51 protein-coding genes and 2 pseudogenes (1 of these 53 only partly in view) are annotated in these 43448 nt (G+C 35.4%); 10 read left to right on the forward strand and 43 right to left on the reverse strand.

All coding sequences use genetic code 11. The annotated features are described in order from the left end of the window. From ACTQ5K_RS10460 to ACTQ5K_RS10510, 11 genes are all read right to left on the reverse strand, one after another. A protein-coding gene (locus tag ACTQ5K_RS10460) for a tyrosine-protein phosphatase (protein WP_031536994.1) crosses the window boundary here: on the reverse strand, positions 1 to 367 show its 5' end (the start). 431 nt of this gene lie to the left of the window's left edge; only the first 367 of its 798 coding nucleotides appear in the window; it begins with the start codon at positions 365 to 367; the stop codon falls past the left edge of the window. Positions 368 to 563: 196 nt separating this feature from the next. Continuing rightward, entirely contained in the window at positions 564 to 1154 is a 591-nt protein-coding gene (locus ACTQ5K_RS10465) for a GNAT family N-acetyltransferase (protein WP_047944577.1), read from the reverse strand. Between the two features lie 68 nt (positions 1155 to 1222). Next, positions 1223 to 2242, reverse strand: coding sequence for an alpha/beta fold hydrolase (locus tag ACTQ5K_RS10470; RefSeq protein WP_031536996.1), 1020 nt, complete (start codon positions 2240 to 2242; stop codon positions 1223 to 1225). A gap of 308 nt (positions 2243 to 2550) precedes the next feature. Continuing rightward, positions 2551 to 2718 carry a CPBP family glutamic-type intramembrane protease gene (locus ACTQ5K_RS10475; RefSeq protein WP_160314233.1) on the reverse strand — a complete coding sequence of 56 codons (168 nt, stop codon included), beginning with the start codon at positions 2716 to 2718 and terminating at the stop codon, positions 2551 to 2553. A gap of 132 nt (positions 2719 to 2850) precedes the next feature. Further along, entirely contained in the window at positions 2851 to 3075 is a 225-nt protein-coding gene (locus tag ACTQ5K_RS10480; RefSeq protein WP_031536997.1) for a hypothetical protein, read from the reverse strand. Further along, the gene (locus ACTQ5K_RS10485) at positions 3072 to 3644 is read right to left on the reverse strand and encodes a hypothetical protein (RefSeq protein ID WP_031536998.1); all 573 of its coding nucleotides are present in this window, start codon (positions 3642 to 3644) and stop codon (positions 3072 to 3074) included. Before ACTQ5K_RS10485 ends, ACTQ5K_RS10480 begins: the two co-directional genes overlap by 4 nt. A 36-nt stretch (positions 3645 to 3680) precedes the next feature. Next, on the reverse strand, positions 3681 to 4001 hold the full coding sequence (locus ACTQ5K_RS10490) for a YrdB family protein (protein WP_031536999.1): 321 nt from the start codon (positions 3999 to 4001) through the stop codon (positions 3681 to 3683). Between the two features lie 390 nt (positions 4002 to 4391). Beyond that, entirely contained in the window at positions 4392 to 4595 is a 204-nt protein-coding gene (locus tag ACTQ5K_RS10495) for a hypothetical protein (protein ID WP_031537000.1), read from the reverse strand. A 38-nt stretch (positions 4596 to 4633) separates the two neighbouring features. Beyond that, complete coding sequence (locus ACTQ5K_RS10500; protein ID WP_031537001.1) at positions 4634 to 5509, reverse strand: GNAT family N-acetyltransferase; 876 nt, start codon at positions 5507 to 5509, stop codon at positions 4634 to 4636. Positions 5510 to 5534: 25 nt separating this feature from the next. Continuing rightward, complete coding sequence (locus ACTQ5K_RS10505) at positions 5535 to 6062, reverse strand: DUF2306 domain-containing protein (protein WP_047944578.1); 528 nt, start codon at positions 6060 to 6062, stop codon at positions 5535 to 5537. Positions 6063 to 6848: 786 nt separating this feature from the next. Next, positions 6849 to 8261, reverse strand: a complete 1413-nt coding sequence (locus ACTQ5K_RS10510; RefSeq protein ID WP_109768769.1) for an MFS transporter — start codon at positions 8259 to 8261, stop codon at positions 6849 to 6851. Here ACTQ5K_RS10510 and ACTQ5K_RS10515 point away from each other — a divergent pair. After that, the gene (locus ACTQ5K_RS10515) at positions 8227 to 9999 is read left to right on the forward strand and encodes an ABC transporter substrate-binding protein (protein ID WP_226793725.1); all 1773 of its coding nucleotides are present in this window, start codon (positions 8227 to 8229) and stop codon (positions 9997 to 9999) included. The two genes, ACTQ5K_RS10510 and ACTQ5K_RS10515, sit on opposite strands and share 35 nt — an antisense overlap. Before the next feature lie 631 nt (positions 10000 to 10630). Here ACTQ5K_RS10515 and ACTQ5K_RS10520 read toward each other — a convergent pair. Further along, entirely contained in the window at positions 10631 to 11323 is a 693-nt protein-coding gene (locus tag ACTQ5K_RS10520) for a hypothetical protein (RefSeq protein WP_031537005.1), read from the reverse strand. A gap of 276 nt (positions 11324 to 11599) precedes the next feature. Here ACTQ5K_RS10520 and ACTQ5K_RS10525 point away from each other — a divergent pair, with 276 nt between their 5' ends. Together ACTQ5K_RS10525 and ACTQ5K_RS10530 are read left to right on the forward strand one after the other, a co-directional pair. Further along, positions 11600 to 11863 (forward strand): hypothetical protein, encoded by a 264-nt coding sequence (locus ACTQ5K_RS10525; protein ID WP_031537006.1) that lies wholly within the window; start codon positions 11600 to 11602, stop codon positions 11861 to 11863. A 64-nt stretch (positions 11864 to 11927) separates the two neighbouring features. Then, complete coding sequence (locus tag ACTQ5K_RS10530; RefSeq protein ID WP_031537007.1) at positions 11928 to 12332, forward strand: ComEC/Rec2 family competence protein; 405 nt, start codon at positions 11928 to 11930, stop codon at positions 12330 to 12332. A gap of 482 nt (positions 12333 to 12814) precedes the next feature. Here ACTQ5K_RS10530 and ACTQ5K_RS10535 read toward each other — a convergent pair whose 3' ends face one another. The 4 genes and pseudogenes from ACTQ5K_RS10535 to ACTQ5K_RS10550 form a co-directional block, all read right to left on the reverse strand. Continuing rightward, positions 12815 to 13963 (reverse strand): zinc-dependent alcohol dehydrogenase, encoded by a 1149-nt coding sequence (locus ACTQ5K_RS10535; protein ID WP_031537008.1) that lies wholly within the window; start codon positions 13961 to 13963, stop codon positions 12815 to 12817. Between the two features lie 114 nt (positions 13964 to 14077). Then, positions 14078 to 14287 carry a DUF559 domain-containing protein gene (locus tag ACTQ5K_RS10540; protein ID WP_047944579.1) on the reverse strand — a complete coding sequence of 70 codons (210 nt, stop codon included), beginning with the start codon at positions 14285 to 14287 and terminating at the stop codon, positions 14078 to 14080. A 141-nt stretch (positions 14288 to 14428) separates the two neighbouring features. Then, on the reverse strand, positions 14429 to 14581 hold the full coding sequence (locus ACTQ5K_RS10545) for a hypothetical protein (RefSeq protein WP_155986740.1): 153 nt from the start codon (positions 14579 to 14581) through the stop codon (positions 14429 to 14431). A gap of 310 nt (positions 14582 to 14891) precedes the next feature. After that, positions 14892 to 15227 (reverse strand): annotated as a pseudogene (locus ACTQ5K_RS10550) (DUF4317 family protein); the annotation flags it as partial. Positions 15228 to 15571: 344 nt separating this feature from the next. Here ACTQ5K_RS10550 and ACTQ5K_RS10555 point away from each other — a divergent pair. Genes ACTQ5K_RS10555 through ACTQ5K_RS10565 form a run of 3 tightly spaced genes read left to right on the forward strand, consistent with a single transcriptional unit; the run spans position 15572 to position 19275 of the window. Then, positions 15572 to 17047, forward strand: a complete 1476-nt coding sequence (locus tag ACTQ5K_RS10555) for a spore germination protein (protein ID WP_031537010.1) — start codon at positions 15572 to 15574, stop codon at positions 17045 to 17047. Between the two features lie 4 nt (positions 17048 to 17051). Beyond that, positions 17052 to 18185, forward strand: a complete 1134-nt coding sequence (locus ACTQ5K_RS10560) for a GerAB/ArcD/ProY family transporter (protein ID WP_081836610.1) — start codon at positions 17052 to 17054, stop codon at positions 18183 to 18185. Continuing rightward, positions 18172 to 19275: a Ger(x)C family spore germination protein gene (locus ACTQ5K_RS10565; protein WP_031537012.1), complete on the forward strand. Its 1104-nt coding sequence runs from the start codon at positions 18172 to 18174 to the stop codon at positions 19273 to 19275. The genes ACTQ5K_RS10560 and ACTQ5K_RS10565 overlap by 14 nt, the downstream gene beginning before the upstream one ends. 81 nt (positions 19276 to 19356) lie before the next feature. Here the strand turns inward: ACTQ5K_RS10565 and ACTQ5K_RS10570 are convergent, their stop codons facing one another. The 5 genes from ACTQ5K_RS10570 to spxA all read right to left on the reverse strand — a co-directional run bounded on the left by ACTQ5K_RS10570 (position 19357) and on the right by spxA (position 22277). Further along, on the reverse strand, positions 19357 to 19626 hold the full coding sequence (locus ACTQ5K_RS10570; protein ID WP_031537013.1) for a transposase: 270 nt from the start codon (positions 19624 to 19626) through the stop codon (positions 19357 to 19359). Between the two features lie 919 nt (positions 19627 to 20545). Then, positions 20546 to 20881: an IDEAL domain-containing protein gene (locus ACTQ5K_RS10575; RefSeq protein ID WP_031537014.1), complete on the reverse strand. Its 336-nt coding sequence runs from the start codon at positions 20879 to 20881 to the stop codon at positions 20546 to 20548. Positions 20882 to 21028: 147 nt separating this feature from the next. Continuing rightward, entirely contained in the window at positions 21029 to 21457 is a 429-nt protein-coding gene (locus ACTQ5K_RS10580; protein WP_031537015.1) for an RrF2 family transcriptional regulator, read from the reverse strand. 262 nt (positions 21458 to 21719) lie between these two features. Then, entirely contained in the window at positions 21720 to 21854 is a 135-nt protein-coding gene (locus ACTQ5K_RS10585; RefSeq protein WP_031537016.1) for a BA3454 family stress response protein, read from the reverse strand. 27 nt (positions 21855 to 21881) lie between these two features. Beyond that, on the reverse strand, positions 21882 to 22277 hold the full coding sequence (gene spxA, locus ACTQ5K_RS10590; RefSeq protein ID WP_031537017.1) for a transcriptional regulator SpxA: 396 nt from the start codon (positions 22275 to 22277) through the stop codon (positions 21882 to 21884). Positions 22278 to 22463: 186 nt separating this feature from the next. Between spxA and ACTQ5K_RS10595 the strand changes: the two genes are divergently transcribed. Next, entirely contained in the window at positions 22464 to 22685 is a 222-nt protein-coding gene (locus ACTQ5K_RS10595; protein ID WP_031537018.1) for a hypothetical protein, read from the forward strand. Between the two features lie 94 nt (positions 22686 to 22779). Here the strand turns inward: ACTQ5K_RS10595 and ACTQ5K_RS10600 are convergent, their stop codons facing one another. The 8 genes from ACTQ5K_RS10600 to ACTQ5K_RS10635 all read right to left on the reverse strand — a co-directional run bounded on the left by ACTQ5K_RS10600 (position 22780) and on the right by ACTQ5K_RS10635 (position 29007). Continuing rightward, the gene (locus ACTQ5K_RS10600; RefSeq protein WP_031537019.1) at positions 22780 to 23679 is read right to left on the reverse strand and encodes an aldo/keto reductase; all 900 of its coding nucleotides are present in this window, start codon (positions 23677 to 23679) and stop codon (positions 22780 to 22782) included. Positions 23680 to 23829: 150 nt separating this feature from the next. Then, positions 23830 to 24546 carry an SDR family oxidoreductase gene (locus ACTQ5K_RS10605; protein WP_031537021.1) on the reverse strand — a complete coding sequence of 239 codons (717 nt, stop codon included), beginning with the start codon at positions 24544 to 24546 and terminating at the stop codon, positions 23830 to 23832. Positions 24547 to 24637: 91 nt separating this feature from the next. Then, positions 24638 to 25150 carry a type 1 glutamine amidotransferase domain-containing protein gene (locus ACTQ5K_RS10610; protein WP_031537022.1) on the reverse strand — a complete coding sequence of 171 codons (513 nt, stop codon included), beginning with the start codon at positions 25148 to 25150 and terminating at the stop codon, positions 24638 to 24640. 290 nt (positions 25151 to 25440) lie between these two features. Further along, entirely contained in the window at positions 25441 to 26463 is a 1023-nt protein-coding gene (locus ACTQ5K_RS10615; RefSeq protein ID WP_031537023.1) for an LLM class flavin-dependent oxidoreductase, read from the reverse strand. 34 nt (positions 26464 to 26497) lie between these two features. Next, positions 26498 to 27463, reverse strand: coding sequence for a TIGR03571 family LLM class oxidoreductase (locus tag ACTQ5K_RS10620; RefSeq protein WP_031537024.1), 966 nt, complete (start codon positions 27461 to 27463; stop codon positions 26498 to 26500). Between the two features lie 11 nt (positions 27464 to 27474). Further along, positions 27475 to 27726 (reverse strand): ArsR/SmtB family transcription factor, encoded by a 252-nt coding sequence (locus ACTQ5K_RS10625; protein ID WP_371472758.1) that lies wholly within the window; start codon positions 27724 to 27726, stop codon positions 27475 to 27477. A 258-nt stretch (positions 27727 to 27984) separates the two neighbouring features. Next, a complete protein-coding gene (locus ACTQ5K_RS10630) occupies positions 27985 to 28110 on the reverse strand; it encodes a hypothetical protein (RefSeq protein WP_264298268.1) in 126 nt (41 codons plus the stop codon). Positions 28111 to 28488: 378 nt separating this feature from the next. Then, entirely contained in the window at positions 28489 to 29007 is a 519-nt protein-coding gene (locus ACTQ5K_RS10635) for a DJ-1/PfpI family protein (RefSeq protein ID WP_031537026.1), read from the reverse strand. A 148-nt stretch (positions 29008 to 29155) separates the two neighbouring features. Between ACTQ5K_RS10635 and ACTQ5K_RS10640 the strand changes: the two genes are divergently transcribed. Next, positions 29156 to 29545, forward strand: coding sequence for a winged helix-turn-helix transcriptional regulator (locus tag ACTQ5K_RS10640; protein ID WP_031537027.1), 390 nt, complete (start codon positions 29156 to 29158; stop codon positions 29543 to 29545). Positions 29546 to 30069: 524 nt separating this feature from the next. Here ACTQ5K_RS10640 and ACTQ5K_RS10645 read toward each other — a convergent pair. The 13 genes and pseudogenes from ACTQ5K_RS10645 to ltrA all read right to left on the reverse strand — a co-directional run bounded on the left by ACTQ5K_RS10645 (position 30070) and on the right by ltrA (position 40002). Continuing rightward, entirely contained in the window at positions 30070 to 30243 is a 174-nt protein-coding gene (locus ACTQ5K_RS10645) for a hypothetical protein (RefSeq protein WP_155986741.1), read from the reverse strand. A 601-nt stretch (positions 30244 to 30844) separates the two neighbouring features. Further along, positions 30845 to 31508: pseudogene (locus ACTQ5K_RS10650) on the reverse strand (DUF421 domain-containing protein). 174 nt (positions 31509 to 31682) lie between these two features. Further along, positions 31683 to 32996: an IS1380 family transposase gene (locus ACTQ5K_RS10655; protein WP_235252835.1), complete on the reverse strand. Its 1314-nt coding sequence runs from the start codon at positions 32994 to 32996 to the stop codon at positions 31683 to 31685. Positions 32997 to 33442: 446 nt separating this feature from the next. Next, complete coding sequence (locus tag ACTQ5K_RS10660) at positions 33443 to 34303, reverse strand: DUF421 domain-containing protein (protein ID WP_031537030.1); 861 nt, start codon at positions 34301 to 34303, stop codon at positions 33443 to 33445. Between the two features lie 31 nt (positions 34304 to 34334). Further along, positions 34335 to 34541: a DUF1657 domain-containing protein gene (locus ACTQ5K_RS10665; protein ID WP_031537031.1), complete on the reverse strand. Its 207-nt coding sequence runs from the start codon at positions 34539 to 34541 to the stop codon at positions 34335 to 34337. A 12-nt stretch (positions 34542 to 34553) separates the two neighbouring features. Beyond that, a complete protein-coding gene (gene spoVAE / locus ACTQ5K_RS10670) occupies positions 34554 to 34904 on the reverse strand; it encodes a stage V sporulation protein AE (protein WP_031537032.1) in 351 nt (116 codons plus the stop codon). Further along, positions 34901 to 35920 carry a stage V sporulation protein AD gene (spoVAD, locus tag ACTQ5K_RS10675; RefSeq protein ID WP_031537033.1) on the reverse strand — a complete coding sequence of 340 codons (1020 nt, stop codon included), beginning with the start codon at positions 35918 to 35920 and terminating at the stop codon, positions 34901 to 34903. The genes spoVAE and spoVAD overlap by 4 nt, the downstream gene beginning before the upstream one ends. After that, entirely contained in the window at positions 35920 to 36399 is a 480-nt protein-coding gene (gene spoVAC / locus ACTQ5K_RS10680) for a stage V sporulation protein AC (protein ID WP_031537034.1), read from the reverse strand. The genes spoVAD and spoVAC overlap by 1 nt, the downstream gene beginning before the upstream one ends. Positions 36400 to 36416: 17 nt before the next feature. Continuing rightward, positions 36417 to 36890 carry a YhcN/YlaJ family sporulation lipoprotein gene (locus ACTQ5K_RS10685; RefSeq protein WP_031537035.1) on the reverse strand — a complete coding sequence of 158 codons (474 nt, stop codon included), beginning with the start codon at positions 36888 to 36890 and terminating at the stop codon, positions 36417 to 36419. A 79-nt stretch (positions 36891 to 36969) separates the two neighbouring features. Next, positions 36970 to 37176 carry a DUF1657 domain-containing protein gene (locus ACTQ5K_RS10690; RefSeq protein ID WP_031537037.1) on the reverse strand — a complete coding sequence of 69 codons (207 nt, stop codon included), beginning with the start codon at positions 37174 to 37176 and terminating at the stop codon, positions 36970 to 36972. 91 nt (positions 37177 to 37267) lie between these two features. Next, entirely contained in the window at positions 37268 to 37390 is a 123-nt protein-coding gene (locus ACTQ5K_RS10695; RefSeq protein WP_264298269.1) for a hypothetical protein, read from the reverse strand. Next, positions 37387 to 37605 (reverse strand): hypothetical protein, encoded by a 219-nt coding sequence (locus ACTQ5K_RS10700; protein ID WP_035416354.1) that lies wholly within the window; start codon positions 37603 to 37605, stop codon positions 37387 to 37389. The genes ACTQ5K_RS10695 and ACTQ5K_RS10700 overlap by 4 nt, the downstream gene beginning before the upstream one ends. Before the next feature lie 1134 nt (positions 37606 to 38739). Next, a complete protein-coding gene (gene ltrA, locus ACTQ5K_RS10705) occupies positions 38740 to 40002 on the reverse strand; it encodes a group II intron reverse transcriptase/maturase (protein ID WP_031537038.1) in 1263 nt (420 codons plus the stop codon). A 1083-nt stretch (positions 40003 to 41085) separates the two neighbouring features. Between ltrA and ACTQ5K_RS10710 the strand changes: the two genes are divergently transcribed. Then, positions 41086 to 41655 (forward strand): YitT family protein, encoded by a 570-nt coding sequence (locus ACTQ5K_RS10710; RefSeq protein ID WP_031537039.1) that lies wholly within the window; start codon positions 41086 to 41088, stop codon positions 41653 to 41655. Between the two features lie 163 nt (positions 41656 to 41818). Continuing rightward, positions 41819 to 42568 (forward strand): polysaccharide deacetylase family protein, encoded by a 750-nt coding sequence (locus ACTQ5K_RS10715; protein ID WP_081836613.1) that lies wholly within the window; start codon positions 41819 to 41821, stop codon positions 42566 to 42568. 129 nt (positions 42569 to 42697) lie between these two features. Here the strand turns inward: ACTQ5K_RS10715 and ACTQ5K_RS10720 are convergent, their stop codons facing one another. Further along, positions 42698 to 43141, reverse strand: coding sequence for a cell wall hydrolase (locus ACTQ5K_RS10720; protein WP_031537041.1), 444 nt, complete (start codon positions 43139 to 43141; stop codon positions 42698 to 42700). Between the last annotated feature and the right edge of the window lie 307 nt (positions 43142 to 43448).

Here is a 43448-nt window from a genome sequence, read left to right on the forward strand (position 1 = left end):
GATAATACTCCCTAGTAAAGTTTTTAAAATCGTCTGCTCCTGTCTTTCGAAACAAAAAGCTAAGAAACTTTCGGAAATTAGCATCTTGAGTCTCTATGGGAAGTAGAGGAATGTTCACAGAATTAATCTCTTCTGCAGTCAGTAATAAGGGCATATTCTTGTTGTATTCTTTTTCTGATCGAAGGTCTAAGATTGTTTTAATCTTATATTTCTTCATTCTTTCCAGATCACATGGAGTCATGTTAGATAATTTACCAGAGCGATAGAGTACACCTTGTCTTAAGGTAGATCCTTGCTCTGTTTTTACCCCTCCGATGTCACGAAAATTATATATTTTTTCAAAGTGTATTAATTGGTTGTTACTCATAATTCTCTCCCGCTTATCATTACTTATTTATGGTGTTCTTCAATATAGTTTTTCAGAGTTAACTAATCCATCCTGCCCTTCTAAATTTAAAGAAAAATTTTAATTCAAATACTATATCCTTCCCTATTCTTCAGGTGTAATGTGTCTAACATGTAAATAGAATATCCTTGATTGATGGTATTTAAGTGGACGGTGCTTATATCCGATCATTAGCTCTAATTCTTTTGTACATCTGAAAATCCCACTCGGTTTTTAAAAGAGAATAACAATATTGATCTGCATACTCCCCATTAATCAAGGAGTAGCCACGTAAAACCCCTTCCTGATAAAAACCAAACTTACGTAAAATTTCTTTTGACGGTGTTGCATCTATGTTGGTAAATGCCTCGATGCGATGCAAATTCATTTCATGAAAGCCAAAACCGATGACATGAGTTAATATTTCAGTCATGTATCCTTTTCGCCAATATTGCTTTCCTAAATCATAAGCAACCTCACCCCTAGACCCGCGTTGGACCTCCCAACCATTGAATCCGCACGTTCCTATAAGAGTATTCGTATCTTTTTTAATAATCCCCCACCTAAGTGCTTGATTTAAATCAAATAGTTTGTTCATAAATGAAATTACACCTTCTGCTTCCTCTACACTTGTTAAAGGGCGAATCCCCATATCTTTTGTAACATCTTTATCCGATAGTACCTCTAGGACACCTGGAGCATCAGCTAATGACATTTGTCGAAGTAAAAAACGATCCGTGTTAATAATCGGAAACTCTTTAAATTCCATTCTCTTCTCTCTCCTCCTCACCTTTTGTAGTGGTTTGCTTCTCTAATAAATAGTTAGAACCTTTTAAATTAAAGCAGGTATTGGATTAACCTCTGCTCATTTTCCCTTGCATCATCCAAATGAAAGGCATGGGAAGATTTATCCGACCATAATAACCTTTTTCCTTCTGGAGCATCTAGATTCTCATAGTATCTTTTAATTAGTTCAGGCATAACATGCTTTTCTTTACTTCCATGAATAAACATGACAGGTATTTGTAATGAGGGAACCTCTGTAAAGAAGTCGAAGGTATTAATATCGTTGAGCAATTCTTCCGTATACGAGAGTTTAAAGCCGCGTATAAGGGAATTGTATACGTCGATAAGAGAGTAATCCGGTGACTGCAACATAATTTTAAGTCCCGAAAAAAATGTCGCTGACTTTTTATCACCTGCATCATGGAACATCGAATTGTATTTAAATTGCCATTTACGAATTGCAGCCCACTGTTTAAATCCATCTAAATAAGGTGGCTCCCCAACGGCAAGCAAATCCTTTATCGCTTTTTGATGATTCTTCACCTTCGATATTTCCATCAGCCACTTGTAACTTAACTTGTCATTTTCAACCCAGTTCGTAATTTGTGAGAACCCGGTATATGAATAATATTTTTCTGGATAAGATGCGGCAAGCGACAGTCCAATCACACTCCCCCACGAATGTGCCATGAGGTGGATTTTTTCTTGACTAAACCGGTTCCTTAAATAATCGGTAACCTCACACCCATCTTGAATAAATTGCTTTAAGTTCATCGTATTTTTTTGAATTTGCTTTGCATACGATTTACCTGTACCACGCTGATCCCAGAAAACAACTGTAAAATGCTTGACTAATTCCTTTGTCGTCATTACTAAAGCATAATCACGTCCCCTATTGGAGACACCAGGCACCGGCATGCTTGGGCCTCCATGAATAAAGAGTAAAACAGGTGCACCAGGATTATCCGCTTGTATTAAGATGCTTTGTTTTATCCCCCCTATTGTAATGCTCTCTACACTGCTTATACCTTGTGCTGTAATTACAAAATCCTTGCTATGGAATATTTTCATAAAGCCACCTCATATTTTATTTTCAGCTATGTAAAGAACAATGTTGACTATAATAGTGTTAATTGAAGCGCAAGATAAACGACATCAGCGATGAGTGCTTCTTCACTACTAATCCTTTCGAATAGCATATCTTTTTCAGTAGCTAATGAGAACGCCCAGCGTTATCGGCCGTATCAAGTAGCTGATGAAATGGAAATTAACGTTACCAATAAATGAGCCTAATTTTAATGAAAGAAAAATAAGTTTCACTTGCAGTGGGTAAGCTCAATAGAGGTTGCATCTAGCTAAAACATATGAATGAACAGTCTCTACATCCCCGTAAATTTATTTAAAAACACTGGAACACAAAGGTTTAAAATGTGAGCAACAATCACCCAACGTAAACTTTTTGTCTTATAAAAATATGTACCCCATGCTAAACCCATTAGAAATACGGCAGTCCAGGTGACAGGACTCCGATTTGCAATGGAAAACACTCCCCACGTCAGAAGCCCTCCTCCAGAGGCGGATTAATAAGAAAAGTAAGTATCCAAAGTGAGATGATTAATCCTGAATCTAATGTATGCCATCCAAATATGAATGCAGGCAGGAAGGAGTGACGGAAAAGGCTAAAATAATCCAGCCTTTATGCCCTTTGGCTTTTGCAACCAACTTGTAAAAGTAGTTCTTTTATGACGATAGATTATAAATGCCATCGTACTCCAATAAATAATAGCTAGCGGTACCCATGCCCATTCATTGATTAACCGCACAGCAATGGTTGCTGTCAAAAATCCTAAACCAACAACTAATATTGGAGAAAAAATCATTAAGCTTCGATTTTTATCGTTCACATAGAATTCCTCCTAAAAAGAAAGAGTCCTCCCCATATAAACCCGAGTCCAGTAATAATTGCCCCGGTTGTGGAGATGAGCGGTTCTAAATTTCCTGCTACCGTCCCTAGTGCAAAAACAATCGTTCCAAGAATAAGTAATAGTCCAACTGCAGATGGAAATAGTTTCGCTCTCACCATTGAAATACCAACGAAGATCATCCCCAATACAAAAAGCAGTGGACCAAACGAGTAAATAAAGTGATTTGTACTAACTGCAAATATTTCATCAATCTTAACATTTGAAACGCCAGCCATCTCGACAAACACAATGGCCGTTACGATAATCGTGCCAATTACACCTAAAACCATACCTATTGATCCGAAAATACCATTTTTATCTCTTTGTGATTCATGAAATCCAAAAAACGCAAAAACGATGAGAAGATGAGCAATAAATACAATGGCTTTTCCTATTACTATACCTTCCCCATTTGAAAACAGTAGATTAATAGAGTGAGCTGTAGCAAGAGAGAAACCTGCAATGATAGACATAACTCCACCTAGTTTGATTCGAAACGCATTCTCCATTCACCTATCCCCTTTATTTGTTGATGACTACATGGCTTATTGTTTCCATACATACATTAGGATTTTGTTAACTATGACTAATGCCCCAAAGACAAATGCTAATGTCGGTTTACCTACAGCTAATAGTGCCAAAATCGCACACCCGAAAATAGTTACTTCAAGTAAAATACGATATCCCCCTGTTAAGGGTATTTGTGCTGCTGGGGAACCAAATAGCCCCCATATCATCATGATCAATAAGGGTGCACCAATACCTAGTAGTATTTTAAAAACTATTCCTTTACCAACAACAAAGCCCCAATAGCTAACTGCTACAATAGTACATACTTCCAAAATAAACAGTAATACGAGATTCATAAACAAGTTAATTACACCCCATTAAAAGGAAGGTGTCTAAAAACAAAGGATTTGAACATTTAGACAACCTCCATTAGTATCTGAATTACCAAATTTGTGTTTTTAATAGTAATTTCTTCCTTTATATTCTAATGAACGAGTATTGTCAATCATCAAATTATTATAGACTAAGAGGAATTTTGTTTACCTTCCATTGATGCTCCTAGTCTTCTTCAATACAGTTGTCGTAAGCCACATGATTAGAAAATAGGAATAGTGGGATGCATAACTCTCGATCTTACCTATCACGCTTAGGCCACCAAACTCTTACAAATAAAACCAATTGTTTTAATAGAAAACAAAAACTTCCAATAATATTTAAGTTCTTTATTGAAAAATGATTACAAACTACTAGCTGGTTTTCTTAATAGAAAATTTTATTCTTTTTTTACCTTTTACAAATTGAATAAACCAATATAGAGCCACCCAAGGTAAAATATATTTTGTTGACCATTCCATTATATTTATAATAATTCCTAAAGAATAATAACCTACTAAATATAAAACAATAAAAATTACTACTAACCCTAATGAACCATATAATAAATACTTCATTTTTATATCCCTCTCTTTACTAGTAATATATATAAATACTAAGCTTGTACTGTAATGGGATGCTTGAAATATTCAGGTAAATCTAAATTATTTTTTATTTTTATGAACAGCACATCGTTCTCGGTATCAATTAACTTTTTACTAATTACAATATCCCCGTAATCTGGAGTATAATGAAAAACTACATTTTTCGTATCTTCGTTAGCAATTCTATTTATAACATCAGAAATAGTTACTTCCTTTTGGCTAATTACATCAAAAAGATGGAGAGTTTCCCCATCGTGCATATGAATTGTAAACAAATCTAAATCATCTATGTAATAGATGTCCTGACTAAAGACATTTAGACAATAAAACATAAGCAATTCCTGTGAATTCTCTGAACCAAAAATAAAAGATACTGGTAATCTACCTCTACTATATTGGAAAATTCTATTTAACACTTCAGAATCAGTACCATTCAGTTTAGTCACTCTTCTGACTGGAATTATTCTTGACGGTATATTCATTGTAAACTGATGTTCCGGTACTCGCTTAAAACCAAACTTAGGATAGAAATCTAGCACAGTAGAATTAGCAAATAAGTACATAAAATCATATTGGTTCTCATAATGTTCAAGCACTATTTCCATTAACTTACGAGATAGTCCTAATTTTCGAAAATCAGGATGAGTCATTACCGTACCTATTTGAATCCCACGCTTTTTTTCATTATTAATAATTAACTCTACCTTATTTGCAGAAACGTTTGCTATTATTTTTTCGTTTTGTACGATGGAGAAAGGTGAATATTTTTCTGTCCAAAATCCTTTTTCGTACCAATCTTCAAAACTTATACCAAAGGTATTAGTAGCCAGTTCATTAAAACTGCCCCTTAATTTCTTATTATGCTCAAAGTTTCTTATTAACTCCATCCTATTATCCTCACTATTAGTATTTTCACCTTAAATTAACTGGGGACTGAATGTTGGCTGTCATTCTTCTAGATTTTCTCAACCAAACTTCTACCACTAATAAATTTCCAGTCCAACACAACCAGACGGCAATTACATAACCAAGTGTAAAGTTATCAAATGTACAGCCAATGATTGCTGACCATATACGGAATGTCAATGCAGCAAATGTGACCGCATAGCTTCTTATCATCCATTCTTCATGAAGTTTAAGTTTTTTATTTCGAATATATGAGTAGGCCTTGTATGTTGTATAAATCCATGCTAGGTCTAGAAGAAAGAAGCCTAATTTAGCTAATATTCCTCCAAATGCAAATAAAGTTAGGTAAATCCCTATTAATCCACTAATGAATATACAAATGACATAGATTTTACCTACAACACGATGTGTATTTAAGTATTTATTGCGCAGTTCATTTATAAAAAGGAAAGGCCCTACTATTAATGGTACGGCAGCTGTTAAAATATGTATATACAATGCTGAATTCCAAATAATATTTTTAAATTCATACATTACAAAACCTATTTCAATTAAAATAGCATTAGATTGTTCCGGGTCGAGTACGTAGTAACGAATGATAGCATGAATGCTAAGAAATGATGCAAGAAGTACGAGTAGAGCAAACCATATTTTTTTTGTTAAATGTTTGAAATATAATAATCTCCCCCGTTTCTATAGATAATATTTGCTCCGGTAGCGTTAAATACTACTTTTTTTCCTGAAGTAGTCCCTGTGGTGTGAAATGAAATCATTATTACCTAACATAGACCTTATTTTACTATTTTGTAACACTAATAAAAGTGAAAAATTGTTTTTAATTTTGCACCTTTTTTACAGCTCTATTCCAAGCGTTAATAATGGGGTAAAGTAATCTTTTTATTTCTCACTTTGAACTAGGCCATTTTTTTCTCATAAGAACAGTCCGATCAAAGTCATATTAAGACTTAAACTGCAAATATGATAGTCTTTATGAATAAGAGCCTCTCTTTACTTTCAACACTCATTTCACCCATAGTATATTGAAGGGTATTTTTTTGTAAATCAATGCCGAGATTTGAAAAACCCTAAGTTTTCCGCCTCATATTTAATCAAAGTGAATCAAGCTGCACTAATAATAGTTAATACACTTCTATGATAAATAACACAGTTCTTTTAGTCTATGAAATTTACAAAAAAAATGAAATAATTAGAGGAGAAGAGATTTCCCTACTGCCAAGCCTGTAGTGGACTTACACCACCAAGTTATCGCCCATGCCGGGCACAACAAAAATCCCTTAGCTTTCACTAAGGGAGGACTACTTAATTTGATACTTCTTTTGGTTTAATTGTATCTCTTACTTTTACGAGCAAGGTAGAATTTCTATATAAAGGATAAGTAAGGGCAGTAATCATTAAAACGGAACCTGCGACAATCAAGGTTGCAACAATATTTATTCCCCCTAAATATCCACCAATAAGGGTACCCATTAACAAAAATAGATTAAATATCGAATAGAAAATGGCTGTACCTCTTCCCCTTATTTCCTCAGGAATATGTTGAAGAAAGATCGTACTCGTAGGTACCATCATTAAAGCATTTGTAAGACCAATCACTAAACTCCACAATATTAATGGATATAGGAGCGAATTCGATAGAAAGCTTATTTCCGTGATGAAATATACACATATAATAGAAAAACCTAGTACACCAATCGATACATATAATAAACGATAATGGGCCATTTTATTTAACAGCTTTGACCCTAGGACAGCACCAATCACCGTACCAAATGCGAAGATTCCTTCCATCACACCAAATTCAATTTTTGATACTTCAAACACTTGGAGCATAACGGCCTTATAGTTTGTCATAAACATTCCAAATGCCATCATGACAGGGACTAGAAATAAAATCATAAAGAATAAAATTGGGGTCTTAAGCATCTCCACTATTCCATCAAACAGATTTTTCAGATACGAATTTGAGCTAGGCTGGTTCTTGTTAGAATCTATCTTTAAAATAGATAAGCTAAAGATAAGAACTCCCGAAATAAGATATGTGAATGAATCAATAAAAAATATGTTCTTCGGGGATTGAAAGGCTAATAGAAGCCCAGCGACTACAGGCCCACCTAACTTAATAACAGCTATCGTACTCTGAAATAGTGCAATTCCTTGAGGAATACGATGGTCACCGACAATAGTTGGAATGGAAGACATACGAGCTGGCTCAAAAAAAGCTGTTCCAATTCCTTGTAAAAATACTAGTAATAACAATAATGGGATATTCTCGTAGAAAAATACCATTAAGAATACCATTAAAAATCTATATATATCTGAATATACCATTACCCATCGACTTGAATATTTGTCAATTAAAGGCCCAATAAAGGGTCCAATGATGACCACTGGCAGTAATTGAGCAACAAAAACGAAACTAATCATTAGGGGATTGTCTGTATGGGTTCCGACAAAATAAACAACAGCAGTTAGCGTCATGGCATCACCTAGAAAAGAAACAACTACCGCCAACCAATATCGGATATATATTTTATCTTTAAGTAATTCAAGCATCGGCCTCGCCTCCATATTTCTGAAATTATCTGTTGTATTTACTTTAAACCTGAAATAAAATGATAAAAAGTGAAAACAACAAGTAACATTTGCACCTTTTATGGGAGGGACCAATTTGAGATTAATGGAGTATTTAATTTTGTTAAGAGCTAGACACAAAGCCGTAAAGCCCTACGAAGAAATTAGCATTTCTATTAGTGAAATTGCAGAAACTTTCTGTAGCTCTATTAGAAACACAAACTATTTGCTTAAGAAATTGAGTGAAGAACAAAGAATTACATGGAAGCCTGGGAGAGGAAGAGGAAACCTCTCAACCTTGGTTTACCACTCCTCATTTAGCGAAACAGTGGAGGAGTACATATTCCAGATGTCAGCCGAAAATAGGGTAGGGGATATCGTTGACCTCGCAAACTCCCCTACCCTCTCTGAAGAAAATCAGAAGTTTTTATTTCAGTCTCTTTATGAAAAACTCGGCCCTAGTATTGAACATTCGCATTTTGGAACTAAGAGCATCCTAAGAATAATACTTCCTCAAGAAGTTCATTCACTAGATCCTTTAGAAACCATTTTTTATTCTGAGGCTCATTTGGTAAATCAGATATTTAACACATTGGTTTCATATAATAGTGAATTAAACCAAACTAATCCATGTATAGCTTATGCTTGGAAAAAGAAACACAATGGAAGAAAGTGGACTTTTTATTTAAGAAAAAGTGTTAGATTTCATAATGGGGAAATGGTCACTGCAAAAGAAGTACAATATACAATGAAACGAATTTTAATAGAAGGAAGTCACTCTGCCATATATCCACTATTAAAAGATATCCGGGAGGTAGTCATTGTTGATGATTTTACCATCGCATTTCATTTAGAGAGGGAAAATTTATTTTTCCCAAGAATTTTATCATCCTTTCACTGTTCTATCATTCATCCATCCCACTCACAAAACCACATTCCAATTGGAACAGGTCCGTTTCTAGTAAAGGAATTCAATAAAAATTTTATATGTCTCCAAGCCTTTGAAGAATACTTTCGTGAAAGAGCTCTAATTGACCAACTTGATATATGGATGAATAAAAGAGGGCATGCATACCCAAATCAATTTACTGCCTTGAATGCTACGGAAAAAGACTCAAACCCAGTTATATTAGATTATCAGTTGTTAGGTAGTAGATTTTTGGCCTTTAATCAAAATAAAGAAGGTTATCAGCACAACCTATATTTTAAATTAGCTATTCAAGAAATCATGAATCCAGTTGAAATGATAAAGGGACTTGGAGGAAATAGAAGTTTAGCTGCCACTAGTTTTTTGCCCGATGTAAGTAGACTCTACAAAATAAATAAATCGTCTATTGCTAAAGCAAAGGAGTACTTACTAAGAAGTGGTTATAACGGGGAAACTATTTATCTATATTATTTTAATCTAAATGAAGGATATGAAAGTGCCGAATGGTTACAAAAACAAGGGAGGAAGATTGGTCTGTCCCTTAATCTCCATCCTATTAATTACGATACGGATGAGTCTATTTTAAATGGGGACATCCTCCTATTATCAGTCATACTTGATCAGGATGTTGAATTAAGCTTATTAACCATTTACAAAAGTGAAAACTCTTTTTTTAGAAAATTCCTAGATAAGGATACTCAAAAAAATATAGATTTGGAACTAGAGGTATTTCAAAGGGTGGAAACTTCAGAGGGAAGAATGGTTCACTTACAGAGAATTGAAGATATGTTAAAAGAAAATGTTCTCGTTCATTTCCTTTATCACGCAACGAATAAGTTGAGCTATCAACCATTTCTAAAAGGGCTTGAAATTAACTCCTTAGGCCTACCAGATTATCATCATCTATGGATCGATCCAGAGGATGAGTTGGTGCATGTGAGTAAACTTTAGGCAAAGAATGGGACAATATCGGACTATGTATGGATATTCATTTCAATTTGTCCCTTTTTCTAGGGTGCGTTCCATTATTCTGACGTCAAAAAGATAATTCTTATAAAAGAGGGTATCATTCCTAACGTTTGATACCCTCAAATCTGTAATTCCTATAAATGAAGGTGCCATCTTGCTCTCCTTGCACCATCAAATCTGCTATTCCTTAAAATGAAGGTGCCATCTCGCTCTCCTGACACCATCAAATCTGCTATTTCCTAAAATGAAGGTGCCATCTCTCTTTCCTGATACCATCAAATTCGCAATTCCTTAAAATGAAGGTGCCATCTTGCTCTCCTGACACCACCAAATTCGCAATTCCTAAAAATGACGGTGGCATCTTTCTCTCCTGACACCACCGAATTTGCAATCCCTAAAAATGACGGTGTCACCTCGCTCTCCTGACACCACCAAAACTACAATTCTCAACGCTGTGTTAGTGTTAAATGTTGATTTATTACTATTAAATTAGGATTCCATAAAATGACAGCCTAATTGTTATTGCTTTTATTCAACTAACGCTCCCCGTTTTACTTTAATAAGGCGGAGTTCCTAATTGATGTATAGCATCTAATTGAATCACGTTTTGTAGTTATTCAACCTTAGTTACGATAATTTGAGAAGTCATTAAATTTAGCCTTTCTTTCAGTTCATCCGTAATGGTGAATGTAATAGTTGAACCAGCATTTAGGTTATTAAATTTATAATGCATCCCAGTTATAATGGTTCCATCAGTTCCATAAGTTTCATAAGTTTCATAAGTTTCATAAGTTTCATAAGTTTCATTTGGAGTTTGGCTAAAATCTGAGATATGATCATAATAATCACCACTGATTTTACCATTTAAAAACACATTATTAGGTAAAATCTGATAGGGTGGTTGCATTTGTACAATGGATATTTCAATAATATTATTTTTTGTGTTTACAACTCCATTATCCGAAACTACTATCCCATTAACATTCAATTCATATTCCCATAAATCTCTAGAGAGTTCATTTTCCTGTTCATCTCTAAAATCTATTATTATGTCGTTAAGTAATTGTTTGTAATAATCCGCTTCTTCCTTTGTGTATTTTAAATCTAACTCAATATTTTCTAATGAGTTTTGTAAATCTTCTTTTTCTTTTTGTAGTTCACTAATTTGTGTGTCTTTTTCACTTATTAATCGATTTGTTTCCTCTCGATCAATATTCTTTGCTTCATCACTACTAGCAGGTTGGTTGCAGCTAGTTAGTAGTATGGTTGTAAGTAATACTGTCAGTAACCAAGTGATTTTTTTCATCGTATTCCCCCTTTTATCTTTCAACCTAGTGTTCTTGATATAATTATTGGTGAAAAAGTATCTGAGGGTACCGAACAGACTACTACTACCTTAGTTTCGGTATCAAAACTGACTGAAGACCATCCAAAAAAAGTCGTAGTGAATGCCTTTATCAGAAGAGGTGCAACAATTAGACATCACAAAAATATGCCGACTAGGACAGGTTGGACTGCCATAACTCCCCTTTCCTTTAATCCAAATGTTGAAAAATAACAAATAATAAGGGGGAGAAAGAAATTGAATCTAGAGGTTCTACTTAATACCTATGAAAGGAAGGCAAGATATCTATCTGCATTATTGACGGTCGCACCAATTATCATTTGGTTGTATTTTTGGTTCCCTGAAATCCGGTCACTCGAAGGAACTATTATTAGTCTAATTGTTGGTTTAGGCATATCAATTCCACTTTCTATACTTGCAAGAACTTCAGGAAAAAAAGTACAAGATAAACTATCTATTAATGTGGGGGGCTCTTCCTGCTACTATAATTTTAAGGAATAACGATAAAACATTAAATAAAGAAACAAAAAATCGTTATCACCAAAAATTAAGGTTACTAACAAACGTGGATATCCCAACAAAAGAAAGAGAACTAGAAGACCCCTTAGAGGCAATCCAGAAATTTAATTCTTGTATTGATTACCTAAGACAAAGAACAAGAGACAAGGCTAAATATTCTTTAATTTTTAATGAAAATGTTTCTTATGGACAGGCTAGAAATTTACTTGGTTTAAAAACTTTCGGATTAACAATATGTTCAATATTAATAGCAATACAATTATTTTCAATCTATAAAAACTATGGTGTTGGACTTAATATTTCTGCTGTTCCTATTTTTGAAATTATATCAGTCATTATAACTGTATTGTTTTTATCGTTTTGGATATTCTTTGTTAGTGCAAAACAAGTTTATAATGCTGGAGTAAATTATAGCAAAGCATTACTAGAGTCGTCTGAGCATATTGAATAACTCTGAAGAAATATATAAGAGGGATTGTATCTGATTGTTATTCCCTCTTTTGAAATTAAACTTTGAATTATTTCATTAATTTTATTGCAATTTTTCTAACCACTCTTTATCAAGCACTACTTCCACTCTCTGCTTTACCACTATTTGTGATACGGTTCATCGTAACGTTACGAGGGACAAACATTTAAATGTAATTAAAATTGAAATTTAATATCTATTTAAAGGGGATACCTAATTAAGACTAAGCCATTCTCTTTTGAAGTACCCACGTAGGAAAAAGCAAATGTAAAAACATGCATAAAAGCAGTGGATTTCACACCTGAAATCACACTGCTTTTTAGCATTATTAAAACACCTTTTTTATAACAAATACCTATTTATATGTAACTAAGGTCGATACTGGTATGCCAATTCCTTTTGGACTATCGGGATTATCCTTGAAACCATTAAAGCGTAAAGAATTAAAATAATTATATTTTTCATTATGGTTTTAAAACTACTTTTATACAATCATCTGCATGTTCATAGAAGGTTTTATACATTTCACTTGCTCGGTCTAACGGTACAACATGCGTGATAATTTCAGTAGGGTCAAATTCACCCTTTTGAATCATATCAAACAATATTGGCATATAATGAACAACAGGTGCTTGCCCCATTCTTATACGAATATTTCTTTCCCATAAATTACCTAAAGGAAATTGATTGTAAACAGAACCATATACACCTGTTAATTGTAAATTTCCGAATTTTTTAATAGCTTGCATACCAATTTGTATAGGGCTTGTAGTTCCCCCAACTAAACCCATTTGTTGTTCTTGTGCTTCTTTAGGAGTTTTCTTCCCATCCATTCCCACACAATCAATGACACAATCTGCTCCACCTTTTGTTAATTCACGAATATATTTTCCAGCATCATCAAATGTTGGAAAATCATCAAAGTTAATTACTTCCACATTGTTCATTTTTTTAGCATGATTTAAGCGATAAGGAACATTGTCAACTGCAATCACTCGACTTGCACCTTTCAACCATGCAAACTTTTGTGCCATAAAACCAACAGGTCCACAACCAAGAACGACAACTGTATCACCCTTTTTAACTCCTACATTCTCGACACTCCATAAAGCGGTAGGTAATACATCTGACATAAACAACAATTTTTCATCATCTAATTCTACTGATTCTGGGATAACAAAAGGAATAAAATTACCATATGGTACACGAAGGAGTTCCGCTTGACCACCTTGATACCCACCATATCTTTCAGTGAAACCAAAATAACCCCCAGTGTCTACAGCCTTATTAGGATTAGAATTATCACATTGGCTCTCCATTTCATTTTGACAGTAATGACAATGACCACATGAAATGTTGAATGGAAGAACTACTCTATCACCTTTTTTTACCTTTGTAACTTCCGAACCAACTTCTTCAACAATACCCATCGGCTCATGTCCTAATACATAATCTTTTGTAGCTGGTACTGCCCCTTGATAAATATGAAGGTCAGAACCACAAATTGCACTTGAAGTAATGCGAACAATAATATCATCATTCTTTTGAATTGTTGGGTTTGGTACTTCTTTGACTTGCATATTTTTTACACCTTGAAAAGTAACTGCTTTCATTGTTCTCAACTTCTTTCTTAGAATTTATATTTTGTCTTAGATTATCTTTTCCAGAAATTATTTTTTTATTCATCATTGTTGTCACCATCCTTATTAAAGACAACAACAAGAAGATTAATTATCGTCCTTTATTTGTTTTTTGTGATGTTTTTCATCATATTCAATCACTAATTCTAATTGTGGTATATAGAAATCAACGATGTAATTGTCCACTCTATATTTATCATAAATATAAACAATTCCTTCTAAAGAGTTTTTTAATATTTCTCCAAATCTGCGTTCCATTTGTTTGCGCGAAATTAATAAGATTATTAAACTCCTCAAAATATTGGCCTCTTATAGCGATATTAAAAACAGTATCTAGATTATAATGTAAAACTTTCCTTTTTACTTTTCTAGTTCCTTCTTTATTTTGTACTATATAATACTTAGTATCTTGAAGTAAATCTAATATTCTACTAATATTTATAAATGAATTGTTATATTTTGCATAGTGGTTTGGTAAAGTGTTGCAATTGCCTTCTGTGTCATCCAAACTGTTTCATCTGCTATTTTAACTTCTACTGATGTATCCCTGCCCTCTGGTTGATAGATCAAAGTTTTTATGTTATTTAACATTGCTCTACCTTCCTTTTCTACGTTCTTCTATGTACTATTATACCGTTAACCATCGAATAGTTTAACAAAAACAGAACGTTTATTCCCCTGTTATAACTTATTCTAAGACAAATATAAAACCCCTTCAGACTTGATATAAAATCCTTAGGGGCTGTTAATTTATTTAATTTGTTCTAATACGGTTTTGCTTAATTCAACTTCCACTCTCTGCTTTACCACTATTTGTGATACGGTTCACCGTAACAGGGCTAAATGAGGTTTTTTCCCCTGTCCATTTTAGATAGCTGGCTGAAGGATCACCCAATCTCTCTTACTCCAACAGCTCTTCCGGAAGCAGCTTAAATCCTTCAATCATCGAGTCTTCTTCCACCTTGATCAATAGACAGCGTTTGCCATTTTAATTGACCTGTTTGACATATCTCAAGTCTTGAGGGCTGATTGCAACATTCGCTACTTTTGTGCTGATCTTAATGGACTTGGACGCGTAACTCGGAACGATATGGCTTGCTTTCATTTCATACGTTTTGTCTTCAACCACCTGCTGAAATGCCCTTTCCACTTTTTCCGTATTCATATCTTTTACGCCGCTCGCCTTCAGCACACGTTCAATCTCTTTAGTATCCAAAGTAGGAGTACTCTCTTCTTCCACCACTATTTTCAGTAAATCGTTATCCAACTTAAATTGTTTTCGAATCTCTGCTATATCTTTGTTATTCATCTCTAAATTTTAACTCCCTGGCTAGTAAGATTCGTGTTTTGAACAAAAAAGAGCATCCAAAGCTACAGTTAGCTTTTGACACTTCTTTATTATAACAATCTTTAAGATGAAGAAGGCCTATCTATTATGGATTGCCTTTGTTCCTCTTGGGTCGTTATGCACCTCTACGTGTTTTGTATATTTTAAAATTAAATTGGTAACAATGTGTATGAATATGAAATTTTTAAGTACGACTAGAAATGTTTTTTCTCAATAAGAGGGGTGGGATGTACATGTTTTGGAAAAAAAAACAAATTGAAAGTAAGTTTGTTGCTCAATCAATAGCTGAATCAGAATTATCGATAGAAGCTCTGAAAAAAAGCCTCGTTCAAATGGATGATGCAGAATTTGTGGAAATTGACATTTCCGTTATTCGAAAAATTCATCTTGTTTACATACGAACTCTCATTGACCAAGAAAAATTAAATGAAAGCATTATAAAACCTTTAACTAAATGTTCCAAACCGTCTATTCAAGATTGTATTACGAATTCCTCCATTATTCACATTCCTAATTTTATAGAGGCAAAAAAACAGTTGTTTTCAGGTTCCATTTTGTTATTTGATTCTTCGCAAAACCTTTGGTTAGCTGTGCCATTAAAAAATCCTATTGGACGTGCCATTGAAACTTCCGAAACAGAAACCATTCTGTTCGGAGCAAAGGACAGCTTTAGTGAACAAGTAGAACAAAATATTACGCTTATTCGAAGACGACTCCCCATACATGAACTGAAAGCAGAGAAGTTTACTGTCGGTTCTATGAGTGAGACAAGTGTTGTTTTAATGTACATAGAGGGGCTGACTAATCCAGATTTTGTTTCAACAGTCAAAGAGAAGATTTCTGAAATTAATTTTGATCTCTTCTTTGACTCCTCTCAAGTTGCGGCATTCATGGAGGAACATCAAAACAGTATTTTTCCTCAGTTTCAGCAAACTGACCGGCCTGATGTAGTTGCTTATTCTCTGGGATTAGGAAAGATCACCCTTCTGGTAGACAATACACCATTTGCTCTTGTTGCACCCATTACTTTTTTCCATTTGTTCCAATCACCCGAGGACTATATTAATCGATGGGTAGTTGCCAGTTTTTTGCGCATCATCCGATATGCCAGTTTTGTTCTGTCAATCACATTGATTCCTTTCTATGTGGCATTGACAACTCATCACTATCAAATGATTCCTATGCAAACACTTCTGGTCTTGGTCGAATCAAGGAGCATGCTTCCTTTTACTCCTTTTTGGGAAGCATTTATCATGTTAATTTTTATTGAAATCATAAAAGAAGCAAGTTTAAGAATGCCTACAAAAACTGGTCAAACACTTGGGGTTATTGGTGGTATTGTGATTGGTCAAGCAGCTGTTGAGGCTGGATTCGCTACCAAAGTATTAATTGTCATGGTTGGGATCTCGACGATAGCTTCCTTTCTTATTCCCAACTACCTTATGACAAAAGCAAATTCATTAATTCAATTGATGCTTCTTGTTTTTTCTTCTTTACTTGGGATAATTGGGATTGCACTAGGAAGCATTGCTATTTTGGCTCATCTTAATAGCTTGTCTTCAATCAAGCAACCCTATTTTTCACCAGTTTCCCCTTTTTTCGGTAAGGATTGGATTGACTTATTCATTCGAGGGCCATTAGTCAAAATGTTGGAGCGTCCAGAGCATCTTAAACCTCTAAAACAGAAGAGAGATAAAACTAGGAGATGACTTGATGATGGAAACCCACCAATTATTTAAAAAGAATGAAACCTATAATGGGTTCTATGCCATGTTGTTGGTAAATCGCCTCCAAATGCTATACTTCTTTCTGATTATGCCAAATATCTTGATCAATCCATATATGATTTGGGTGCTTATAGCTGTCGGGATATTATCCCAACTAAACCTTCTTCTTTTATCGAAGTGGCTTTTAACCCGTTTATCTAGCAATGGATATAATGGATTTGTCCAATTGTTTGGGAAAAAATTGGTACGTTTTCTCTCTTTCATCGGGTTGTTCTTTATTCTACTTAAACTTTCCGTCATAACGTTAGGATTCATCGAAATTGTTCAAACATTTATACTTCCATCAACAGATACAAATTTTCTTGTCTTTTTTATTTTGTTGTTATGTTTTTATGTCGCAGGTAGGGGCGTTGAACATACCATTCGTTTTGTGTTGATTTCTTTTTTCTGTACATTTTGGATGTTCACATTTTTCGTTTTTTTCGTCTTCCCTCCAATAGCTCAACTCAGTGATTTGTATCCACTTATTCCAATGGAGTGGAAAGTAGAAAATTGGAAAGCCGTTTTTTTAATTTTGTCTTCCTATTCTGGTCCGGAATTTCTGGTATTTTTGGGACCATGGCTTAAAACAAACAATAAAACCTTTCGCTATTTGTCTTACGGAAACGCTCTCACCGTTGTAGAGTATGTATTCCTATTTATAGCATCCCTATTTTTTTTCGGTTCCAATTATTTAAGTAAAACTCAATATCCAATTATTAATATGTCCCGTTATTTTCAAAACCCAGTGTTTGAACGAATTGATATGATCATGCTTTCCTTTGAATTATTTAACCTAGTTTTTGCAGTTTCTCTATTTCTACTATTGTTTTATGGAGCATCTAGAATAGCTTTTGGTAAATTGAGCAAGCCAACCAGTGGAAAAGGTTTGTTATTCAGTGTATTCCTTATTTTTATCGGAATGATTCTTGTGAATGAATTATTTTGGAAGCCTTGGGAGAAGCAGAATTTTTTACTTAATCTTCAAATTATAGCTGGAAGCATAAGCTATTTTCTTGTTCCACTTGTTATTGTTTTAGCAATGAAAAAAAGGGGAGTTAAAAAAAGTGCGTCTACATAAAAAGATATGTAATAGATTAATACTTCTTTTTATGACTATTTGTTTATCTGGCTGTGCCCCTTTTACCGAAAATAACCTTATTGAAGAAATTTCTCCCGTTACCTTTTTGGCAATTAGTAAGGGGGATACAGGGAAATTAAAAGTCAGTACAATTTTGCCTCCTCTAAGTAAAGAAAAGAAGTTTGTTATGTCGCAAGAAGTCAGCTTATTAAAGGAGGGAGTACAGAAGTACAACCTCAACTTCTACCAGGAAATGAAATCTGGACAAATGCGGATGCTGGTAATTAGTGATGAACTTGGAAGAGACGGCATTATGTCCATTATAAATGTATTATTGACTGATCCGGATATTTCTCCGAGAATCTATTTAGTAATCGTAAAAGGAAATTTTGATGAATACTTGGAAAGTCAATTGGACAAAGATGAAAACTTTGATTACTCGTTTTACCGTATGCTGAAGCATTATGAGGAAAAAAACCAAGGAGAATTAACTGTCGTTAATCTTCATCAATTTAAAAATTTGCTCTATACTCCTTATTCAGATCCTTTTTTGCCTGTATTCAAAATAGAAGAGGATGGGGTCAACTATGAAGGTACAGCCTTGTTTAAAGATGACAAGCTAGTTGAAACTATTTCATCTTTAGATGATCGTATCTTCCAGCTGATAAACAACGATCACTACTTAGTTGTTTTACCGATTCAAAAATTTGAAATTGTACTGGGTCATGTTAGATCTAAAGTAATAGTAGATTTCGATAGCAGCTATTCTACAATGACCTATACCGTGAATATGGACACTAGAATTGAGGAATACCGGGGAGAGAAACAATTATTTGACCCAAAGGAATTAGAAAATATGAAAAAAGATATCGAAACCCATCTTGAAAAACAAACACATGAACTGTTTAAAAAGATGCAAGAATTGAAAGTGGATCCATTACAGATTGGCATACAAACAAAAAGACCATTCTCAAAACCAATGGAAGAAAAAAAATGGATTGAATTGTTTGAGAAGATGGACATTAAAATACAATACAATATTAATATCGATCCTTTGACGGATGCAAATTCAAAAAGGCAAAACTTTTAATTTTTCTTATCGAATAACTCATAACGTATGTGATTTAATGCTTGATAAATATGCTTCGTATGCAAATCTTCCTTGTGCCATTCAGCCACAAACCCACCCACGTTCTTCCGCTGTTAATTCTGCAGGTTTTTGTGCTAAGCAGCGGTCAATAAAACGTGATTTATGGTGTTTCTTTACTTCACCTAAATACCGTCTACATCTTTGTTGGGCATCCGTGAAAAATTGGACGAGATGAAAGCGATCCAACACATGAATGGCAGATGGAAATCCGTTTGGTTCATCGTCGGTTGGCAAAGAAATTGTAAAAAAAGATGGTAACGGTAAAATCAATTTGATAAACTGGTTATACAAGGCGAAAACTCCTATCGTGGTTTGTCTAAGCAACAATTACGATACGTGAGTTTTCGCTTTTCTTCTATACTTAAATGTCACACGTGTTGATTAGCCAAAATCACGTAACACTTTTTTGATACATCATCCGAGCTGACGACAGAATTTCTTCGACGTATATTCGCCATTTTAATGGAAGTGCATGCCAAAGAAACAGGCGTGTAAAACCTGCAAATGACAAGGCTTCTACATCTGATTTTACCTGGATGCGCTTGTGTAAAAACTTTAATTAAACGGCTGACAATCCGTTCAAAAATGCGTTTCACGATGAGATAATTCAGTTCACCTAAACGTTTTGAAAGTGTCGAATAATCCACTGATTTCAAGCCTTGTGCTGGTGCAACATCCGCAGCGTGGTGCATACTTTTCCATTCAAATGTAGCGGCACCCACCAAGTAGTTTAAAAGTGTTGATACATCACATTTACGAGCCGTATCTTCAAACTGAACAGCTAGAATCCCGTCGATTTCTTTTTGTGAAATAAAGTTTTGAAGTAGTGTGAAAATCGTGGTATTCGCAAGCCTAGAGATTCCTCCTTGTAAAGGTTTGTGTGGTAACTTACATTTTACATGGAATCTCTCTTTTTTATTAGTTTTTAGTGATAAAAATTAGTTAATCAACAGACGTGATAACATATATGTATTAATTGCATATGTTATCTATAAACTTTATAAATATTTTACAATAATTCTTGTTGTTATTGTCCTAACCGAATATAACCATGATATTAAAACTATATATACCTTATACATATCTCATATGTACAACGGAAAACCATTACTGGCTCCGTTAGTGATGAATCACGATTTTCACGAAAAATGAATATTTCCAAACACGTTGTAATTTAATTTAAAAAATCTATATATAATTTGTATAAGTTTTAATGTACTCCATCAACAAGCTGATTGATTGAGTTTAACTTGGAAGAAAGCTCAATAAACCATGCTTCATCCCCCGTTGATAATGCCAAGTCTATTAGAAATAGAATTTCTTCCTTGTTTACCACCTTAGAAAGTGGCAGTTTCCTAACATTTTTACTTAAAATCGGAATTGTTTTGCCAAGCGTTTCACGATTGTCACTCGTAGCAACCGTTACTTTAACAACTCCATCCAGAATACTCTGTGATTCAATATAACCAATTATTAATTCCCCATCCTCTGATTTTCCCTTAATCCAATCACCTGTTTTCAAAACGGAATTACCATTCGTCAACATCCTTTTTCACCTTCTTAAGTTATTTTTGTATTTTATGAATGTAATCAAGATAGAACCTTTTTTTAAGCTACAGTCATCGGGGATATATCACCTAGATAAATCTGTAATGTTTTTTATTACAATTTAATAAAAAGAAGTCTACGGCCGTCAGTCACAGCCGCTATTTTGTTCTTGATTTATAAGATCGACAACTTCTTTAATTGTATAGTTCTTTAAATATTCACCCAAATGTTCTTCCGCACCTAAGAAAATTGTAAATAATACACTTTTCATATTTGCTCCCACAATACACTTTTCATTTGAATCAGTACACTTAGGCTGTAAAGCACCTTCAGAGGTTATCATATATATTTCCCAAAGATTAACTTCACTAAGCTCTAGAGTAAAAATAAATCCGCCGCCGGTTCCTTCTTTTGATTTTATAAATCCATGTTTTTTTAACAAGCTCAGCACTTTACGAATGCGTACTGGGTGGACACCAGCACTCTCTGAGATACCATCACTTGTTGACATACGGTCCGGCTGCAACGCAAGATAAGTTAAACTATGAATGGCAAGTGTAAAATCACTATTCATGTCCTGCCTCCTTATAAATCAACACAGCTAATTACCTTTTTGCTTTACATATAGCTTCTGCATCTTTTTTTAAAATCAATCAACATAGTGTAACAATATATATTACAGTTTATCTTGTCAAGTATCTAATTAGAAATGTTGTATTAACTCTTAACCATGAATAAGGAATTCCAAGCATCCTGTAAATCTTTACGAATCACCTTCACTTCCTTAAAGGTGCGTAAACATATTTGTTTGTTTAGAAATTTTTGTATAATTAAGTTTAATAACCCCATTGTTTTTTAACTTGTTCTTCTGCTAACTGTTTAATTTTTTCCCATGCCATTTCTTTATTTACAATGACATTGGTTTGATAATTTTTATCTTTATAATTAACTGTAACGAATACTTCAATCATCACTTTCTTCCTCCTTCCGAAATAATATTAATTGGCCACTTTTTGCCATTCGACGTTCGAAAATGTGCGAAGTCTACGAGGCAAAAAACTGCGGATTTCTTCCTCGTTATATCCAACCTGTAATCTTTTTTCGTCTTGGATAATTGGCCGGCGCAACATTTGAGGGTAGTTGATTATTAATTTATAAAATTCATTAAGTGGAAGAGATTCAATACTTACATTTAATTCCTGAAATGTTTTTGATTTAGTTGAAACAATGTCATTAGTCCCATCTTCAGTCAATCGAAGAATTGATTTAATCTCATCGACTGTAAGGGGATTGGATAATATGTTTCTTTCAATATACTCAATTTGATGTTCTTCAAACCAAGCTTTTGCTTTTCGGCAAGAAGTACAACTTGGTGTCGTATACAAATTAACCATACTTATACACACTCCTTCATATTATTCAGCTCATCTACTGGCTATACTGTAATTTTAATTATTACAGTTTGTAAAGTCAACTGTAAATTTATGGATTAAAATCAGAACGCATTAGAGTTTGTAATTTTTAAAATTACTGTACTTAAACTAGCCTCTTGAATGAAATGTTGGATAATAATGAAATAGATGGAAAAGACCCTCGTTGTTTTGTTCATTCTTGTTCTATTATCAGGGTATGGTGCTGACCGAATTATCGATAAAATTCAAATCATTGATACACTACCTTATGATAAGAAAGGAGACAAAATCGAAGGAATGGTGATCTATCCTCTCTTCACGGAAAAAGGGAAAACCGTATTAAAAGATTTCAAAACTTTTTCCAATACGTTTGAGGAAATCCTTCCATGATTGGATACAAAAGTCGCTTGGCCGGTTGAAATAGGAAAAAAAGGAGTCGCTGAAGCTTTAATAAGTCTCGATCGATCCTTTGTTCCCATTCATTTTATATAATATCCAAAGGTATTTTTCTTGTTGGTTTTGGAAATACCTCGTCAAGTCTGTTCAGATCTTCTATGGTCAATTGAATAGTAGCAGCTTGAGCATTGGCTAAAACATGTTCTTCCTTAACAGCTTTTGGGATAGCAATTACGTTGTTCGAACGAATGGTCCATGCAAGAGCAATTTGTAATGGCTGCACATTGTATCTTTCTGCAATCTCAATGATGGTTGGATCGCTTAGTAATTGTCTTCTTAAGCTCCCTCCCTGGGCCAGGGGACTATAGGCCATAATTGGCATGTTATGTTCATGATGCCATGGTAGGAGATCATAATCAATTCCTCTAGAACCTAGATGATATAACACTTGATTTGTCACACAATTTTTTCCGTTAGCGGTATCCCACAACTCTAACATATCATCCGTATCAAAATTAGAAACTCCCCATCTTACAATTTTACCATCCTTGCGCAGTCTCTCCATTCCTTCAATCGTTTCTGCCAATGGAACACGACCTCTCCAGTGTAAAAGATACAAATCAAGATGATCTGTTCCTAGTCGTTTTAGACTATTTTCACATGCACTTTCAATCAAATCTAACCCGGAATGATGAGGATATACTTTCGATACTAAAAAAACTTTATCTCTACGCCCCTTGATTGCCTCACCAACTAAACGTTCGGAATCGCCATTTCCGTACATTTCAGCCGTATCGATTAGCTTCATGCCTAGTTCAATTCCAAGTTGCAAAGCTTTGATTTCTTTGTTTCTCGATTCAGGATTTTCACCCATGTACCATGTTCCTTGACCAATGCTTGGAAGAAAGGTTCCATCAGGTAAAGTTACTACACGTTTTTCAAGTGAATGCTTAATTCTCAATATTTTTTCATTGTCAGGTAAACTCATTTTCATCATGCCTTTCATATCTCACCTTGTTTTTCTTGAACTGCAATTCTTCAATCATTACCGTTTATTGGAAAATCGGATCATTATTAAAAAATTAAATGTGGCTATACATGTTGTAGTATAGCCACAAAAATAACATTATAATCTCACTTATACCAAGTGAGCCCCGCCATCAATAAGAACAGTCGTCCCAGTAGTAAAACCATTTTTAGCAAGGTATACATAGGTTTCAGCTATGTCTTCCGGCTTTGCAATCCGTCCAACAGGGAGCTGTTGTGCAATGCCGTTGAACAGTGCTTGCCTCTGATCATCTGACATTCCAGCATAGATTGGAGTATCTACAATTCCAGGTGAAACCACGTTTACCCTAATAGGCGCTAGGTCTATAGAAAGTCCTCGAACCAATCCTTCAATGGCTGAATTGATTGCCGCTAACGTAGTAGCGCCTTGAGGAGGACGAACTCCATATACACCAGAGGTTAAGGTGATTGAGCTCTCATTGCTTAAATATGGAAGTGCAAAACGGACAGTGATATATTGCCCCCAGAATTTACTATCAAACGCCTCTTTTGCACTTGCCACAGGCAGTTCGCTAAAGTGCCCCATTGCGCCTTCACCTGCTGTTACCACAAGGTGGTCAAATTTTCCAACCTTACTGAAAAATTCTGCTACTTTTTCTTCGCTTCGAAAATCGATTTCAATTGCTTCTACATTGCCACCAAGAACTTGTTTTGCTTCATTTAATTTGGAAACAGAACGGCTGGCAATGATCACTTGAGCTGATTGATCGAGAAACGCTTTGGCAGTTGCTAAACCAATACCAGAAGTACCCCCTAAAACAACTACTCGTTTACCATTTAATGACATAGTAAAACCCCTTTCTTATTAAAACCTTTTTTTATTGAAATTCATTGTGAAATATTAATTTCTAAAACGATACTATTGAGTACTTACGCTATTATTCAGCTAATAATTTTAAGGATTCACGATTAAAGGCAGGAATGTCATCCGGAAAACGGCTTGTTACAATATTATTGCTTACCACAACTTCTTCATCTTTGTAGTTAGCACCTGCATTTTTGAGATCGTTCCTTATTGATTTGAAACCTGTTATGTCGACGCCTTTTAATAGGTCTGTATCAATTAATACTTGTGGGCCATGGCAAATGGCAAAAACAGGTTTACCTTCTTGTATAAATGCTTTTGCGAATTCACCAAAACGGTCGTCTTCACGTAATAAATCGGGAGAGAAGCCGCCAGGGATGAATAAAGCATCAAAGTCTTGAGGATTAACTTCCCCAATTCCTTTATCAATTTTTACTGCTTCACCTTTTTTACCAGTAATATCTTTTCCAGCCTGTATGTCGATTGTGATCACTTGATGACCAGCATCTTTAAATGCTCGTGCTGGTTCTGTGAATTCTACATCTTCAAATAAGTCTGTTATTAGTGTAGCGATTTTTTTGCTCATTATGATAAGCCCCCTTATAATTGTAAAGCATCGTTGGTATTATTCTCATTTAACACAATAAATACAAATAATCTACTGTTTTTAGTATATGTTACTGCTAGATATATGATGGTATAAAAACATTTAGTATCGCTCTGTCACGTGTTTAAGGATGGTGATGCCCTTTGGAAGAATTCGTGATGTCAAATCCTGCTTGTGACACATAGAAATACTTGATCCAAACCACATCTAAAAACGGTTCCCTTTTATCAAGTAAAACATCAATACTTTCCTTGCTGATGTCCTCCTTATTACCTTTCACTTTTTGTAATTTCTGACAGAAGCTCGTATGAATGCAGGCGAGCTTTGTGGTCGTAAACTTGTGCAATGACCATTATTTCATCTGCCTGGCTCTCCTCCAAAAATGTATATAGCTTGTCCTTTACCGTCTGCTGGCTGCCAACAATCGATGAGCCTAATTGCTGCTCGAGAGACTTTAATTGGTAGCTGCTGGCCAATTCGGAAATGTCATCTACCGGTGGTTGAAGCTGTGTAAGGTTGCCACTCATCAGATTCAAAAATTGCTGCTGCAGGGTTGTGAAAAGGCGCTTTGCCTCTTTATCCGTTTCTGCTGTAATGATATTCAATGCCACCATCGCATACGGCTTATCGAGAACATTCGAAGGCTTAAACGCCTTGCGATAGATCTGTAGAGCACCCAGAGTGTTAAGTGGCGAGAAATGGGCGGCAAACGCGAATGGCAAACCCAGTTCTCCGGCCAGCTGCGCACTGAAGCCGCTTGAACCCAGCAGCCAGATTGGAATATTCAAACCTTCACCCGGAATCGCTTTTATAGGGTTCCCTTGGGCCAGGGATGGATCAAAGTAACCGCGGAGTTCCGCTAATTGCTCAGGAAAGTCATCTCCGGTACTTCTCAAGTCGCGTCTCAATGCACGAGCGGTCAACTGATCTGTACCAGGTGCACGCCCCAGACCAAGGTCAATTCGCCCAGGATATAAGGATTCAAGAGTGCCAAACTGTTCAGCGATGACGAGCGGAGCGTGATTCGGCAGCATGATTCCTCCTGAACCAACCCGGATTTTTGATGTACCGGCTGCCACATGGGACATCACCACAGAAGTGGCGGAACTGGCGATAAACGGCATATTGTGATGTTCAGCGAGCCAAAAACGTTTGTAGTCAAGTTTTTCAGCATGCTGTGCGAGTTCCAATGTATTGCGGAAAGAGTCAGCAGGAGTACTTCCGGCTGTTATCGGTGAAAGATCAAGCACCGAGAAAGGAATTTCGTTTAGTTTATTTGCATGTTTAGACATAAGTTCATCTTCTTCCCTTATCTAATTTTTAAAACTAATCTAATACTGGAATTTCATGAGTCGAAAAGTAAGGCAACACAAACTCTCCAAGCTCCTGGATGACTTCCTCTGGAGGGCGCTTTGAAAAATACAATACAAATGCCAGGTGATTGACACCAATGGATTGAAATTGATATAGAATTTCTAATAACTGTTTGCGCCCTACACGAAATCCTAACGGAATCGGAACAGGAGACAAATCGGGATTTTCCGATAAATCGATAAATAAAGTCTGAGTGAAAGGTTTAAACACTCCTGGGGCGTAAATTTCCGACAACTCGCGATACTCGTTAATCAATTGAGTTTGTTGCGGGATAATCCTCGGGTACTGGATCCAGCCGTCCCCGTTCTGGGCGATCCATTCAATCGATTGATTGCTGAATCCTGTCACCATGGTCGGAATCGAAGAAAAAGGTTTGGGGATCATTCTCATATCCGTTCCATCGATGATGCCTAAATCGCTGTTGATAGTGGGATTGTGCTCCTTTAATAGCCGTTCAAGGAATGCATAATTCTTTTTAAACAGCCCTCCGCTTTCGAGCTTGGATATTCCCAAAGCTGTGAAATCTTTATCCCGGTCTCCTGAAGCCACTCCCATGATCAGCCGTTCGGGAAACAACCGGTCAATAGATGATGCTTCCTTTGCCACTCGGACAGGGTGGCGCAGCGGGAGGACCACACTCGCCGTCCCAAGTGCAATTTCCTTGGTATGGGCCGCAAGATAGGTCAAATAAATCCATACATCATACAATTGACCGTTATCATCAATATTCAAATTCTGAATCGTAACGTCCCGAAGCCACAATGCCGCGAAACCATGGTCTTCAATTTTGCGGGCAAGCGACAACTGATTTTCCATAATCGGATATTTGGACATCCTTGCCGTCGGAATCGTGAAACCAAGCGTCATTTTATCCTTTTGGTACAACCTGTTATATGCTCGATGCTGTAATAAACTCACTTCAATTCTCCTTAAATTTTTGTACCAATGTATTTTTCTAACTTTTTAATCGTTTCCTCATTACGGCGATAATACGTCCATTGTCCGATTCGCTTCATTTCAACCAGTCCGCTTTGCAGCAGAATCGATAAATACTGTGAAGTAGTGGATTGCGAAATCCCGGCCTTGCTTCGGATATCCCCTACGCAAACCCCACCTTCAAATCCTTCATCAGCAATAATATGGGCTTGCGGTGAAAAATGACTGTCGGGATCTTTTAACATTTGAAGAATGCTCACCCTCGTCTGGTTCGACAATGCTTTAAAAATTTCAACGGCTTGTTCATCATTTAAGCGTTCCAATTTCTGCTTCAATGTCATTTGCCTCTTTCTATATCGATTATCACTATCCCAATGGACGCTGGATAGATGATCTGAAAGCATCACGCCAAATCGGTAATTCGCGATATTAATATATTAGCCATTTGGTCTGTCCAAATCAAAAGATTTGTTTCGAAGGAGATACGGCGAAATGCTCCCTTCTTAATAAAGACCACTAAAAAAACTCTCTTCCCTTGATACCGCTTGTACCTTTTTGAGTTCTGATAATAGTTGCCCCTGCAGGCCTTCTTTTGGTTTTAATACAGCATTAATTACAATATGTTCCATTTTAATCCTCCTTAATAATGAGTAGTTTGTCTTTCTTTTATAAAGTTTTAAGGTGGCAGTGGGGTTTATGTCCCTCCCAGCATCGTGTAAAAAATATACCCTTTTAAATCTCTTATCAGCTTCAATTATGTAAGCTTTTACTGTTTACTCTTAACTTTTTTAGTATGACGAAAAAGTTGAGGTTTGATTTTCGATTGAATTTGATTGATATTCAACTAAAAGACGACCTAGTAAAACTATATAAATATCGTAACACGGTTCATATTGAATCAGAGTTAATATTTGGTGTATTTTTCTTACATTTGGATAGCCAAAAGCCTACGGAATTAATTCCGTAGGCTTTTGATTATATGAAAATTCAGCGAAGAGACTGTAGAATTAGCTTAATGCTTTTACTAAAGCTTCTCCAAATTCTTTAGCGCCATCTGGACCATCACCAGTGATAATATCATCATGAGCAACAACATGTTTTTCAACATATGTTACTTTATTCGCTTTTAATTGGTCTTTTTGTATATCTACTGGATAGCAAGTTGCTTCTCTTCCAGTAAGTAAACCCGTTTTAGCTACAGTAACCGCACCTGCACAAATCCCTGTTACAAGAACTTTATTAGTATACGCTTGTTTCAAGTAGTCTTGTAATTCTTTATTTTCCCATAAATGATCGTTCGTACCAGATCCACCAATAACAGATACAACATCATAGTCAGTCGCAGAAACGTCTGAGAAAATGACCTCAGCAATTGCTTTACCTTCATAATCCCCTATGATTTCACCTGTTTTTGTACTTGCAATTGTCACTTCAATTCCGTTGCTTTCCAATTCCGCTTTTGGTTGAAATAATTCGTCTTCATTGAAACGTTCTGGTGGTATAATTAAAAGTGCTTTTTTACTCATTAGTAGTTCCTCCTCATTAATAAAAATAATTCGCCGGTAAGACGACTATTTCATTCTACTGCTGGGTTTCTTCACTGTGAAGACTGCACTTTTTTGTAAGGAGGTTACCAACAGGTTACAATTGATACAAATAAGGAGGTAAGAATTTATGCCAGATACATTTAGAGATGAAGTTAAAGAAAAGATCATAAATGGTGATTATAATTGTGAAAAAGAACTTACCTTATCAATTATAAGTGGTAAATGGAAAATCGTTATTTTATGGCATTTAGGGGTAGAAGGACCACATCGATTCAGTGATCTCCAAAGGCTTTTTCCAAAAATATCTCATAAAATATTAACGAATCAATTAAGAGAACTGATGGAAGATGGAATAGTTCATCGCGAGGTTTATCCAGAAGTTCCACCGAAAGTGGAATATTCCATGACTGAATTGGGGATGACTTTACTTCCTATCGTTGAAATGATGTATGAATGGGGAAAAAATCGGATAGCAGAAATCATAAAAGAAATGGATATTTCGGAATTAAACAATTAAGCATAAGCTTACATTTACAATGTTGCTTTACAAAATCTATTAGAAAAGAAGCACCTTCACTTAACTGTAAGGAAGGTGCTTTTTATGCTTAATTGCGGAGTATTTGGATCATTTATGCTGTGGATTGGTTCAACTGAACAGGGATTGTGTTTTCTTTTATTTAAAATAAATTATACATAAAAGAATATATCAAAAGGCTTCCATTCCGCTAATGATGAATCAAGGGTCTTATTAAAAATTAACGAACTCATTTCCAAAACTGCATAATCCAAAAGGCTGGCTAAAAGAAATTTTTGTTTTTTAGGCAGCCTTTTTGCTTTACTAGCGTGTCAACATCCTTTCAAAGTGCTAGTCAATTTAAAAACTTGATTAGATAAATTAACTGTTTTTCAATGTTTAGAATCTTATATGCCCTCAAAAACCTCTTTTACTTATGATACGGTTCACCGAGGTTGATATTAAACTTATCTCTATAGTCATAATGAACGAAACGGCTCCCATCGCTTAACGTAGATTGCACTTGGTCATAATGGTACTATATGGGCCAACTCATGAATAGACGTTGCTAATGCTTGTGTTTCTGTGTTACGACTATTCATAACAATCTCTTTACCTTTACCATCTTTACCTTGAACAAAGGCACCTTTAGATGCTCCTAATTCTGTTACACCTAATTCCGATTGTCGCATATCTCTCATATCGATATTTAATTCTTTAGAAACAGCTTCTATCCCTTTCCTTAAATGCTCGACATTTCTGCCTTCTTCAATTTGGAAATTAAACTGTTTATTAGGGAATATTTTTGGTAAATCTTCTAATGGTGCATTCGTTTGGGATATATCGAATACATGCCCAACTTTAAAATTAGCAATTTTTCTTGTTGAGATCTGCCCCTCTTCGATAGGGATAATAAAGATGAGTAATAGGGATAACTAGTAAAAAGCCGATTCTCCTTTTATGTCAAGGAAAAATCGGCTTTTTAATTAATTATTTCGGATCAATTTGTTGGTGAATTGATTTTTATTAGATTAATGGAAAACTCTATTATAGCATTAGCCTTTTAGGCATTTGACTGTTTTTTCGGGAAAGAAAATTAATTATTAAACAACAACCACACTCAAAGTTTCACTCTTTATATCCCCATAGTATGGAAAAAGTTATAATGATGCATTTGGTTTCTCATCTTTCTTCAAAAATACTTAGAACTTGATAGTTTGATAAGGTACTGTACTAAGAAAACCATATTTACCTAAAACCGTTTATCTAGGATTAATATAGGGAGGGGAAATCGTTTTAAGATTAGTCGCTAATATCAAATGTGTTAATGTTTAGTGAATGGTCGGTATCTCTAACAGAAGCGTAAAATATATCTTTAATTTGATGATATCCCTTTGCCTTTAGTTCTTGCTTAAGCCACTCTTCATTCTTGTTGATTAATTTTAAATTACGCTTCTGAACTTTCCCTTCAATTACAACAGCTATTGGGAATCCATGGTATTCTACTTTCATATGTAAATCCTTTGGAGTAACAGGAACTAATTCTTTCCTTGGTAAAATGCTGATTTCACCTGTTGCTTCCAAAATCGCATATTCAATATCTTGAATATCTGGATATCTTGCTGTTCTTAAACCTGACAACAGCTCAGATAAAGGATATCTATTTTTCCTTAAATTTTTATATACAATTTTTCCATGTTTAACTAAAATAGTCGGTTTTCCTATAATAAAAGGGTTTAACCAATTTAATAAACTTAATTTTGATATAACTAAGTGACGCCCGTTATAACAATGATTCCAATAATCCCCTCTGTTACTCCATTTACTTTAATGGACCCCAATGCTAAATAAGATAAAAATAGAATCGCTCCAAATTCGTGAGGGGTAAGTTGTGCTAGGGCTGATTCCCTAAAATTTTTATGGATACAATAAAAACAATATATATCCTGAAATATTCATAGCTCATAAAATCAGCTAAATTCAAGGATAAAAAACTAAATTTTTATGAAACTTTTTATAAAAATGAACTGTTCAAAACTAATACTTGAATTTACTTTCTCAATGGGTCAATTTTGGGCAGACTTCACCCTTGACCGAAAAAAAACGATTTTTTCAGTTAGACCAACCTTAATGTTTGAGCTTACTCCATTTGAAGTTTTTGTATTTGACCCAATACGTTCCAAAAGAATTTCTGATAGACAAAGCTTGATGATAACTTAAAATAAAGGGATCTGCCTGATTTCACTAGTTTACTGGCTACTTTGATGATTCGAGTACGTATGGTATCAATTTGCATCGTCCTTGTTCCTTCTGGAAAGCAAAGAGTTCGTAACCAATTAGTTAAGTTATAAGCGAGAAGAGTCAACAACATCTTAACCTCGTTAACAAGGAAAGAATGGCTATTCATTCTATCAAAACCAAAACCATTTTTGGCTTCTTTAATGTAATTCTCCATCGTCCCTCTTTTTTGGTAAGCTCGGACGATATCTTTAGGAGAAGCTATTTCAAAATTGGTGACAAAAAAGGAATGGGTAAAGAACAATTCACCTGCAGGTCGAACGGATTGAATCACTACCTTTCTAGGTTTCGACCAAGATTTTGCTTGGTAAATGGTTTCTTCAAAATAGCGCTCTGTTTTTGAAATATCTTCAAGTACAGAAGCAGGATGGTACTCTTCCGCTAGACTCAGTAATTGTGCATTAGATTTTAAACGAATAATGTAATAAACCGATTCTACTTCACATAATTCGTACAAGGCAGGCACGGCAAATCCACTGTCCCCACGTAGGAATAAACTTGTTTCTGGGAATGTTTCGTTATAATGTTCAATCAAAGGCTGAATAAAATCGAGCACACCATTGGAAGTATAGACATTTCCGGGGCGAAGTTTTGCTTTCAAAAAGTCGCCTGTAGCACCATCAAAAGCAACTAAAGGATGAAATCCCATCGTTCCATAATGGGCATTGTAAGATGAAGATTCTTGGTCACCATACGTATCAGAATGGGTAGAATCTAAATCAATGAATATACCTTGCGCTTTTCTATGAGCATGAATCTTATCACATAATTCTTGATTCGCTTGATTTAAGTGATTAATCGATTCTTGATTAAATCGAGTGTAAAAACGAGATAGACTCGGTTGAGAAGCAAGTGCGGGTGTATCAATAACTTGTGTAAAAACAGGATCACTTGTTAATTGGTCAGCAGCATCGTCTTCAAAATACCCAGCAATGATTTGATAGATCTTTTGGCGTAACAAGTTTTCATTAGAATGAAAGTAATAAGCTCTTGGATCATCCAGTTTTAAATGGATTTCCAAAGTCTTTGAAAATCCAATTTTTTCATCAAACTCTCTAAAAAGAAATTCACCTGTATCGGAGGAAAGAGAGCCTCCATCATTTGACAATTTAATTTTGCGATTGAAATCAAGAGTTAATTGCGATAAAGTAGCCATATAAAGAATCCTTTCTGTGTGTTTTTGTGTGGTTACTTAAACTCTAACAGAAATGGATTCTTTTTTCATTTATTTGATGAATGACAATTCAGCTGTGCTACGTGATAAATAAGCATTCAATAGCTTGTCAATAAGTTTTTATGAATAATTCAGGTATATATAAATTAATTTAACTAAAAAAATAGACACTTCTAACACCTCTTAGGAAAAATCACCTTAGTCTGAAGTCAGACTAAGGATGTTCATCTCTTTGACAATACTGCAAAAATTAACAGAGAAAGTTAACCAGTAATGTTTTAATATTTTAAGCACCCTCTAATCAATTTAAAAAAAGATATTTTTCCAAAGATTTTATTTTCAAGATTCGACTTAATGTTATTATGCAAAAAATGGTACTACTTTTTTGTTATGTGTCTTAAGATCATCCAATATAGCGAAATAAACCATTATCCTTTTAAAATAGGCATCACTTTATCAATAGCTTCTTGTAGTTTTTCACTATTTTTACTATACATTTGCTTAGCTTCTTTTGATTCGGTTCCAAGAGCAAACAACTCTAAGTCTGCTTGGCATTTTTTCATGGTCGAAAGAATTGAAGGTCTTTCTTGAGGAGATGCGACTTGTAATTGATCGTCAAACAGGTCAACTGTTAACTCTCCATAGGAATTAACTTGTCCAAGAAAAACATTTTCTACCGTTACACCAAGTTTTTCTAATTCAGTGTGTAACCAAGCACGGCTTCGTCCAATAGTCGCAAGTGGTTCATCCATGATCACACCATCCATAATGACAGTCTGAGGCTCTTTAATTGAAGCAACCGTCAAGTTTAGATCCTTTGCTGTTAATGGTTGGTTTTCTTTCTTTAACATGACGGATAAATCCCCTGTTGCCTCTAATACAGCGAATTCTACATCAGACACCTGATAAACATCCTTCTTACGAAGTAATTCTAATAATTCATCTGTCGTGTATCTTTCCTTTTTTAAATTATCTTCCATGATTTTCCCATCTTTTATAAAGACAGTTCCTGTTCCTTCTACAAAATCACGGAACTTTTTACTTTTTAAGGAAAGCAAACCAGATAAAAAGGGTATTGCTGCAAAAATGACAATTCCAATGATTCCATGAAAAATGTTCCGTTCCAGTCCCATAGCAACTTCAGCACCTATACTTCCAATGGAAATACCAGTTGCATATTCAAAGAAAGATAATTCAGAGATTTGCTTTTTCCCTAACCATTTTGTAATAAAAAATAAAACAACAACAAAGAATATTGACCTTACGGCAATATCTAACCATTCAGGCACCACTTAACACCCCCTATAAAAATTATATCTCTTAAAAACCTTTGTACTGAAATTCCTCTTGTTCTAATTCTCCAACTCGTTTTTTTAAATCCGTGACTACTTCATGTACAACCATCATGGTTTCATGTAATGAACGTTTCGAATCATCATCTAGAGTCTGTAATGCTAAACTTGAAAGACTTGCTTCTACTCCTTTTAAACTGACAAAACATTGTTTGACATCTGATCCTACTGTCATCCTAGATTCTCCTTATCCTTTTGGTTTAAAAATTAAAGCCCCTATCATGCCGAAAATAATGGCTGCTGAAATTCCTGAACTGGTCACTTCAAACATTCCTGTGAGCACACCAACTAACCCATGTTGTTCTGCCTCTTGCATGGCCCCATGTACAAGGGAATTCCCAAAGCTTGTAATAGGTACGGTAGCTCCTGCACCAGCAAAGTCAATCAAGGGTTCATATAATCCAAACCCATCTAAAATGGCCCCCACTACTACAAGGGTACTTAACGTATGTCCCGGAGTTAGTTTAAACACATCAAACATAATTTGCCCAATGACACAAATCAAACCACCTACGGTAAAAGCCCAAAAGTAGGTCATAATGATTGTTCACCTCCGTATTCAATCGATACCGCATGAGCGATACAAGGAATCGTATCATTTTGCTGGAAAGAAAGAGGTGATAATAAAGCACCAGTGGCCACTACTAACATTCTTTTAAATTCGCCTTTTTTCATGCGATTTAATAAATGACCATAGACTACTGTTGCTGAACACCCCGCCCCACTTGCCCCTGCGAGGACTGGTTGTCCTTTCCGATAAATCATAAGTCCACAATCTTGGAATTGTCCTTCACTAATGGAAGTTCCATGCTTTTTAAATAAATCAAGGGAAACTTCACGCCCTATCTTTCCAAGATCCCCAGTGACGATTAAATCATAATAAGAGGGATCAATCTTTCTTTCCGTTAAATGCGCTTCAATCGTATCAACAGCAGCTGGTGCCATAGCCCCCCCCATATTAAATGGATCGGTCAGTCCCATATCAATCACACGGCCTATCGTAGCAGAAGTGACACTCGGTCCATCCCCAGAATCACTTAAAAGGGCCGCACCAGCACCAGTAACCGTCCATTGTGCAGTAGGTGGTTTTTGTCCTCCATATTCTGTCGGATAACGAAACTGTTTTTCAACAGCTGTGTTATGACTCGAAGCCCCTGTTAATATATATTTAGCCCCCTTTGTATTAATAATATAAGCACCTAGAGCCAATCCTTCCATAGAGGTAGAACAAGCACCAAATAAACCAAAATAAGGAGCTCCAATGGTTCGACTAGCGAAACTTGTGGGAGTAATCTGATTGATCAAGTCCCCTGCGAGAAGAAACTGAACCTGTTCCTTTTGTATTTCTCCTTTTTCCATTGCCTTTTGACAAGCTTCTTCAAAAAAAACTTTATGTGCTTTTTCATAGGAATCCTGTCCGAGCCATAAATCGGCATGAAGAAGATCAAAATCTTCCGATATAGCTCCATCTGCTTCAAATGGTCCACCTACTGTTCCAGTGGAAATAATCACAGGCTTTTGTTCGAAAACCCATGTACGATGACCTGCAAGCATTATAAACCACCCCATCTGATTAAAATTGTTTTAATTAAGGCAATGATAAAAGCAGAAAACACACCAAATAAAATGACAGAACCGGCTAGTTTAAACATATTGCCGCCTACGCCCAGTACAAATCCTTCGGTTCGATGTTCAATGGCAGGTGATATGACCGCATTACCAAAACCAGTTACGGGTACAGCTGTCCCTGCTCCCCCAAATTGGGCCATTCGATCATATACTCCAAAACCGGTAAGAAGCATCGTAATAAAAATCAAAGTACCTACCGTCGGATTTCCGACCGTTTGCTCTGTAAAATCAAAATAATAGATGTAAAAGTCTTGAATAAGCTGACCAATAAGACAGATGAGACCACCTGTTAGAAAGGCTTTTATACAATTTGTTACAACCGGTCTTTTTATTTCACGTTGTTTTTGTAATTCCTGGTACTCCTGTTGGACAGGAGTTAATTGTTTCTTTTGATTATTTGACATAGCTCGATCCTTCCTCTTTACGTCTGTTCCTTTAGAATACTTTCAAGTTTTTGCAAATCTTTTTTCAAGCTTTTCTTATTCATATTGTTTTTTTGCAGTCTTTGTTCTATTTTTTCGAGTTCCCAGAACATTTTTTTATCCGTCGAAACGACGACTTTATGATTCGGATACATTTTTTCTAAGTCTGACTTTACTGTCTTCTCGATACTTTTTAATCGAAAACGATTGAAATTTTCTACCTTTATTGCTACAAAAAGCTCTTTATCTGTATTCACAGCCTTTACATCTGAAATTTCTTCTTTGGTAATAATCTTTTCTTTAGCCCTATTGGCAACAGATTGACCGATGGGTTTACTCGTATGTACTTGTGAAATACCTAAATGATTGTTATCCTCATCTAACTGATTTTGGTTATCGTTACATCCTGTTCCAAACCCGATCACGGCTAAAATGGAAAGAAAAATTTTTATTTTGGTTATTTTGTCTTTCATGAAACCATCTCCGTTTTTCCCATTATTTAAAGGAATTAAAAAAGGTTGGTTGGGAGGCCAACCTTTTTTATCTTACTCATTATTGTTGTTTGTATTGAGGTTCTTCTTGTTCAATTTGTTGAACGCGTGGTTCAAGGCTGTTAATAACAGATTGGGTTTGTTTAGCAGCATCTTGGTAAAGTTGCTTTGCCTGTTGATTATCTGTACCAAGAGCAAATGTTTCGAAACTTGCTTGTGCACTTTTTAATCCTGCTAGAGCTGTCTTAACATCATTTATTACTGTCATGATGAATCCTCCTTGAATTTTTTGACCTTTTTAGATTACCCGAATCAGAATTTTCTTATGTGGTGAATTTTTTGGGAATATAGTTATAAAATTACTTTTGGTGAATAGCACCATTTTTTCTGTAGTAACCTCGTTTCCAAATCCCCATCAGTTCTTCTATTTGGCGACGATTATAGGTTTGCGATGTATAATCTTTTTGGGTAATATGTCTCATCTCAAATTTTTTCCACCGTTCCCTTTACTGAACTTAATTAAACACAATAAATATAGAAAACCGCCTGCAACTTCATTTGATGCTTGTTTTAATGCTTCTGAAGCAAGAGTAGTATTAGCAGCAGATTGTTCAATCGCTGAAGTTATCATATCTTTTACTATAGAAGAGGCTGCCTCTGCTTGTTTTAATTTATTAGTATCAATTTGATTAGCCATGCTACTTCCTCCTGTTTGTGGTTTAGTACAAAGATAGAATGCCTCGAATAAAATGTTTTATCCTCAATTCTAAATAGCAATTATTCCTTTGGATAGACAATTATTGAGATTCCTTTCGTTTTAAAATTAAGCCAAAATATTACTAAAATAAATCTTCTGTAGCTTTGAAATAAAGTTGCAATACTAATAAAAAAGACGCGATATTTTTAAGAAAGTCGCGACGTTTATAAAAAAGATGCGATGTTCTAGCCCTTAACAAAGCACCAATTACAGATTTAAGCCTGATTTAAAATCCCTTTTCATGAATTCAGAACCGCAATATTATTACGATCCATCTCGGCAAAATAATCAGGTTGAAAATTTAGACCAAAGGATTTGGGGTATAAGGCCATTTTCTTTAGACCATTTTTTAGGCCTTTTCCCTTTAGACCATTTTTTGGATCTCCCTTCTTTTGGAGACCATATTGGTGGAGAAGCCCATTTCTAGGCGGTTTATTAGGTGGTTTGTTGGCTGGTACGTTATTGAGCCCATTTTGGTATGGTTATCCTTATTTTTATTATCCGTATTATCCGTATATCTTTTTTTTAGCATCATGACTCTGTATAAATTAAAATCATCACTAATACAACATGTATTATAAACAGGTATTTTGAAGTATAAAATTGAGAATAGGAGTTTGGAGTCCAGATTGGAGCTGACACCACTTCACGGGGTAGCGTCAGGATTTTCACAATTTACAACGTTGAGAATACAATCGTTGTTATATCAAGGGGTATGAGGTTTATATCAATATGGTCTAATCTATTGGGACTTAACCGATTTTACGTAAAATAAAGCTTACTAGTGTCTCGTAAGACTTGTCTCAAAAGTCTTATCGTTGTTAAATCCTTCGTTTTTAACAATGAAAACAGCTTAACGTTGTAAATCCGCATTTTCGGGACGCTACCCCTTCACGAGCTTAGAGCTAATGGTTTAGTTACCGGTTATAAAAACGGTTAGTTCATAAAACGAACAACAGTTTGGTTTATCTCTCCATTAAAGAGATTATTATACTTAATAATCGAGTAGGAGGGAGTGATTAACTCCCGACCTCTCATACCACCGTACGTACGGTTCCGTATACGGCGGTTCAATTAAGATGAATAACGCAAAGTTTCGTAACGAACTTGTAGACTTTTCAGCCCTTGGCTTTCCCAATAGGAATTGCCGAGGGTTCTGTGTAATATGGGGCTTTTAGAAATGCGCCAGTACCCTTTTCGGGTGTTTCCCCACTCGTATGCTTTTCCAGAAGGAACTTTCAACCGAGTAAGATTTCTGACTCTTGTTTGAGGTTTCTTCCAATTCTTCCATAGACACATTCTTAATCTTCTTTTAATCCAGCTATCTAGTGATTTGAATGTGGAACTTGTATCTGCTAATCCAAAATAACCACACCACCCCATTAGATATTGGTTTAACATCTTGATTCTGTATTCCATGGAGTATGGCATCTTTCTTGAGGTAATCTCTCGTATTTTCTTCTTCATTCGAACTAGACTTGTTTTCGCAAGACGAACCTTTGGTTCTTTGTGATTCGTGAAACTAAAACCTAAGAACTTCCGGTTCCAAGGACGGTCTACCGCTGATTTCTTTTCGTTTACTTTTAAACGAAGTTTTCCCTCAATAAATCTTTGTACACTCGCCATTACTCTTAGACCCGCACGTTCTGTTTTCACATAAATATTGCAATCATCTGCGTATCGAACGAATTTATGTCCACGTTCCTCCAACTCTTTATCGAGTTCATCTAGAACTATGTTTGAAAGTAAGGGACTTAAAGGTCCACCTTGTGGTGTTCCTTCTTCTATACTTGAAATCACTCCATTTATCATGACACCAGCTTGGAGATATTTACGAATAAGTTTTAATAAAGATTTATCTGAAATTCGTTTCGCTAATGTTGCCATTAGTCGGTCATGATTGACCTTATCGAAGAATTTCTCTAAATCCATATCAATCACCCATCGATAACCTTCCTTTAAATAACCCTTTGCTTTCCGAACAGCGTCATGGGCACTCCGATTTGGACGGAATCCATAACTGTGGTCCGAAAATATTTTGTCATATTCCTTTGATAAAATCTGCGAGATAGCTTGTTGAATCAAACGATCTGTCACGGTTGGGATACCTAGTAAACGCACACCACCATCTGGTTTCGGGATTTCGACTCGACGTACTGGTTGTGGTTCATAGGTTCCATTCAAAATCTGCGATTTAATGGTTTCCCAATTTTCGAGGATGTGCTGTCGTAAGGTTTGTACGGGCATCATGTCTACTCCATGGCTTCCTTTATTCGCTTCCACTCGCTTTAGCGCTTGTATCATATTTTGCCGTTCAAGAATTTGATTCAACATCACCATTTCGTTCCTTTCCGTGATTAGCTTATCTTATTATGCCCATCTGAACTCCACCCTCCGCAAATACCCTCGTGGGATTCACCACTACTTTCTAAGCGTGAGGTTTCTCTGTTTTCTGTGCTATTTCATTCTAGATGGAAAGCCAAGGGCTAATCTCTCTTAATTGTTCAGTCCTTCCGACTGGTTCTAGACCCAATCGTACTATGACCTCTGCTGACTTCTGATGATTCAGCTACTTGTCACCAAGTAGGTTATGAAGGGTACTTCACGTTTCCATCAGACCTCCCCGGGTAAGCACATGCACTTTTACACCATCTATCCGCCTCATTTACTAGGTATGACCTTCGACAGAAAGGACTTTGTTTTGTGTTGCAAACTCATCCAGTCGTAACTAGCCTTGTATGAGATTCGTGTTCCTCGGACCGGTGTTTTGCCTCCAGCTTCCTTCAGATTCCGCGTCACCACGGACACCCTAGCTCTTGGCTAACCTCTACTTCTGTCTTCGGGGTTCGGGACTCGCACCCTATAGTTCATGTGCATGCCGGGCGCACAACAAGGAAATGGGACCTCATTGAGAAGTCCCATTTTGTTTGGGAAAAATGCTCCTGTATAGGTAATCTTCACAGATAGACGTTAGTAATTTATTTTTAGAATAGAATATGTGTCTTTGTGATAAGAGTGCAATTCTCATTAATTTAAATAATTTAACTTGCCTATAAAGGAAATAAACATAAATGATTTTAGTTTTGCACGAATTATTTCGTCAGCTCAAGGAAACTTACCTTATTACACAATAAATAAAAAAACGGAGTGAACTAAAAAGGGATTTAGATATATGGGATCAAGGGAGTAATAGTAACTTTACTGAAGTTTAAATTATTTTTTACTTATGGGATTTCGGAGCATTAAAGTACCTAAAGAATTACTTTCTTTAGATACTTTAATGCCTTTTAAGAAAGGGGGAAAGTGGAGGCGATTATCCCCTAATAAATGAAGTATTCCCTAATATATTTAATTTTTCCTCTGCATTCTTATTCTTAACCTTAAAACCCCGACATATTATTAGATTAAAAATGAGACAAGGTGATTGTTATTTTTAAGAAATTAATAGCTACTCTTATTGGAAGTCTGTTATTAGGAGTTGGTGTGAATGGGTTTCTAGTTCCTCATCATTTAATAGATGGTGGAATCCTTGGGATCGCACTATTACTTCATTATTTTTTTAAATTTCCAACTGGTATTATAATGGTGGGGTTAAGTATCCCTATTTGTATATTTTCCTCAATAAATAAAAAAGAGTATTTTTTTAGTAGTTTGCAAGGCTTATTGGTTTCGTCCTTATTTATTGATTTACTTGTTCCTCTTCGTTCTCAATTTTTTATTCCCCAACTTGCAAGCGCACTAATTGGAGGTGCAATAATTGGAGTTGGTGTTGGTCTAATGCTGCGATATAAGACAAGCACTGGAGGAACTGACTTACTAGCTGAAATTATTTCTGAAACTTTTTCGTTAAATATTGCACTTGTAATCATACTGATAGATGGAATTATTGTGTTGGCATGTCTGGCTTTATTAAAATTAGATACCTTCATTTATTCATGTATAGCTATTACCTCTGTGGGTTTAATAACATCCTTAATTAAAGGAAAATAATTTTTTATTGAGAGTCCCAACAACAAACGTGGAAACATACGCTAAGCAATATCGACATGAAGAAAGCCGATTTTTCCTACGGTGTAGTTAATGGGATGGGAATAATAAGCCTATAAGATTAGTGTTATGATTGTTTTTTTTTAATTACATAAGTCTATTGTTGATGGGTATTTTAAAATTATTAGTTTATATTGCGGAGGAGTTTTATGAGGAAAAAAATTCGCTAATACTAATAGTGTTTTTAAGTACTTTCATTTTAACAATTACGGATCTTATTGGACCATTTAATACTATTGGCTCTGGTACAGCAGCCTTAAAGGAGAAAAATGATGAACTTTACAAAGAAATTAAAGTGTATAGAGAGGAACATAAAATTGAACCGATTGATGCAAAAGTCGATAGAGTGTGGAAGGCAATTCCTGGATACAATGGATTGGATGTAGATATTGAATCTAGTTATAAAAAAATGAAATCAGATGGTAATTTTCACAAAAACAAAGTTGTTTATAAGGAAAAACCTCCAAATGTCCATTTAGAAAATCTAGCACCCATCCCGATTTATAAAGGAAATCCAGAAAAGCCTATGGTGGCGTTATTAATAAATGTTGCTTGGGGTAATGAGTACATTCCAACGATCCTTACCACACTAAAGGAATCCAAGGTGAAGGCGACATTTTTTTTCGATGGTAGCTGGGTTAAAAAGAATCCTGACCTAGCTAAGATGATCTATCGGGAAGGCCATGAAATTGGAAATCATGCTTATAGTCATCTAGATCTTAAGAAGCGATCTAAAAGTGATACCATACAAGAGTTAGAAAAGACGAATGCTCTCATTGAAGAAACCATTGGCATAAAACCGAAGTGGTTCGCACCTCCCAGCGGTTTGACAAACCCTCTGAGGATCTTCCAGTAAGAAGATCCTTTTTTGCTGCTTACTCAATTAATGTACCTTTTTGTTAAGTTAGTATTTTACAATCTTTCTTAGGTAAATACGGTTACTAAAAAGTTTATTTTAGTTTTTATAAATATTCGAATCTTTTCCTCAACGAGGACTATAAACGCTTTCACATGTTCCAGGCGCTGGTTCATAAAAACAATGTTGTTTAAATTGACCAGTAAAAGGTTGGTCATACCATGTTGGAGGACACGGACCATATGGATTAAAGTACCAAAGAGCATATTTCGCTGGGTGATCTCTCCAATATTCCAAATTCTTTCTTGCTAATCTTCTTTCAGATTCTCTTGCTCTTTGATAAAATACATTACCTTTTTGAACAGCTTCAAAAGAGTAATTTCCTCCTTGTACGTGAAAAATGACATCTCTAATTGTTCTTAATTCCTTAAAGTCAGCACAATCTGCTACAACACGGTTAACAATGACATTTCCAACATATAGCATTCCTTGTGGTCCTTCGCCTTCAGCTTCTGCTCTCATCATCCTTGCCATTAAATCGACGTCTGCATTTTGGTAAGCTACTCTTGTCATTTTTCCACCTCCAAAATACAGTATGAAAAAAAGCATACATTCATGCCCTTTTTTACAAATATCAAATGAATACTCTATACAAAACTAGTTAACATAATTAGTAGTAGTGCCTTGCCCCCTGTTGGAGTCTTTTTAACATCAAATATACTTAGTCAGCTACAGCAGAATTATGTAAGATTTTAGGTTTAAATAGAAGAAATGTAAAACGGACCTCCATTTTTGTTTTTCGATCCATTTCCAACGTTTAAATTCCTGTGACAAAATAAACTAATTACAAAATTATTTTGGGTGTCTCATAAGAAAAGGT

Source organism: Niallia sp. Sow4_A1 (genome assembly GCF_052116745.1).
Taxonomy (GTDB): Bacteria; Bacillota; Bacilli; order Bacillales; family Cytobacillaceae; genus Niallia; species Niallia hominis.

Coding starts and splice junctions, on each gene's coding strand:
- ACTQ5K_RS10635 (WP_031537026.1), bottom strand. CDS start 29,007: ATGAGTAAAAAAGCACTTTTAATTATACCACCAGAACGTTTCAATGAA.
- ACTQ5K_RS10610 (WP_031537022.1), bottom strand. CDS start 25,150: ATGAGCAAAAAAATCGCTACACTAATAACAGACTTATTTGAAGATGTA.
- ACTQ5K_RS10535 (WP_031537008.1), bottom strand. CDS start 13,963: ATGAAAGCAGTTACTTTTCAAGGTGTAAAAAATATGCAAGTCAAAGAA.
- spxA (WP_031537017.1), bottom strand. CDS start 22,277: ATGGTTAATTTGTATACGACACCAAGTTGTACTTCTTGCCGAAAAGCA.
- ACTQ5K_RS10600 (WP_031537019.1), bottom strand. CDS start 23,679: ATGAGTTTACCTGACAATGAAAAAATATTGAGAATTAAGCATTCACTT.
- ACTQ5K_RS10555 (WP_031537010.1), top strand. CDS start 15,572: ATGTTTTGGAAAAAAAAACAAATTGAAAGTAAGTTTGTTGCTCAATCA.
- spoVAE (WP_031537032.1), bottom strand. CDS start 34,904: ATGACCTACTTTTGGGCTTTTACCGTAGGTGGTTTGATTTGTGTCATT.
- ACTQ5K_RS10500 (WP_031537001.1), bottom strand. CDS start 5,509: ATGGAGTTAATAAGAAACTTTGAGCATAATAAGAAATTAAGGGGCAGT.
- ACTQ5K_RS10470 (WP_031536996.1), bottom strand. CDS start 2,242: ATGAAAATATTCCATAGCAAGGATTTTGTAATTACAGCACAAGGTATA.
- ACTQ5K_RS10585 (WP_031537016.1), bottom strand. CDS start 21,854: ATGATTGAAGTATTCGTTACAGTTAATTATAAAGATAAAAATTATCAA.
- ACTQ5K_RS10520 (WP_031537005.1), bottom strand. CDS start 11,323: ATGAAAAAAATCACTTGGTTACTGACAGTATTACTTACAACCATACTA.
- ACTQ5K_RS10465 (WP_047944577.1), bottom strand. CDS start 1,154: ATGGAATTTAAAGAGTTTCCGATTATTAACACGGATCGTTTTTTACTT.
- ACTQ5K_RS10665 (WP_031537031.1), bottom strand. CDS start 34,541: ATGACAGTAGGATCAGATGTCAAACAATGTTTTGTCAGTTTAAAAGGA.
- ACTQ5K_RS10690 (WP_031537037.1), bottom strand. CDS start 37,176: ATGACAGTAATAAATGATGTTAAGACAGCTCTAGCAGGATTAAAAAGT.
- ACTQ5K_RS10580 (WP_031537015.1), bottom strand. CDS start 21,457: ATGAATAGTGATTTTACACTTGCCATTCATAGTTTAACTTATCTTGCG.
- spoVAD (WP_031537033.1), bottom strand. CDS start 35,920: ATGCTTGCAGGTCATCGTACATGGGTTTTCGAACAAAAGCCTGTGATT.
- ACTQ5K_RS10720 (WP_031537041.1), bottom strand. CDS start 43,141: ATGACAAGAGTAGCTTACCAAAATGCAGACGTCGATTTAATGGCAAGG.
- ACTQ5K_RS10655 (WP_235252835.1), bottom strand. CDS start 32,996: ATGGCTACTTTATCGCAATTAACTCTTGATTTCAATCGCAAAATTAAA.
- ACTQ5K_RS10545 (WP_155986740.1), bottom strand. CDS start 14,581: ATGTTAAATAACATAAAAACTTTGATCTATCAACCAGAGGGCAGGGAT.
- ACTQ5K_RS10495 (WP_031537000.1), bottom strand. CDS start 4,595: ATGAAGTATTTATTATATGGTTCATTAGGGTTAGTAGTAATTTTTATT.
- ACTQ5K_RS10560 (WP_081836610.1), top strand. CDS start 17,052: ATGATGGAAACCCACCAATTATTTAAAAAGAATGAAACCTATAATGGG.
- ACTQ5K_RS10640 (WP_031537027.1), top strand. CDS start 29,156: ATGCCAGATACATTTAGAGATGAAGTTAAAGAAAAGATCATAAATGGT.
- ACTQ5K_RS10575 (WP_031537014.1), bottom strand. CDS start 20,881: ATGTTGACGAATGGTAATTCCGTTTTGAAAACAGGTGATTGGATTAAG.
- ACTQ5K_RS10595 (WP_031537018.1), top strand. CDS start 22,464: ATGGAAAAGACCCTCGTTGTTTTGTTCATTCTTGTTCTATTATCAGGG.
- ACTQ5K_RS10685 (WP_031537035.1), bottom strand. CDS start 36,890: ATGAAAGACAAAATAACCAAAATAAAAATTTTTCTTTCCATTTTAGCC.
- ACTQ5K_RS10715 (WP_081836613.1), top strand. CDS start 41,819: ATGGGTATTTTAAAATTATTAGTTTATATTGCGGAGGAGTTTTATGAG.
- ACTQ5K_RS10700 (WP_035416354.1), bottom strand. CDS start 37,605: ATGGCTAATCAAATTGATACTAATAAATTAAAACAAGCAGAGGCAGCC.
- ACTQ5K_RS10630 (WP_264298268.1), bottom strand. CDS start 28,110: ATGGAACATATTGTAATTAATGCTGTATTAAAACCAAAAGAAGGCCTG.
- ACTQ5K_RS10605 (WP_031537021.1), bottom strand. CDS start 24,546: ATGTCATTAAATGGTAAACGAGTAGTTGTTTTAGGGGGTACTTCTGGT.
- ACTQ5K_RS10505 (WP_047944578.1), bottom strand. CDS start 6,062: ATGTATGAATTTAAAAATATTATTTGGAATTCAGCATTGTATATACAT.
- ACTQ5K_RS10490 (WP_031536999.1), bottom strand. CDS start 4,001: ATGAATCTCGTATTACTGTTTATTTTGGAAGTATGTACTATTGTAGCA.
- ACTQ5K_RS10695 (WP_264298269.1), bottom strand. CDS start 37,390: ATGAGACATATTACCCAAAAAGATTATACATCGCAAACCTATAATCGT.
- ACTQ5K_RS10515 (WP_226793725.1), top strand. CDS start 8,227: ATGGAGTATTTAATTTTGTTAAGAGCTAGACACAAAGCCGTAAAGCCC.
- ACTQ5K_RS10625 (WP_371472758.1), bottom strand. CDS start 27,726: ATGTTAAAAGATCCCGACAGTCATTTTTCACCGCAAGCCCATATTATT.
- spoVAC (WP_031537034.1), bottom strand. CDS start 36,399: ATGTCAAATAATCAAAAGAAACAATTAACTCCTGTCCAACAGGAGTAC.
- ACTQ5K_RS10615 (WP_031537023.1), bottom strand. CDS start 26,463: ATGTCTAAACATGCAAATAAACTAAACGAAATTCCTTTCTCGGTGCTT.
- ACTQ5K_RS10485 (WP_031536998.1), bottom strand. CDS start 3,644: ATGGAGAATGCGTTTCGAATCAAACTAGGTGGAGTTATGTCTATCATT.
- ACTQ5K_RS10645 (WP_155986741.1), bottom strand. CDS start 30,243: ATGAGAGATATGCGACAATCGGAATTAGGTGTAACAGAATTAGGAGCA.